General features: G+C 64.2%; 52 protein-coding genes, 1 tRNA gene and 1 pseudogene (2 of these 54 only partly in view). 22 read left to right on the top strand and 32 right to left on the bottom strand.

All coding sequences use genetic code 11. From position 1 onward, the window contains the following. Positions 1–27, top strand: partial view of an NAD(P)/FAD-dependent oxidoreductase gene (locus AC05QJ_RS14070; RefSeq protein WP_476747428.1) — the 3' portion only. 1,269 nt of this gene lie to the left of the window's left edge; the window shows 27 of its 1,296 coding nt (coding positions 1,270–1,296); the start codon falls outside the window, past its left edge; its stop codon occupies positions 25–27. Positions 28–63: 36 nt separating this feature from the next. Here AC05QJ_RS14070 and AC05QJ_RS14065 read toward each other — a convergent pair whose 3' ends face one another. Further along, positions 64–510 (bottom strand): multidrug/biocide efflux PACE transporter, encoded by a 447-nt coding sequence (locus AC05QJ_RS14065; RefSeq protein ID WP_476747427.1) that lies wholly within the window; start codon positions 508–510, stop codon positions 64–66. Positions 511–873: 363 nt separating this feature from the next. Here AC05QJ_RS14065 and AC05QJ_RS14060 point away from each other — a divergent pair, with 363 nt between their 5' ends. Then, positions 874–1,740, top strand: a complete 867-nt coding sequence (locus AC05QJ_RS14060) for an MFS transporter (RefSeq protein ID WP_476747426.1) — start codon at positions 874–876, stop codon at positions 1,738–1,740. On the opposite strand, the gene AC05QJ_RS14055 is transcribed toward AC05QJ_RS14060, so the two are convergent. After that, positions 1,741–2,523, bottom strand: a complete 783-nt coding sequence (locus AC05QJ_RS14055) for an SDR family NAD(P)-dependent oxidoreductase (RefSeq protein WP_476747425.1) — start codon at positions 2,521–2,523, stop codon at positions 1,741–1,743. Between the two features lie 268 nt (positions 2,524–2,791). Between AC05QJ_RS14055 and AC05QJ_RS14050 the strand changes: the two genes are divergently transcribed. After that, on the top strand, positions 2,792–3,697 hold the full coding sequence (locus AC05QJ_RS14050) for an NAD-dependent epimerase/dehydratase family protein (RefSeq protein WP_476747424.1): 906 nt from the start codon (positions 2,792–2,794) through the stop codon (positions 3,695–3,697). A gap of 113 nt (positions 3,698–3,810) precedes the next feature. On the opposite strand, the gene AC05QJ_RS14045 is transcribed toward AC05QJ_RS14050, so the two are convergent. From AC05QJ_RS14045 to AC05QJ_RS14005, 9 genes are all read right to left on the bottom strand, one after another. Beyond that, positions 3,811–4,986, bottom strand: a complete 1,176-nt coding sequence (locus AC05QJ_RS14045) for a carbohydrate porin (RefSeq protein WP_476747941.1) — start codon at positions 4,984–4,986, stop codon at positions 3,811–3,813. Positions 4,987–5,222: 236 nt separating this feature from the next. Beyond that, positions 5,223–6,203: a transketolase family protein gene (locus AC05QJ_RS14040; protein ID WP_476747423.1), complete on the bottom strand. Its 981-nt coding sequence runs from the start codon at positions 6,201–6,203 to the stop codon at positions 5,223–5,225. Between the two features lie 2 nt (positions 6,204–6,205). Further along, positions 6,206–7,084, bottom strand: a complete 879-nt coding sequence (locus AC05QJ_RS14035) for a transketolase (protein WP_476747422.1) — start codon at positions 7,082–7,084, stop codon at positions 6,206–6,208. 38 nt (positions 7,085–7,122) lie between these two features. Further along, a complete protein-coding gene (locus AC05QJ_RS14030) occupies positions 7,123–8,241 on the bottom strand; it encodes an LLM class flavin-dependent oxidoreductase (protein ID WP_476747421.1) in 1,119 nt (372 codons plus the stop codon). Positions 8,242–8,321: 80 nt separating this feature from the next. Next, complete coding sequence (locus tag AC05QJ_RS14025) at positions 8,322–9,119, bottom strand: SDR family NAD(P)-dependent oxidoreductase (RefSeq protein ID WP_476747420.1); 798 nt, start codon at positions 9,117–9,119, stop codon at positions 8,322–8,324. 10 nt (positions 9,120–9,129) lie between these two features. Then, entirely contained in the window at positions 9,130–10,626 is a 1,497-nt protein-coding gene (locus AC05QJ_RS14020) for a sugar ABC transporter ATP-binding protein (protein ID WP_476747419.1), read from the bottom strand. A gap of 10 nt (positions 10,627–10,636) precedes the next feature. Then, positions 10,637–11,572 carry a substrate-binding domain-containing protein gene (locus AC05QJ_RS14015; protein WP_476747418.1) on the bottom strand — a complete coding sequence of 312 codons (936 nt, stop codon included), beginning with the start codon at positions 11,570–11,572 and terminating at the stop codon, positions 10,637–10,639. Positions 11,573–11,620: 48 nt separating this feature from the next. Further along, positions 11,621–12,604, bottom strand: a complete 984-nt coding sequence (locus AC05QJ_RS14010) for an ABC transporter permease (RefSeq protein ID WP_476747417.1) — start codon at positions 12,602–12,604, stop codon at positions 11,621–11,623. A 48-nt stretch (positions 12,605–12,652) separates the two neighbouring features. Beyond that, on the bottom strand, positions 12,653–13,171 hold the full coding sequence (locus AC05QJ_RS14005) for a flavin reductase family protein (protein ID WP_476747416.1): 519 nt from the start codon (positions 13,169–13,171) through the stop codon (positions 12,653–12,655). A 212-nt stretch (positions 13,172–13,383) separates the two neighbouring features. Between AC05QJ_RS14005 and AC05QJ_RS14000 the strand changes: the two genes are divergently transcribed. Next, entirely contained in the window at positions 13,384–14,313 is a 930-nt protein-coding gene (locus AC05QJ_RS14000) for a LysR family transcriptional regulator (protein WP_476747415.1), read from the top strand. Here AC05QJ_RS14000 and AC05QJ_RS13995 read toward each other — a convergent pair. From AC05QJ_RS13995 to ptrR, 3 genes are all read right to left on the bottom strand, one after another. Next, on the bottom strand, positions 14,308–15,825 hold the full coding sequence (locus tag AC05QJ_RS13995) for a xylulokinase (protein ID WP_476747414.1): 1,518 nt from the start codon (positions 15,823–15,825) through the stop codon (positions 14,308–14,310). The genes AC05QJ_RS14000 and AC05QJ_RS13995 overlap by 6 nt on opposite strands. Before the next feature lie 39 nt (positions 15,826–15,864). After that, on the bottom strand, positions 15,865–16,770 hold the full coding sequence (locus AC05QJ_RS13990) for a LysR family transcriptional regulator (RefSeq protein ID WP_476747413.1): 906 nt from the start codon (positions 16,768–16,770) through the stop codon (positions 15,865–15,867). A 312-nt stretch (positions 16,771–17,082) separates the two neighbouring features. Then, the gene (ptrR, locus tag AC05QJ_RS13985; RefSeq protein WP_476747412.1) at positions 17,083–17,961 is read right to left on the bottom strand and encodes a putrescine utilization regulator PtrR; all 879 of its coding nucleotides are present in this window, start codon (positions 17,959–17,961) and stop codon (positions 17,083–17,085) included. Between the two features lie 105 nt (positions 17,962–18,066). Between ptrR and AC05QJ_RS13980 the strand changes: the two genes are divergently transcribed. Beyond that, positions 18,067–19,458 carry an aldehyde dehydrogenase family protein gene (locus tag AC05QJ_RS13980; protein WP_476747411.1) on the top strand — a complete coding sequence of 464 codons (1,392 nt, stop codon included), beginning with the start codon at positions 18,067–18,069 and terminating at the stop codon, positions 19,456–19,458. A gap of 39 nt (positions 19,459–19,497) precedes the next feature. On the opposite strand, the gene AC05QJ_RS13975 is transcribed toward AC05QJ_RS13980, so the two are convergent. The 3 genes from AC05QJ_RS13975 to AC05QJ_RS13965 all read right to left on the bottom strand — a co-directional run bounded on the left by AC05QJ_RS13975 (position 19,498) and on the right by AC05QJ_RS13965 (position 22,924). Further along, positions 19,498–20,928, bottom strand: coding sequence for an aldehyde dehydrogenase family protein (locus tag AC05QJ_RS13975; protein ID WP_476747940.1), 1,431 nt, complete (start codon positions 20,926–20,928; stop codon positions 19,498–19,500). A 6-nt stretch (positions 20,929–20,934) separates the two neighbouring features. Next, a complete protein-coding gene (locus AC05QJ_RS13970; protein ID WP_476747410.1) occupies positions 20,935–22,434 on the bottom strand; it encodes a purine-cytosine permease family protein in 1,500 nt (499 codons plus the stop codon). Positions 22,435–22,522: 88 nt separating this feature from the next. Next, on the bottom strand, positions 22,523–22,924 hold the full coding sequence (locus tag AC05QJ_RS13965; protein WP_476747409.1) for a YybH family protein: 402 nt from the start codon (positions 22,922–22,924) through the stop codon (positions 22,523–22,525). Between the two features lie 229 nt (positions 22,925–23,153). Here AC05QJ_RS13965 and AC05QJ_RS13960 point away from each other — a divergent pair, with 229 nt between their 5' ends. The 6 genes from AC05QJ_RS13960 (at position 23,154) to icmH (ending at position 31,052) form a co-directional block, all read left to right on the top strand. Beyond that, positions 23,154–25,259 (top strand): type VI secretion system Vgr family protein, encoded by a 2,106-nt coding sequence (locus AC05QJ_RS13960; protein ID WP_476747408.1) that lies wholly within the window; start codon positions 23,154–23,156, stop codon positions 25,257–25,259. Beyond that, positions 25,256–26,134 carry a DUF4123 domain-containing protein gene (locus tag AC05QJ_RS13955; protein WP_476747407.1) on the top strand — a complete coding sequence of 293 codons (879 nt, stop codon included), beginning with the start codon at positions 25,256–25,258 and terminating at the stop codon, positions 26,132–26,134. Before AC05QJ_RS13960 ends, AC05QJ_RS13955 begins: the two co-directional genes overlap by 4 nt. Positions 26,135–26,157: 23 nt before the next feature. Continuing rightward, positions 26,158–28,773 carry a T6SS effector BTH_I2691 family protein gene (locus tag AC05QJ_RS13950; protein ID WP_476747406.1) on the top strand — a complete coding sequence of 872 codons (2,616 nt, stop codon included), beginning with the start codon at positions 26,158–26,160 and terminating at the stop codon, positions 28,771–28,773. Continuing rightward, complete coding sequence (locus AC05QJ_RS13945; protein WP_476747405.1) at positions 28,774–29,880, top strand: DUF6708 domain-containing protein; 1,107 nt, start codon at positions 28,774–28,776, stop codon at positions 29,878–29,880. Further along, the gene (locus AC05QJ_RS13940) at positions 29,877–30,140 is read left to right on the top strand and encodes a PAAR domain-containing protein (protein WP_476747404.1); all 264 of its coding nucleotides are present in this window, start codon (positions 29,877–29,879) and stop codon (positions 30,138–30,140) included. Before AC05QJ_RS13945 ends, AC05QJ_RS13940 begins: the two co-directional genes overlap by 4 nt. 84 nt (positions 30,141–30,224) lie before the next feature. Then, the gene (gene icmH, locus AC05QJ_RS13935) at positions 30,225–31,052 is read left to right on the top strand and encodes a type IVB secretion system protein IcmH/DotU (protein WP_476747403.1); all 828 of its coding nucleotides are present in this window, start codon (positions 30,225–30,227) and stop codon (positions 31,050–31,052) included. A gap of 28 nt (positions 31,053–31,080) precedes the next feature. Here icmH and AC05QJ_RS13930 read toward each other — a convergent pair whose 3' ends face one another. The 3 genes from AC05QJ_RS13930 to AC05QJ_RS13920 are packed head-to-tail and all read right to left on the bottom strand — an operon-like array spanning position 31,081 to position 35,334. Further along, positions 31,081–32,505, bottom strand: coding sequence for an aldehyde dehydrogenase family protein (locus tag AC05QJ_RS13930; RefSeq protein WP_476747402.1), 1,425 nt, complete (start codon positions 32,503–32,505; stop codon positions 31,081–31,083). Further along, complete coding sequence (gene aptA, locus AC05QJ_RS13925; protein ID WP_476747401.1) at positions 32,502–33,809, bottom strand: omega-aminotransferase AptA; 1,308 nt, start codon at positions 33,807–33,809, stop codon at positions 32,502–32,504. Before aptA ends, AC05QJ_RS13930 begins: the two co-directional genes overlap by 4 nt. A 25-nt stretch (positions 33,810–33,834) precedes the next feature. Continuing rightward, positions 33,835–35,334 carry a serine hydrolase domain-containing protein gene (locus tag AC05QJ_RS13920; RefSeq protein WP_476747400.1) on the bottom strand — a complete coding sequence of 500 codons (1,500 nt, stop codon included), beginning with the start codon at positions 35,332–35,334 and terminating at the stop codon, positions 33,835–33,837. 163 nt (positions 35,335–35,497) lie between these two features. Between AC05QJ_RS13920 and AC05QJ_RS13915 the strand changes: the two genes are divergently transcribed. Beyond that, positions 35,498–36,373, top strand: coding sequence for an FCD domain-containing protein (locus tag AC05QJ_RS13915; protein WP_476747399.1), 876 nt, complete (start codon positions 35,498–35,500; stop codon positions 36,371–36,373). A 98-nt stretch (positions 36,374–36,471) separates the two neighbouring features. Here AC05QJ_RS13915 and AC05QJ_RS13910 read toward each other — a convergent pair whose 3' ends face one another. The 8 genes from AC05QJ_RS13910 to AC05QJ_RS13875 all read right to left on the bottom strand — a co-directional run bounded on the left by AC05QJ_RS13910 (position 36,472) and on the right by AC05QJ_RS13875 (position 45,697). Beyond that, entirely contained in the window at positions 36,472–37,740 is a 1,269-nt protein-coding gene (locus AC05QJ_RS13910; RefSeq protein ID WP_476747398.1) for an OprD family porin, read from the bottom strand. Positions 37,741–37,856: 116 nt separating this feature from the next. Next, entirely contained in the window at positions 37,857–39,485 is a 1,629-nt protein-coding gene (locus AC05QJ_RS13905; protein WP_476747397.1) for an ABC transporter ATP-binding protein, read from the bottom strand. A gap of 2 nt (positions 39,486–39,487) precedes the next feature. Beyond that, the gene (locus AC05QJ_RS13900) at positions 39,488–40,360 is read right to left on the bottom strand and encodes an ABC transporter permease (protein ID WP_476747396.1); all 873 of its coding nucleotides are present in this window, start codon (positions 40,358–40,360) and stop codon (positions 39,488–39,490) included. After that, entirely contained in the window at positions 40,357–41,298 is a 942-nt protein-coding gene (locus tag AC05QJ_RS13895) for an ABC transporter permease (protein ID WP_262129414.1), read from the bottom strand. The genes AC05QJ_RS13900 and AC05QJ_RS13895 overlap by 4 nt, the downstream gene beginning before the upstream one ends. A 14-nt stretch (positions 41,299–41,312) precedes the next feature. Next, positions 41,313–42,848, bottom strand: a complete 1,536-nt coding sequence (locus AC05QJ_RS13890; RefSeq protein ID WP_476747939.1) for an ABC transporter substrate-binding protein — start codon at positions 42,846–42,848, stop codon at positions 41,313–41,315. A 399-nt stretch (positions 42,849–43,247) separates the two neighbouring features. Then, a complete protein-coding gene (locus AC05QJ_RS13885) occupies positions 43,248–43,976 on the bottom strand; it encodes a type 1 glutamine amidotransferase (protein ID WP_476747395.1) in 729 nt (242 codons plus the stop codon). Between the two features lie 18 nt (positions 43,977–43,994). Next, on the bottom strand, positions 43,995–44,870 hold the full coding sequence (locus AC05QJ_RS13880) for a dihydrodipicolinate synthase family protein (RefSeq protein ID WP_476747394.1): 876 nt from the start codon (positions 44,868–44,870) through the stop codon (positions 43,995–43,997). Between the two features lie 44 nt (positions 44,871–44,914). After that, entirely contained in the window at positions 44,915–45,697 is a 783-nt protein-coding gene (locus AC05QJ_RS13875) for an aldolase (RefSeq protein WP_476747393.1), read from the bottom strand. 136 nt (positions 45,698–45,833) lie between these two features. Between AC05QJ_RS13875 and AC05QJ_RS13870 the strand changes: the two genes are divergently transcribed. Beyond that, entirely contained in the window at positions 45,834–46,370 is a 537-nt protein-coding gene (locus tag AC05QJ_RS13870) for a helix-turn-helix domain-containing protein (RefSeq protein WP_476747392.1), read from the top strand. Positions 46,371–46,495: 125 nt separating this feature from the next. Here AC05QJ_RS13870 and AC05QJ_RS13865 read toward each other — a convergent pair whose 3' ends face one another. Further along, entirely contained in the window at positions 46,496–46,945 is a 450-nt protein-coding gene (locus AC05QJ_RS13865) for a GNAT family N-acetyltransferase (protein WP_476747391.1), read from the bottom strand. Between the two features lie 123 nt (positions 46,946–47,068). After that, entirely contained in the window at positions 47,069–47,260 is a 192-nt protein-coding gene (locus AC05QJ_RS13860; protein WP_476747390.1) for a hypothetical protein, read from the bottom strand. 207 nt (positions 47,261–47,467) lie between these two features. Here AC05QJ_RS13860 and AC05QJ_RS13855 point away from each other — a divergent pair, with 207 nt between their 5' ends. From AC05QJ_RS13855 to AC05QJ_RS13840, 4 genes are all read left to right on the top strand, one after another. Then, on the top strand, positions 47,468–47,719 hold the full coding sequence (locus AC05QJ_RS13855; RefSeq protein ID WP_476747389.1) for a hypothetical protein: 252 nt from the start codon (positions 47,468–47,470) through the stop codon (positions 47,717–47,719). Between the two features lie 70 nt (positions 47,720–47,789). Then, on the top strand, positions 47,790–48,149 hold the full coding sequence (gene tnpB / locus AC05QJ_RS13850; RefSeq protein ID WP_004883347.1) for an IS66 family insertion sequence element accessory protein TnpB: 360 nt from the start codon (positions 47,790–47,792) through the stop codon (positions 48,147–48,149). 18 nt (positions 48,150–48,167) lie between these two features. After that, the gene (tnpC, locus tag AC05QJ_RS13845) at positions 48,168–49,721 is read left to right on the top strand and encodes an IS66 family transposase (RefSeq protein WP_476743066.1); all 1,554 of its coding nucleotides are present in this window, start codon (positions 48,168–48,170) and stop codon (positions 49,719–49,721) included. Positions 49,722–50,022: 301 nt separating this feature from the next. Next, positions 50,023–50,262 (top strand): hypothetical protein, encoded by a 240-nt coding sequence (locus AC05QJ_RS13840; RefSeq protein ID WP_476747388.1) that lies wholly within the window; start codon positions 50,023–50,025, stop codon positions 50,260–50,262. A 121-nt stretch (positions 50,263–50,383) separates the two neighbouring features. Here AC05QJ_RS13840 and AC05QJ_RS13835 read toward each other — a convergent pair. After that, positions 50,384–50,471, bottom strand: a tRNA-Ser gene (locus tag AC05QJ_RS13835). A gap of 125 nt (positions 50,472–50,596) precedes the next feature. On the opposite strand from AC05QJ_RS13835, the gene AC05QJ_RS13830 reads away from it, so the two are divergent. The 5 genes from AC05QJ_RS13830 to AC05QJ_RS13810 all read left to right on the top strand — a co-directional run bounded on the left by AC05QJ_RS13830 (position 50,597) and on the right by AC05QJ_RS13810 (position 56,369). Continuing rightward, positions 50,597–51,268 (top strand): Bax inhibitor-1/YccA family protein, encoded by a 672-nt coding sequence (locus AC05QJ_RS13830; protein WP_476747387.1) that lies wholly within the window; start codon positions 50,597–50,599, stop codon positions 51,266–51,268. A 131-nt stretch (positions 51,269–51,399) separates the two neighbouring features. Continuing rightward, on the top strand, positions 51,400–52,416 hold the full coding sequence (locus AC05QJ_RS13825) for an MsnO8 family LLM class oxidoreductase (RefSeq protein ID WP_476747386.1): 1,017 nt from the start codon (positions 51,400–51,402) through the stop codon (positions 52,414–52,416). 87 nt (positions 52,417–52,503) lie between these two features. Next, positions 52,504–53,013 carry an RNA polymerase sigma factor gene (locus tag AC05QJ_RS13820; RefSeq protein ID WP_476747385.1) on the top strand — a complete coding sequence of 170 codons (510 nt, stop codon included), beginning with the start codon at positions 52,504–52,506 and terminating at the stop codon, positions 53,011–53,013. Positions 53,014–53,016: 3 nt separating this feature from the next. Beyond that, positions 53,017–53,850 (top strand): FecR family protein, encoded by an 834-nt coding sequence (locus AC05QJ_RS13815; protein ID WP_476747384.1) that lies wholly within the window; start codon positions 53,017–53,019, stop codon positions 53,848–53,850. A gap of 53 nt (positions 53,851–53,903) precedes the next feature. Further along, the gene (locus AC05QJ_RS13810) at positions 53,904–56,369 is read left to right on the top strand and encodes a TonB-dependent siderophore receptor (RefSeq protein WP_476747383.1); all 2,466 of its coding nucleotides are present in this window, start codon (positions 53,904–53,906) and stop codon (positions 56,367–56,369) included. Positions 56,370–56,579: 210 nt separating this feature from the next. On the opposite strand, the pseudogene AC05QJ_RS13805 reads toward AC05QJ_RS13810, so the two are convergent. After that, positions 56,580–56,643: pseudogene (locus tag AC05QJ_RS13805) on the bottom strand (IS110 family RNA-guided transposase) (it continues 884 nt past the right edge of the window).

Raw genomic sequence — 56,643 nt, 5'->3', positions numbered from 1 at the left:
TATCGGCTCAAGGAGGCGCTGGGCTAGGTGCAGCCTCGCTGGCCGCCGCTCACACCGGGCGGCTCAGCAGCGCACGGCAGCGGCGCTGCGCCGTGCGAAACGGCGTTCGCGCAGTTTGTCGAAGCCCAGGTTGTAGAGGTAGGTGTACGGCAGCAGGAACACCAGCAGTCCGATCTCCATCAGGAAGGCCTCCACCAGGCTGATGGACAGCCACCAGGCGGCCAGCGGCACGACCACCAGGATCAGCCCGCCCTCGAAACCCAGGGCGTGGGCGATGCGCACCAGCGGCGTTCGGCTGAAGCCGACGCGGCTCTGCAGGCGATCGAACAGCACGTTGTACAGCATGTTCCACAGCGTCGCCGTCACCGAGATCGCCAGGGTCAGTAAACCTGCCGCCAGCAATGGCTTGTCCATCAGCAACGCAATGGTCGGTGCGCACAGCAGCAGTGCCAGGCATTCGAAGCCCAGGGCGTGGACAATACGTTCCATCAAGGTTTTTTCGGGGGTCATGATCCAGCTCCAATCGCTTTGACCCGGCCAGCTTATGACCTACATTTCTGAACCTCAACAGCCAATATTCTAAGCAGTGGTTGCATATATGAAACGACCTGAATGAAACGACACACAACCGCGGCGGCAAATCCGTTTGTGCCGAGCAATGCCCCTCAGTGACTTCACAGCACAAATGATGTGCCGCCCTTCCGGATACCCGACCCGCCACGCTTGCCGCAGAGTAGGCGCACTACCGCAGCGCCCGAGCACTGCGCCGGGGCCATAAAGACAACCTCCAGCCCCTCATTCCCAACGCCCCACAAGAACCAGAACTCCGGCGACGGCCCGCAACACCCCTTGCCACGAATCCGGAGAACCCCTATGCGCAACACCTCTCGCCCAGGCCTGCATCCCGGCATCCTGACCCTCGCCGTCACGGCCTTCGCCATCGGCGTGGCGGAGTTCATCATCGTCGGCATCCTGCCGTCGATCTCGTCGGCGTTCGGCATTTCCCTGGCCAGTGCCGGCAGCCTCGTCGGGCTGTATGCCCTGGCGCTGGCGATCGGCACGCCGCTCATCGTCATCGGCCTTGGCCGCTTCCCGCGCAAAGCCGTACTGCTGGGACTGATCGCGGTGTTCCTGGCCGGCAACCTGATTTCCGCGCTGGCGCCGAACTACCCGCTATTGCTGCTCGGACGAGTCATCACGGCCCTGGCCCACGGCAGTTTCTTCGCCATCGGCGCCACGGTGGCCGCCAACCTCGCCCGGGAAGGCCAGGCCAGCAAGGCCATCGCGGTGATGTTCGCCGGCCTGACCCTGGCGATGGTGATCGGTGTGCCGCTGGGCAGCTACCTGGGCAATACCCTGGGTTGGCGCCTGCCGTTCTACGCCGTGTCGCTGCTGGCCTTGCTGGCACTGCTGGCCACCGCCCTGCCCTACCAGTCGCTGATGGTGCTGACCGTGTTCGTCTGGGGCATCGTCGCCTTCGGCATGACCCCGGCCTTCCAGACCGGCATGCTCGCCACCGCCCGCCTGCACACGCCGCGGGCCGTGGACTTCGCGTCGGGCCTGAACATTTCCGCGTTCAACCTTGGCATCACCCTCGGCGAGCGCGCCGGCAGCCTTCTGGTGGAGAGCGGGCAACTGGCACTGACGCCCTGGGCCGGCGTGGCCGCAGCGCTGCTGGTGCACCTGCCGCTGGCCTGGCTGTTGTGGCGCGGCCGCCGAATGAGCCCGCAGGCTTGCTGATCAGAGGATGCTGCGAATGGTCCCGCCCTCGACACGCATCGCCATGCCGTTGAGGGCGGGCGAAGCGGCCAGGTGCAACACGCTGCGGGCGACTTCCTCCGGTTCGATCATGCGCCGGATCAGCGAGGTAGGTTCGGTCTGGTCGAAGTAGTCGGTCACCACCTGCTGCGGGCTGATGCCCTTTTCCTCGGCAATTTGCGCGTGATAGCGCTTGACCGCGTCGGTGCTGGTGGGGCCTGGGAGGATGCTGTTGACCCGCACCGCCGTTCCCTTGGTCAGCTCCGCCAGGGCGCGTGATACACCCAGCAGGCAGGATTTCATCGCGCCGTAATGAACCATCCACGGCTGCGGCTTGACCCCCGACTCGCTGCTGATGAACACGATCGAGCCCTCGCCTGCCGCCAGCATGTCGGCCATCAGCAGGCGACTCATGCGTACCGCAGTCATGACGTTGACGTCGAAATAGCGAAACCACTGCTCATCGTCGGTCTCGAAGAAATCCCGCACTTCGAAGATGCCCACGCAGTTGATCAGGTAGTCGACCCGACCCTTGTCACGGGCGAAGTCGGCCAGACGCTCGGCGACGCCAGGGCGGGTCAGGTCGCCGGCCATACCGGTGCAACGCGGGCCAAGTGCCTGGCAGGCGTCCTCGACCATCTCGTCGGTCAGGCCGCTGACCACCACCCGTGCACCTTCGTCGAGAAAGCACTGGGCAATGGCCCTGCCGATACCGGTAGCTCCGCCGGTGATCAGGACGTTCTTGCCGGTCAGTTGGTAATCCATGGTGCTGCGCCTCTTGTCGTTGTTATCGGCGCGAATCTATTACGGATCGACATGCCGGGCGTATTCACTTACCGCGTAAACAGAATTCAGGAAAAACCGCTAGCGTGGTGTTTTGCAAATACGAGCCATAAATTCGGGAAACACCACACCAGGACTTGAGCTCACAACTGTTGTGCCCGGGCAATGGCTGGTGGCGACAGGCGCGGATTCCTAACCTGAGGCAGCGCTCAACGCAGTGCTTTCAACTCACAAACAACAAAGGTTTCCCATGAAAGTCTTCATTACCGGCGCCTCCGGCTATATCGGCGGCTCCGTGGCCAAGTACCTGGCGGATGCCGGGCACGAGGTCACCGGCCTGATTCGCGACCCTGCCAAACGTGACGCCCTGCAGGCGCTGGGCATCCGCCCGGTGCTCGGCACTCTGGACGACGCCTTCATCCTCAGTCGCGAAGCCCAGGCAGCCGACGCCGTGGTGCACACCGCCGACTCCGACCACCTGGCCAGCGTCGAGACCTTCATCAAGGCCCTGCGCGGCAGCGGCAAGGCGTTCATCCATACCTCCGGCTCCAGTGTGGTTGGCGATGATGCCCGTGGTGCTTATGAGCGCGAAGCGGTCTTCACCGACGAGACGCCGTTCGAACCCATGGACATCCGCCGCGACCGGGTGGCGATCAACCAGAAGGTGCGCCGTGCCGGCGTGGAAGACGGCATCCGTGCCGTGGTGTTCTGCCCGACCATGATCTACGGCGACGCCCTCGGCCTGGACACCGCCAGCGACCAGTTGCCGAAGCTGTTGGCCAAGTCGCGACAATTCGGTGCCGGGGCATACCTGGGCGCCGGTGTGCATCGCTGGTCCAACGTGCATATCGAAGACCTTGCCGAGCTGTATCGCCTGGCGTTGGAAAAGGCGCCGTCGGCGTCGCTGTTCTTCGCCGAGAATGGCGAGGCCTCGTTCATCGAGATCGCCACCTCCATCAGTCATGCGTTGGGCTTCGACGGCCGCATCGAAAGCTGGCCGGCGGACGAGGCGATTGCCGAACTGGGTGACTGGGCCCGCTTCGCCATTGGTTCCAACAGCCGGGTGCGGGCGGTGAATGCCCGGCAATTGCTGGGCTGGCAGCCACGGCGCGAGTCGATTCACCAGTGGCTGCGCAGCACTGAGGTGCGCTGGTAAGAAAAGCCGAGCCCCCTGCGGGAGCGAGCTGGCTCGCGAAGGCATCAGTGCATTCACCGACGCTTTCGCGAGCAAGCTCGCGCCCTAGACCACACTAGTGACGATTGGCTACCTCACTTCCACCAGTACTCCACCTGCACCCCGACATTGCCTCCGTGCAAGGCACTGCCAAAGGCCCCGCTGTCGGACAACGCCGAGCCCGCCGCCATCTGGCTGGCCGCCCGTTGCGCCGCCTCATTCCAGCGCGCCCAGGTGTAGTACAGGCGAATCTCCGGCCGCTGCCAGAATCCCGGGCCCTTGGGCGACCATGTAGGCGCCACGGTGAACTTGGTCAGGATGCGCGTGCCGTCCGCGGCATCGATCTGGTCACGGCCCAGTTCGGCGACGAGCTTGAACTGCTCGCTCAGGCCATACACCGGCCGCACGCCCACCGACAGCCAGTCCTGGTCGTCGCCGTCAGGGCGCCGGTCTTTCTGGTAGACCACCTGGAACTGCCCGCCGAAACGCGGCGTCACCTGCCAGTCGAAATACTCCACCAGCCGCCAGCTCTGATTGCCGCGGTCCAGGGTCGGGTCGCCGGTATAGCCCAGCGCCGTGCCTGGCCCGCGGCCATACTGCAGGGCGAAGGTATTGAGTCCGCCGAGAAAGCCTTTCTGCTTGTGCTGCGCCGCCACCGACCAGCCACTGTGGCTGTCGCGGCTGTCGGGCCGTTGCAGATAGCTCAGGCCCAGCTCGATCTCGCCGTCCGGATTGCTCCTGAACCCACCGATGTTGAAGTCATGGCGGTCGATGGACGGTTGCTGGAACAGGTTGTCCTTGCGCGAGAACACGTAGCTGTACTTGAGATCGCCGATAGCCACTTCATCGAAGCCGAAACCGGTAGCGCTCTGGTTCCAGTAGAAGTAGTCGGAGATATGAATGTCGTTGCGCCGGTAGTAGCGGCGTCCGGCCCAGAACGAGCCACCGTTGAGCGCCGGCATGTCGCGCCACCGGGCATACAGCTGGACCATCCGCGAGTAGCCGTGCTCGCCCTGGAACTGCAGGTCGTGGCCATAGGCGTTGAACAGTTGGGCCATGCCCACCACGCCGAGGGTCGAACCGTCGCCGGGCGAGACGAGGTCCTGGGCCAGTTGCAGTTCGGCAAGTTGTTCGCACTCGTTGCCTAGGCGGTATTTGGACGGTGCGCCGGGCAACTGGAAGCAGCGCTGGGTGCCGCCGCGGTCGGCACCGCCGAGGCCGCTGCGCAGGTAGCCGGTGAATTCCAGCGCGTCGGCTGCCGAGGGCAGCATCAGGCTGGTCAGGGCCACACCGGCGAGGGTGTTCAGGGAATTGCGCTTCATGGTCTTGCTCCGCTCATTGTTGTGATTGTTGTGCGGACGATCGGAAACAGCGGGCGACAGCCATCCCTGGCGAGCACGCGCGATCAGGCGCCCTCACCCGCCGCCAGATCGCGGCGCGAGTCGTTTGCTGTGTGAAGTACCGGGAAGAGAGTGCGGGGCCGGTGCGTGGCCGGCCCCGCCGAAGCTCAGTCGAGCAGCTCGCGCGCCACGCTTTCGATGCCCTCGGCATCCAGGCGGTAGTGGCGGTAGAGGTGGGTCGGTGGTGCGATCAGGCTGTATTCGTCGTAGATGCCGTGACGACGGACGCGGGTCCCGATACCGGCCTCGGCGATCACTTCGCAGACCGCGCCACCCAGACCGCCGAGGATGTTGTGCTCCTCGACGGTGAGGATCGCCCGGCTTTCCCGGGCCACGCGCAGCACCGCTTCGACATCCAGCGGCTTGACCGTGGTCATGTCCAGCACGCCCACCGAGCGCCCCTGGGCATTCAGGGCCCGGGCCGCCTGCAGCGCCGGATGCACGGTGGAGCCGGTGGCGATGATGGTCAGTGCCTCGCCTTCGAGCAGCGTGGTGGCCTTGCCGAACTCGAACACCGGCTCCTGCTCGTACACCACCGGATCGCGACCGCGCTGGATGCGGAAGTAGATCGGCTGCGGGTAGTTGGCCGAGGCCTTGATCGCGGCCTTCAACTGGTTGGCATCGGCCGGGGCGACGATGGTGATGTCGGCGATGGCGCGCATGATCGCCAGGTCTTCGGTGGCATGGTGCGAGGTGCCGTAGAAGCCCAGGGAAATCCCGGCGTGGTGGCCGATCAGGCGCACCGGCAGCGCCGAGTAGGCGACGTCCATGCGGATCTGCTCGCAGCACAGCAACGGCAGGAACGAGGCAAAGGTGGCGACGAAAGGCTTCATGCCCACCGCGGCCATGCCGGCAGCGCAGGACACCATGTTCTGCTCGGAGATGCCGAACTGGACGAAGCGCTCCGGGCAATGCTCGGCGAACTTGGCCAGGCCGTTGGAGTACTGCAGGTCGGCAGTGCCGGCGACCACCGGCTCGCCCTGCTCGACCAGGGCGAGCAAAGCGTCGGACAGCGCATCAAGACCGGGCGTCTGGGTATTGAGGGCACGGTATTGCCAGGAGTTGGCGGACAGGGGTGCAGTGTTCATGCTCAGATCACCTTGCTCTTGATTTCGTCGATGGCGCGCTGGGCGTCTTCCGGGTCGAGGTAACCCAGGTGCCAGCCTGGCTCGGTCTCCATGTAGGAGACGCCCTTGCCCTTGAGCGTCTGGGCGATGATGCACACCGGCCGCTCGCGGTTGCGTTCGGCCTTGATCCGCCGCAGCAGTGGGGTCAGTTCGGCGAGGTTGTGGCCGTCGACGTCGTAAACATCCCAGCCGAAAGCGCGCCACTTGTCGGCCAGCGGTTCGACACCGATCACATCATCGACGCTGCCGTCGAGCTGGAAGCCGTTGCGGTCGACGATCGCCACCAGGCTGCCGACCTTGTGGTGCGAGGCCGCCATCGCCGCCTCCCAGACCTGGCCTTCCTGCATTTCGCCGTCGCCGAGCATGACGAAGGTGGTGAAGTCCTGGCCGAGCATGCGCCCGGCCATGGCCATGCCCAGCCCGCCGGACAGCGCGTGGCCGATGGAGCCGGAGGAGAAGTCCACGCCCGGTACCTTGCGCATGTCGGGGTGATCGCCCAGCGGGTTGCCCAGCCGGGTGTAGCCGTCGAGGATCTCTCGGGGGAAGAAGCCCCACTCCACCAGCACCGGGAACAAACCGACGGCGGCGTGGCCCTTGCCCATCATGAAGCGGTCACGGCCGGGCCATTTCGGCTCGCCGTGGCGCAGCGACATGACGTCGTAGTACAGCGCGGCGAACAGCTCGGCCGCAGAGAACACCGAGGTGTAGTGCCCGACCTTGGCGATCTCGATGAGGCGAATGGTTTCCAGCCGGATGAACTGCGCCTTGTCTCGGAGCCGCGCCAGTTCGGCGGGCGTCAGGGCGTAGTCGTCGGCATGTGTTGAATCGACTGTCAGGGTCATTTTCCACCTGTGAATCAATGAACGTTGAAAGAGGCCGGTCAGGCACTCATGGCCAGCGCGGCGTCGAGACGCGGCTGCATGAAACGGCTCAGTTGCGGCATCACTTCGCGGGCGGTGAGTTCCATGGAGCGACGCCACAGGGCCTCGTTGTCCCACTCGTGGAAGGTGGTCATCAGGGTGCCGAACGGACCGGTCTGCTCGCTGAACGCGATCAGTTGCTGGACCACGCTGTCGGCATCGCCGTAGATCACCATCTCGCGGATGCAGTGATCGACGGTGACTTCGGCGTCGGTCATGTCCGGGCGGGTCTTGAAGATCTGCATGTAGTGGTTGCTGGCGAGGTTGTCGATCATGTACTCGAAGTAGCGCCGCAGGGTGCAGTTCGGGTCGGCCAGGTAGTCCTCGGCCTGGGCCCTGGAGTCGGCGACGAACACCGAACGCGCAACCCGCCAGTTGCGCGGATCGGCCTGGTGTCCGGCGGCCTCGGCGCCCTGGCAGTAGGCTTGCCAGTGGGAGGCGACGGTGGCGGTCGGGTTGAAGTTGGCCGACATCAGGTCCCAGTCGCGGCCGCCGGCCAGTTTCGCGGTGCCGGAGAACGGGCTCATGGCCGTGGTGGCAACCCGCGGGAACGGCTTCTGGAACGGCTTGGGCATGTAGCCGATTTCCAGCTCGTGGTTGACCGAGTTGACCAGCGACACATCGAAGAACTCCCCGGCGAACTGGTACGGCGCATCGCTGCCCCAGATGCGCTGGATCATCTCGTAGCACTCGACCATCATGCGCCCGCGGTCCTTGCCGTTGCTGCCGTAGACCTCGAAGTCCGAGGCCAGGCCGCCAGGGCCGATGCCCATCAGGAAGCGGCCGCGGCTCATGTGGTCGAACATCGCCGCATCCGCAGCGACGCGCGCCGGATGATGGTGCGGCAGGTTGAGCACGCCGGTGCACAGCTTGATGCGCCGGGTCAGCGGAATCAGCGCCGAGAGGAACTGCAGCGCGTTGGTGACCGGTTCGGTGCGCTGCGAGGTGTGCTCGCCGACCCAGACTTCGTCGTAGCCGACCTGGTCGGCGTGTACCACGCTGGCGATGTCCTGGTCGTACATCTCGTGATAGTCCCAGCCCTTGTGGTGCAGGGGCTGCATGAACATTGCGAGTTTCATGGTGTTTCTCCTTGCATGTGGCTATCAGGCGATAGCGGGCCACGGCACCCGTGCGGGCACCCTGGCAATGGGTCGCGGGATCAACTGCCGTAGAGCAGCCAGCCGCCGTCGACCGTGATGTCGGTTCCGGTGATGTAGGAAGCCAGGGGCGAGGCCAGGAACAGCGCCACGTTGGCGATCTCGAATGGCTCGCCGGGACGGCCCAGGGGAATGTTCTCCAGCACCCGGTTCTGCTGGTGCTGGCGGAACAGTTCCGGCTCCAGGTTGCCTGGCGTGGCCGTCAGCCCCGGCGAAATCGAGTTGACGCGGATGCCCTCGCGGGCAAGGTCCCGGGCCAGGCTGCGGGTCATGGCCAGGATCGCGCCCTTGCTGGTGTCGTAGGTCACGTGGTTGGCCATGGGCCGGTGGCCGCAGACCGACGACAGGTTGACGATGCTGCCGCCCCGCCCGTGACGAAGCATCTGCGCCCGGGCGTACTGGGCGCCGAAGAAGGCGGCACGGGTATTGATTGCCTGCATGCGGTCCCAGAACGCCTCGTCCACCGCCTCGACCGCCTTGAGCGGATAGATCCCGGCGTTGTTGACCCAGATCTCCAGGTCGCCCTGCCCGCCAGCTTCGGCCGCCAGATGCTCGACCTGCTCGCGGCGGGACACGTCAGTGGCGACGAAGCTCACCGCCAGGCCCTCGTCCAGCAGCGTCTCGGTGGCCTCCGGTGCCAGACTGCCGATAACCACCCGCGCGCCGGCCTGGGCCAGCCGGCGACTGATCGCCAGGCCGATGCCGGAGCTGCCGCCGGTGACCACCGCAACCTTGCCGTCAAGATCGAGCAACGCCGGAAAAGGCGTCTCGGCCAGGTGCCGGTATTCGATGGTTTGCATGAACACCCCCTCAGGCCGTCGCCAGCGCCATGATCGATTCCGGCGCCACCTGCTCGCCGTCGAGAATGCCCTGGCAGGCACCGCGGGCCATGACCATCACCCGGTGCGACAGACCGATCACCTCGTCCAGGTCGGAACTGACCACCACCACCGCCGCGCCCGTGGCGGCGAGGTCGGCGATCAACTGGTAGATGGCCGCGCGGGCGCCCATGTCGATGCCGCGGGTCGGCTCGTCGAGGATGATCACCCGTGGCTCGCGAGCGATCCATTTGGCGATCACTACCTTCTGCTGGTTGCCACCGGAGAGCTTGTCCAGCAACTTGCCGGGGTCGCCCTTGACCCCGAGTGTGGCGATCCGCTCACTGGCGAAGGCGTCGATGCGCCGCCGCGACAGCAGGCCACCCGCGCCGAGGCGGTCGAGGTTGCAGTAGGCCAGGTTCTCGGCGATGGAATGATCCAGCACCACTCCTTCGGCCTTGCGGTCCTCAGGCACCAGCACCACGCCAGCCTCGATCGAGGTGCGCACGCCGCCCAGGCGCAGCGGCTTGCCGTCGACCCGCACCTCGCCGGCAGCCACCGGGTCGACTCCGGCGATGGCGCGGATCACCTCGCTGCGGCCGGCGCCAACCATGCCGGCGATGCCGAACACTTCGCCAGCGCGTACCGAGAAGGAAATGTCGCGGAAGCGCCGGCCACGGCAACTCAACCCGCGCACCTGCAGCACCTCCTGTGCCCCCGGCGCGGCGATGGCCGGAAACAGCCGCTCGATGGAGCGCCCGACCATCTGTGCCACCAGGGTGTCCACAGGCACATCGGCACTGTCGTGCCGCGCCACCAGATGGCCGTCGCGCATCACCAGCACGCGGTCGGCGATGCGGGCGATTTCTTCCATGCGATGGCTGATGTAGATGAACGACACCCCTTCGCGCTTGAGCGCCTCGATCTGGCGGAACAGCAACTCGGTTTCCTCCACACCGAGGGCGGCGGTGGGTTCGTCGAGAATCAGCAGGCGCGATTCGAGGGTCAGTGCCTTGGCGATCTCCACCAGCTGCTGGGCGGCGATGCGCAGGTCACGCACCAGGGTGTCCGGAGAGATGTCCAGGCCCAGGCGCTCCAGTTGCACCCGTGCCTCGCGGCGCATGCGCTCGCGGTCCACCACGCCGCGACGGGTAGGCAGGTGGCCGAGGAAGATGTTCTCGGCCACCGTCAGTTCCGGCAGCAACTGGATCTCCTGATGGATCATGTTGACGCCCAGGGCGATGGCATCCTTCGGGCAGGTCGGCGCATAGGGCCGGCCATCGACCCACATGCTGCCGCGGGTCGGGCACAGCGAGCCGGCGATGATCGACGAAAGGGTCGATTTGCCGGCACCGTTTTCGCCCAGCAACGCCACCACTTCGCCGCGGCCGATCTCCAGCGTGATGCTCTCCAGCACGCTGACGGTGTTGAACGACATGCCCAGTTGCTCGGCGCGCAACAAGGGCGCACCGCTGTTGATCGGATTCATGGTCGGACTCCTAGGGGTGCCGGGCGATGAAGGCATCGACGTTGTCGCGGGTGGTGACGAAGGCCGGCAGCAACTGGTGCTTCTCCACCGGCTGGCCGGCCTTGAGCGCCAGCGCCGTGCGCAGTGCCGTACGCCCCATTTCCACGGCCTGCTGGGTGATGGTCATGTCCATCTTGCCGTCGCGCACGGCCTCCAGCGCCGCCGGCAGGCCGTCGTAGCCGAAAATCCACACCTTGTGCTCGACGTTGGCCACCCGCACAGCCTGGGCAGCCCCCAGGGCCGGCGCATCGGAACGGCCGACGAAGACGTTGATGCCGGGGTGTTTCTGCAGCATGTCCTGCGCCACCTTGAAGCCGTTGTCCTGCAGCCAGTCGGTGGGCTTGCGGTCAACGACCTGGATGCCCGGAGTCTTCGCCAGCTCGACGTCGAAGCCCTCGGCGCGGGTCAGTTCCGTGGTGTCGCCCAGGGTGCCCTGAAGCAGCCCGACCTGAGCCTGCGGACCGGTCAGGCGCACCACCTGGCGGGCCAGTTCGGCAGCAGCCACGGTGTTGTCAGTAGAGATGTAGGCATCGCACTCGACGTTCTTCGGGAAGTTGTCGACGCACACCACCGGCACGCCCTGCTGCTTCGCCAGGCGTACCGGCACGGCGGACGCAGCCGAGCCGGTGGCGGTGTACAGCAGCACATCGATGCCCTTGCTGAGCATGTCCTGGATCTGGCTGACCTGGCGCGCCGGGTCGGCCTGGGCATCGGCCACCAGCACCTGCTCGATGCCCTGGCTCTGCGCCTGCTCCATCACGCCGTCACGCACCATCAGGTAGAACACCCATTGCAGGCTGGGGATCGACATGCCGACCTTGAGTGGCTTGCTCTCGGCATGGGCCAAGGCCGGCAACAGCAGCAACAGGGCAAAAAACGCGCGCACGGGCGCAGGGAAAACGTTCATGGACGCCTCCTGGATTGTTGTGTTTGTAAGGGGCTTTGCTGGGGGGAATCAGGCGTTCTTGCGCTTCATCGCATCGAGCATCACGGCGGCGGCGATGACCGCGCCGATGATTACCTGCTGGACGAAGGGCGAAATGCCGGCGAGGTTCAGGCCATTGCGCAGCACACCGATGATCAGCACGCCGACCAGGGTGCCGGCGACGCTACCGACGCCGCCCTTGAGGCTGCCGCCACCGATCACCACAGCGGCGATCACATCCAGCTCGTAGCCGACCCCGGCGCCCGCGCCGGCGGTGTCCAGGCGCGACGTGAGGATCACGCCGCCAAGGGCCGCGGTGATGCCGCAGATCACGTAGACGATGGCGGTGTGGGTCTTGACCCGGATGCCGGACAGTTTGGCCACCTTGGCGCTGCCGCCGATGGCGTACAGGCTGCGCCCGGCCACGGAGAAGCGCATGACGAACCAGAACAGCAGCGCCAGCACCACGAAGCAGGCCACCGTCAGCGAGACGAACCCGGCGTAGCGGATGATCGACAGGTTGCCGAACCACTCGGGAAAGCCGCTGATCTGGGTGCCGTCGGTGACCATGTAGGCGACGCCACGGGCCATGGACATCATCGCCAGGGTGGCGATGAACGATGGCAGCCCGGCACGCACCACCAGGCCCGCGGTGATGCCGCCGCAGATGGCGCCGGTGAGCAGCGCGGCGGCGATTGCCAGGCCCATGGGCAGGCCGAGCACCCGCTCGGCCCAGCTCATGACCATGATCGACACCGCCAGCACCGCGCCGACCGAGAGGTCGATGCCGCCGATCAGAATCACCAGGGTCATGCCCAGGGCCATGATGCCGAGCACCGTCACCTGGTCGAGGATGTTGAGGAGGTTGCCGAGGGTCAGGAAGGCGTCGGTGGCAAGGCTGAGCACCAGACACAACAGCAGCAGGCCGAGCAGCGGCCCGGTGATGCCGGACGCCTGCGCGGAGAGCTTGAGGGAGGGCAGCAGCACGCGCGCCCTGGAACTGAAGCCATACATGGGAACACCACTTCTTGTAGTTATTTGAGGGGGTACGGTTTGTTGCGTTCAGGCGGCCAGTTCGCGGAAACGACCGCCCATGTAGACCAGCGGCGACTCCAGTGACTGCGTGATCACATTGACGACATTGCCGATGAAGATGGTGTGGGAGCCGTATTCCACTTCCTGGACCACTTCGCAGAACACCGAAGCCTGGGCATCGCGCAGGTAGCGCAGGCCACTGACGCCCACCGCCCAGTCACCGTCGACGAAGCGGCGCTCACGCAGTTCCGGCTTGCTGAAAATGGCGCACAGCGCCTCGTGTTCGCGCTGCAGCATGTTCACGCAGAACAGGCCGGACGCCTTGATGATCGGCGAGGCACTGCTGTTGCGGTTGACGCAGACCAGCGCCGAGGCCGGATCCATGGACACCGAGGAGAACGCGGTGGCGGCCAGGCCGTGTGGGCTGCACTGCTCGTCGATGGTGGTGACCAGTGTCACGGAGGCGGCAAAGCGGCCCATGGCACTGCGAAACAGATCGGCGACTTCCTGGTTGCCGGTGCTTGCTTGACTCGATGATGCGGACATCTTTGGCACTCCTCTTAGCGTTGAGCCTGTGGTCAATCTTAAGGAGCGCTCCAGCAAGCAGGTATTCGAGTTTGCCGGAATGACTTTTCAGCCAGGCCGAAAACCGCGGCGGTTTATCCCGGCATAATGGGTGCGGACTTCGCCCGGTATTCGGCGGGCATGAAGACTGATGTTCGCCATACTGATCAAAACAATAACGAGGAGCCCTGTTCATGGCCGATAGACTTCAGGACCTGCGCCTGTTCCGCCTGGTGGTGCAGACCGGCTCGATGTCCATGGCCGGCCGCCAGCTCGGCCTGTCGCCGGCGGCCATGAGCGGCCGGCTCAAAGCCATGGAAGAGTTCTACGGACTGCGCCTGGTCAAGCGCAATACCCGCGGCCTGAGCCCCACCGCCGAAGGGCTGTACCTGTTCGAGGCAGCGCAGAAGATCCTCGAGGACGTCGAGGCACTGGACAGCGTGATCCGCGGCGGCAACGCCCAGTTGCGCGGCACCATCGGCGTCACCTGCCCCACCGACCTGGGCCGGCAGTGGGTCAGCCAGTTGGTGGATGCCTTCGTCGAGGAACACCCGCATGTCACCGTGCGGCTGTTCTTCACCGACCGGCTGCTGGACTTCGTCGAATCCGGCTCGGACATCGCCATCCGCTACGGCAACCTGCCCGACAGCACCCTGGTGGCGCGCTCCCTGGGCGGCGATCGGCGCATCGTCTGCTGCTCGCCGGACTACCTGGCCCGGCACGGTGCGCCACAGACCCCGGAAGACCTGCTGGCGCACAATTGCCTGATCCACCTTCAGGCAGACTTTCCCCAGGACAAATGGCGCTTCAACCGCGACGGCGAGACGTTCTCGGTGCAGGTCAAGGGCAACCGCCTGGTCAACGACGGCTTCACCCTGCGCCAGTGGACCCTGCAAGGGCTGGGCATCGCCTGGAAATCGGTGTGGGAAGTGGCCGAGGACATTCAGGAGCGGCGCCTGGTGCCACTGCTGGAAGACTTCAGTTGCCCGGCCACGGGTTTTCATCTGCTCACCGAGGGCGGGAAGAAGCTGCCGCGCCGGGTGAAAGCCTTCGTCGATTACGCCGTACGCTACTTCAATGAACTGGACACACCGGCCCGGGGGCTGCTCACACCTGCGCTATAGCGGCGGCAGGCGGGCCAGGTCGGCGAAGATCGGTTCCAGCGCCGCCAGCAGGCGCCCCTGCACCTCGCGTCGCTGCAGGTAGCCGGCGTGCCGCTGCAGGTCCGGCAGCAGCACCGGGCCGGGCGCACCTGCGGCTTGTCGCGCCGCTTCGCGCAGATCCGCGAACACCCCGGCGCCGTGTCCTGCCAGCAAGGCCGCGCCCAGCGCTGCCGCCTCGAACACTCCGTGGCGCCGGTACGGCAGGCCAAGCACATCGGCCTTGATCTGGCAGCACGCCTCGCTCGACGCCCCGCCCCCTACCACCAGTACCGCGTCCGTGTGCGGGGGCAGACCGGTGCCTTGCATGGCCGCGAGAAAACCGGCGTATTCGTGAGCGGTGGCCTCGATCATCGCCCGCTGCAGATCGCCGATGCCGTGTCGCCAGGACAACCCGACAAAGGCCCCGCGCTGCTCCGCCGCCAGCGGCAGGTGGCGACCGCCCATGTGCGGAAGAAACAGCAGCGGCGGCACTTCTTCCTGCTCCCGCAGCGCGGCGCTGGCTTCGTAGGGCGGCCGCGCCTGCTCGCGCAGCGACTCCAGCCAGTCCAGGTTCAATCCCGCCCCGCCCAGGTAAGCCGCGCTGTAGTACAGACCCGGCAGGCAGTGGCGCAGGGTCAGCAGCGTGCGCTGCTGCCGATCGACGGCAAAGTCCTCGCGCACCCCGCACAGCACCGCGCCGGTGCCGGCGATATCCACCCGTTGCCCGTGATCGAAGGCAGCGCTGCCCAGCAGGGTCGCGGCGATATCGCCACAGCCGGCGAATACCGGCGTGCCCGGGCGCAGGCCCAGCCGTGCCGCCACTGCGGCGCACAGCCCGCCGACCCGCGCATGAGGCTCGACGATGGCTGGCAGGTGATCGGCATCGAGGCCGAGTGCACGAACCAGATCAAGGTTCCACTGGCTGTTGGCGGTGTCGGCAAAGGCGTTGAAACCGAGGTGGGTGACGTCGAAGAAGGCACCGTCGGCATTCCGCCCGGCGAGATTCATGGCCACCAGCGCCGACGGCGTGGTCAGCGCCCTCAGGTGGCGGTACCGCTCGGGTTGCTGATGGCGGATCTGCAACCATTTCGCCCCGTGGCTGGCGATCAACTGGCTGCCCGAGCGCCGGATGATCTCCTCCTCGAAGGGCCGCAACGGGTCGAGAAAGGCCGCGCAACCCAGGTCCAGCCAGGCGTCGCACGGGCCAAGCGCCTGGCCCTCGGCGTCCACCGCACACAAACCGGCCATCTGCCCGCACACGGCGATCCCCGCCACCTGCTGCGGTGCCGCACCGGCCTCGGTCAGCGCCTGGGCGATGGCGCCCAGTACCGCCTGGAACAGCGTCGCGAAGTCGATACCCTGCCCGCTGCGGTGTGCCGGCGATACCACGCCAACCCTTGCAGCGCCGCGCAGGGTACCGCTGGCGTCGAGGGCCACGGCGCGGGTACTGGAGGTGCCAAGATCGACACCGATGGAAATGACCTGACTGCTCACGATGCTCACCTCGAATCGGCGACGGAAACACGGCCGCCCTCATTCGACGCGCACGTGCTCCACCAGAAAATCCAGCACCGCGCGCACCCGCAGCGGTACATGGCCGTCCTGGCCGACGAACACCGCGTGGATCTCTTCCAGATCACCGGGATTGAACGCCTCCATCACCGGCAGCAGACGCCCGGCGGCGATGTCCTCGCGCACCCGGAACAGCGCCAGCCGCGCCAGCCCAGTACCGTTGAGTGCCAACTGGCGCAAGGCCTCGCCATCGCTGGCCTGGACACTGCCACGGGTGACGATCTTCACCACCTCGCCGCCGTCCAGCAAAGGCCAGCCGTTATAGGCCCGCAGGTAATTGGCGGTCAGCAGGTTGTGGCGCTGCAGCGCCGTCGGACTGTCGGGGGTGCCATGCCGTTGAAGATAGTCCGGCGCCCCGACGATCACCATCGGCGTCTGTCCGAGCTTGCGCGCGACCAGGCTGGAGTCCTTCATCGGCCCTGCGCGTACGGCGATATCGGTGCGCTGGCCGAGCACGTCCACCACTTCATCGGTGAGCACCAGGTCGAGCATCACCTCGGGCAGACGCTCGCTCATCAGTGGCACCAGCGGCAACAGGAAATGCCAGGCGAACGCCAGGTTGGCGTTGATCCGCACCCGGCCACGGGGGGCGTCCTGGGTGGCAACGTTGCGCTCCAGTTCGTCCAGATCCGCCAACAGGCGCACACCGCGCTCGTAATAGGCACGCCCCTCTTGGGTCAGGCCCAGTTGCCGGGTAGAGCGGTTGAACAGCCGTGAGCCGAGGCGACTTTCCAGGCGCGCTACCAGCTTGCTCACGGCCGACGGCGTCATGCGGAAATCCCGTGCGGCCGCCGAGAAGCTGCCGGCCTCCACGACCCGAACGAACACCTCCAGCTCGCCAGAGCGATTGATATCCAGGCGCGCCATGGCAACTCCCGTCGAATGGGCAAAGGCTCAAGGTTAGCCGTCGAACAGCCATGCCGGCAGAGGGCTGCAAGCGAAAAGTGTTTTTACAGAAACTGAAAGCCCGGGCCAGCCATCCCCCGGAATGCGGACGAAAAAAAACCGCCAGTAACCCAACTGGCGGTGAAACGTAGCGCAGATATGAAGATATTGCCGTCGCACCCGAGGGACCTGTTCCAACGGTGCGATCACAGTATCGCCAACCCTGCGAGCCACCGCTTGCTCCTGCCTGCCAGACGCTTGGCTGTGATTGCCAGCGCTGCAGGCGGCAGCGGATCAGTTGTCGTCCAGCACGTCTCCCCTCTCCCGCAGCAACTCGACGAAGGTGCTCAGGCACCGCGACATCATGCCCTTGCGCCAGACCAGCCAGGTGCGCAAGTAGCGAAACCGCTCCGACAGCGGAAACACGCTGACCGTGCTGCAGCCCGGCATGCTGTCGAGCATGCTGCGCGGCATCAGCGCCAGCCCGGCCCCGGCACTGACGCACGCCAGCATGCCGTGGTACGACTCCATTTCCAGAATCTTGCCCGGCACGGCCTCGTCCTGGGCAAACCAGCTCTCGAAGTGATGGCGGTAGGAGCAGTTGGCGCGAAACGCATAGATGGTCGAACCGTTGACCTCTGCCGCACGACTGATGGCCGGATGATTGAGCGGTGCGATCAGTACCATTTCCTCGGTGAACACCGGCACGCCCTCCAGCGCCGGGTGCAGCACCGGCCCATCGACGAACGCCGCGCTCAGGCGCCCGGCCAGCACGCCGTCGATCATCGCCCCCGACGGCCCGGTGCTGAGGTCCAGTTCGACCTTGGCATAACGCTGGTTATAGGCCGCCAGCAGCGCCGGAATGCGCACCGCCGCGGTACTCTCCAGCGACCCCAGGGCGAAGGCGCCCTGCGGCTCGTCCCCGGCCACGGTCTGTCGCGCCTCGGCCACGAGGTCGAGAATCCGCCGCACGTAGTCGAGGAAATTCCAGCCAGCCGGCGACAACCGCAGGCGGCTTTTCTCGCGAATGAACAGTTCCGCCCCCAGTTCCTGCTCCAGTTGTCGGATTCTCGTGGTCAGGTTCGAGGGCACCCGATGAATATGCTGAGCCGCCGCACTGATGCTGCCCTGCTCTGCGACGGCCTTGAACATCTCCAACTGCACCAGACCCATAGAGTCATTCTCTCTGCGTGAATGTTTCGCTCAGTATTATTCAGTTCAAGGGAAAGACACAACGCAGTAGGCTTCGATCCATACGCCGTCCATGAGAACTCCAAAATGACCGTGATCAGCCACCAGACCCATGCCTTGTCGATCAATCCCGCCAGCGGCGAGCAGATCGGCCACTATTCCTATGAAAGCGCCGAGGTGCAGGACGCCACCCTCGCCCGCGCCGCCGCCGGCTATGCGGTCTGGCGCCGTACGCCGGTCGAGGCCCGGGTCGAGCGCCTGCTGGCGTTGGCCGGCGCGCTGCGCGACAACGCCGAAGCCATGGCACGGATGATCACCGGCGAAATGGGCAAGCCGATCGCCCAGGCCCGCGGCGAAATCGAAAAATGCGCCCAGCTGTGCGAGTGGTACGCCGACGCCGGCCCGGCCATGGTCGCCCCGGAGGCCGCACCGGTCACCGTGGGCAAGGCGCGCATCGAATACCGTCCGCTGGGCCCGATCCTGGCCGTGATGCCGTGGAACTTCCCGATCTGGCAAGTGCTGCGCGGCGCCGTCCCGGCCCTGCTGGCGGGTAACGTCTACGTGCTCAAGCACGCGCCGAACGTGATGGGCAGCGCCTACCTGCTGCTGGACGCGATCAAGCGCGCCGGCTTCCCGCAAGGTGTGTTCGAAGTGCTCAACGTCACACCTGACGGCGTGTCCAAAGCCATCGCCGACCCGCGCATCGCCGCCGTGACCCTCACCGGCAGCGTCCGTGCCGGTATCGCCATCGGCGCCCAGGCCGGTGCCGCGCTGAAGAAATGCGTGCTGGAACTGGGCGGTTCCGACCCGTTCATCGTGCTCAACGACGCCGACCTGGACGAAGCGGTGAAAGCCGCCGTCATCGGTCGCTACCAGAACACTGGCCAGGTCTGCGCCGCGGCCAAGCGCCTGATCGTCGAGCAAGGCGTGGTGGAAGCCTTCACCGCGAAATTCGTCGAAGCCACCCGTGCCCTGGTGGTCGGCGACCCGACCCAGGACGCGACCTACATCGGCCCGATGGCCCGCTTCGACCTGCGTGACGAACTGGACGAACAGGTACAGGCGACCCTGGCCGAAGGCGCCACCCTGCTGCTGGGCGGCGGCAAGGGCGAAGGCAACGGCAACTTCTACCAGCCGACCGTGCTGGGCGACGTGACCGACCAGATGACCTCGTTCAAGCAGGAACTGTTCGGCCCGGTGGCCTCGATCATCACCGCCCGCGATGCGCGCCACGCCCTGGAGCTGGCCAACGACAGCGAGTTCGGCCTGGCCTCGACCATCTACACCGGCAACCCGGCCCTGGCCGAGCAACTGGCGGACGAGCTGGATACCGGTGGTGTGTTCATCAACGGCTACTGCGCCAGCGATCCGCGGGTGACCTTCGGCGGCGTGAAGAAGAGTGGTTTCGGGCGGGAGCTGTCGCACTTCGGCGTGCGCGAGTTCTGCAATGCGCAGACGGTGTGGCTGGATCGTAACTGAAATAATTTTGGGCCGCGTTGCGGCCCAAAAGAAACAGTCTCACCCCAGACAACGGGTCACATGCTTGACCGACTGATACGCCGCCAGCCCCCAAGGGCCCAGCTCACGACCGATGCCGCTGCCCTTGGTCCCGCCCCACGACGTCTCGACGAACACCGCCTGGATCGAGTTGATCCACACATGCCCCACGTCCAGCGCATCCGCCACGCGCTCGGCACGCGCCAGGTCGGCGCTGACCACGGTGGCCACCAGGCCGAAACGGCTGTCGTTGGCCAGCGCGATCGCTTCGGCTTCGGTAGCGAAGCGTTGGCTGCACAGCACCGGGCCGAAGATTTCCTCGGTCCACAGGCGGCTGTCCGCCGGTACATCGGCGTACAGGGTCGGGCTGACGAACCAGCCAGTGCGGTCCAGCGGCTCGCCGCCAGTCAGACGCTCAAGGCCCTCTTCCTTGGCGATCGCGAAGTACGCCGCGACCTTCAGCCACTGCCCCTGACTCGTCAGCGGGCCCATATCGACCTCTTCGGTCAGCGGATTGCCGACCCGCAGTTGCTCCAGCGCCACCTGCAACTTCGCCAGCAGGGCATCGGCGATGCCGTCCTGGATCAGCAGGCGCGAGGTGGCCGAACACATCTGGCCGGCGTTCCAGCAGATACCGGCGACGATCCATTCCACGGCCTGATCGAGGTCGCAGTCATCGAACACCACGATGGCTGACTTGCCACCCAGTTCCAGGGTCACCGGACGGCACTGCGCCGACGCACTGCGCATCACCTGGCTACCGACCGTGTTGCTGCCGGTGAACGACAGCTTGTCCAGGCCATTGTGGTTGCTCAGGGCGATGCCGGTCTCGGCCTTGCCGACGACGATGTTCAACACCCCCGCCGGCAGCCCCAGTACCTCGGCGATCTGGCCGTAGCTCTGCTCGATCAGTGGCGTGACTTCCGAAGGCTTGAGCACCACGGTGCAGCCGGCTGCCAGGGCCGGTGCAAGTTTCCAGGCGCTGGTCACCAGCGGGAAGTTCCACGGCACGATCAGGCCGACCACGCCCACCGGTTCCAGACGGGTGCGGGCGCTGAAGCCCGGCGCGGCCAGGGTCACATTCGGGTCCTTGCGCGACTGCTGCTCGATCAGGTCGGCGTAGTAGCCGAAGGTGGCGACGGCATCGTCCAGGTCCACTTCCGCTTCATGACGCGGCTTGCCGTTGTTGCGCATCTGCAGGGCGATCAGTTCTTCGCGGCGCAAGCCCAGTTGTTCGGCGAAACCGCGCAGGTAGCCGGCGCGGGTCGCCACGTCGAGGGCCTTCCAGGCCGGCAGCGCCTGGCGGGCGGCGGCCACGGCCTCGTCGACCTGGCCGGCGCTGGCGGCCTGCAGTTCGGCGAAGGGCTCGCCCAGGGACGGGTCGAACACCTTGATGCCCTCGGCGCTGGCGCCTTCTACCCAGCGGCCATTGATGTAGTGAGTCATGTGCAGCTCCAGTCAGGCCGTTTCGGCACTCGGCAGCGGCGCGCAGGCCGCCTGTTTGCGGAACACCCAGCGCGGGCCCTGGGGGCCATACACCGCGGCGGGTTCGGGGAAGAGATTGATCAGGGCCAGGTACAGCACCGCGGCCATGCCCAGGGTGATCGGCAGGCTGATATCAATACCGCCGGCCAGTTCACCCAGGGCGCCGACGAACTGCCCCGGCAGGTTGACGAAGCACAGGCCGACCAGCGCGCTGGGAATCCAGGCGCCCATGCCACGCCAGTTCCAGCCGTGGTTGAACCAGTAGCGGCCACCGCGCTCGCCGCGGGTGAACACTTGCAGGTCGTCGGCGTGGTAGTAGCCACGACGGGTGATCAGGCCGAGGATCATGATGATCATCCACGGGCTGGTGCAGGTAATGATCAGCACCGCGAAGGTGGACACGCTCTGCACCAGGTTGAAGGCAAAGCGGCCAATGAAAATGAAGGCGATGGCAGCGACACCGATCAGCAAGGTCGCACCAGCGCGGCTGAGCAGGCGCGGAAACACGCTGGACATGTCCAGGCCGGTGCCGTACAGCGCGGTGGTGCCGGTGGACATGCCGCCGATCACCGCGATCAGGCACACCGGCAGGAAGAACCAGGCCGGCGAAATCGCCAGAAGGCCGCCGACGTAATTGTTCGCCGCGATGTAGTCTGCGGCGTGAGTGGCCACCAGGGTGGCGGTGCACAGGCCGAACAGGAACGGGATCAGGGTGCCGATCTGCGAGGCAATCACCGCCAGCATGATCCGCGACTTCGGCGTTTCCCGCGGGATGTAGCGCGACCAGTCGCCGAGGAAAGCGCCGAACGACACCGGGTTGCTCATGGCCAGCAGCGCAGCACCGATGAACGCTGCCCAGAAGCCCGGCTGACCGAGGTTGACGCTGCCGGCGAAGCCCGCGTCGAACTGACCGGAGAAGGCGAAGATGCCCAGCAGGAACATCAGGCTCGACGCCCACACCGCGATCTTGTTGACCCACAGCATGAAGCGGAAACCATAGATGCACACCACCAGCACCAGCACCGCGAACAGGCCGTAGGCCAGGCCCAGGGTCAGGTCGGTTTCCGGCAGCCCGGCCAGGCGCTTGGCGCCGCCCACCAGGGCGTCACCGGAGCTCCACACCGACAGCGAGAAGAACGCCACGGCGGTGAGCAGCGACAGGAACGAGCCGACGATGCGCCCGTGCACACCGAAATGCGCGCCGGACGACACCGCGTTGTTGGTGCCGTTGAGGGCGCCGAACAGGCCCATGGGCGAAAGGATCAGCGCGCCGACCCCGACCCCGAGCAGGATCGCCCAGACACCGGCCTGGAACGACAGTCCGAACAGCACCGGGAAACTGCCCAGCACGGCGGTGGCGAAGGTATTGGCCCCGCCGAAGATCAGGCGGAACAGGTCCAGCGGGCTGGCACTGCGTTGATGGTCGGGAATCTGCTCGACCCCGTTGGTTTCGATCCGCGTCGATTGGCTCATGGTGGTACTCCAGCGCCTGTCTGATTGTTGTAGGCCGGGGATGCCGGCCAGTGCGTTGGCAGCGTGCGGCAGGGCCGCAGGAATCGGATCAGAGTTCGGTCAGCGCCGACAGATGCTCGTGACAGGCCAGCCAGCGTTCGCCGTGCAGGCGGAAGACGATGGTTTCCCGTTCTTCGAGGCGCACTTCGTCACCGGCGATGCTCAGGTGCGTGGCAACGTCGTGCATGAAGATCGCCACCTCGCCCAGCAGGCTGACCTGGCCATTGCTCGACTGGCAGCCGAGCACGGCAAAGCCATCGGCCTGCCATTGCGCCCAGAGCTGCTCGTAGGCCAGGCGCGAGGTCAGGGGTTGCGGGACGGTGTGGAAAAGAAAGGTCGCGTCTTCGCTGAAACAGGCGAAGTAGCGGGCGGTGTCATTGCTGGCGAAGGCATCGACCAGGGCGGCGGCGGCCTGCAACACCTGGTGTTCGCGGGAAGTGGTGTGGTTCACGAAGGTGGCACTCACGGTTTTTGTAGTTGTCGCGGAGGATTCTGGCGACGGGCCACCGTGGGAAGAATCGCTGATGACAAATAATCAGTTCAGGAATTTCTGAACCAATGATCAGCGCCGCCACAATGCTAAGACGTTTCACTGTGGTAATTCGGAAATTTCCTATATCTACGCCACTTGGCGACCTGCAGGATCTCCAGGGAATGCTTTCCATGGAGATCCTCACGGCATGGCCGCCCAATCCGATCTGCGTTTTACCTTTACCGCAGGTAGCAACGACGTTTTCGACGTCGTCGAATTCCGCCTGACCGAAGGCTTGTCCGAAACCTTCCGTCTCGACATCGACCTGAGCTGCACCAACCCTGCCGTCGACTTCGCCGAAATCCTCGACCGCCCGGCGCTGTTCACCCTCTGGCAAGGCGAGCAGCCGGTGCGTTACGTACACGGCTCGGTCAGCTCGTTCCAGCAGGGCGAAACCGGCTTTCGCCGCACCCGCTACCACGCCGTGGTCGAGCCGCGCCTGGCGCGCATGAAGCTGAGCTCGGACTGGCGCATCTTCCAGACCCTCAACGTGCCCGACATCGCCACCGCGATGCTGAAGAAGCACGCCCTCACCCTCGACTACGAGCAGCGCGTTACCAATCCCCATGAAACCCGGGAATTTTGCCTCCAGGCAGGCTGTAGCGACTACTTGTTTCTGGAGCGGATCATGAGGGAAGAGGGCTTCTTCTACGGTTTCCGGCACAGCGCCGAAGGCCACCGCCTGATCCACTGCGACCGCCTGTGGATCTTCGGCAAGCAGCCCGATCCGCCGGTGGAATACAACGCCAAGCCTGGCGGCGACCGCCCGGGCCCGGCCCTGCACCGGTTCATCTACACCGAGAACGTGCGCACCGCCCGCCAGGTGCAGCGCGACTACAGCTTCAAGAATCCCAAGTACAACCAGCAGACCCGCCGAGAGGCCAGCGACCTCGACCATCAGGAGCGCGGCTACGAGCGCTACGACTACCCCGGCCGCTACAAGGGCGAAGCCGGCGAGGCCTTCACCCGCGACCGCCTGCGCGGGCTGCGTGGCGATGCCTGCCAGGTCATCGCCGAAGGTGACGATGCGCGGCTGGTGCCGGGCATCTGCTTCGACCTCGTCGGCCATCCCCGCGAAGACCTCAACCGCGGCTGGCGCCCGATTCACCTGGAGCACCACGGCAAGCAGTACACCAGCCTTGCCGAAGACAGCGCCGATGCCCGCCAGGGCACCCACTACAACTGCATCGCCACCCTGGTGCCCGACGACACCGAGTGGCGCCCCGAGGCCCTGCCCAAACCCCGCATCGACGGCCCGCAGCCGGCCCGGGTGGTAGGCCCGCCAGGCGAGGAAATCTACTGCGACGAATACGGCCGGGTGAAGGTGCAGTTCCCCTGGGACCGGGAAGGCAAGGACGACGAACACAGCTCCTGCTGGATCCGCGTGTCGCAGAACATCGCCGGGGCGCTGTGGGGGCATATGGCGATACCGCGCATCGGCCAGGAAGTGATCGTCTCCAACTTCGACGGCGATCCCGACCAGCCGGTGATCACCGGCAGGGTCTACACCGCCCTGCAGCGACCGCCCTACGAACTGCCCCGGCACAAGACCCGCATAACCATCAAGAGCCAGAGCCACAAGGGCAATGGCTTCAACGAGCTGCGCTTCGAGGACGAGTCGGGGCTCGAAGAGCTGTTCATCCACGCGCAGAAGGACCAGAACAACGTCGTCAAGCATGACGAAACCACCTTCGTTGGGCATGACCGCAGCGAGGACATTCAACACGATGAAATCCTGAAGGTCGGACATGATCGTCATGACACCATCGGTAATGACGACCGTTCGGACATCGGGCACGACCAGCTCATCACTGTTGCCAATGACCAGACCCTGGTCATCGAGCGCACTCAGCAAATCTCCATCGCACAGGACCGCATCGAAGAAATCGGCAACAGCCGAGCCGACACGATTGCCGCCAACCACAACGTCAGTGTCGGGGGCCATGTCGAGCTCAGGGTTCAGGGCCATCACCGGATCCAGGCGGCTCAAGCCATTCGCAATGACACGAAGCACTACGAGTGTTCTGCGGAGTCGATTCGCTGGAGCACACCAGGCGGCGTACTCACGCTGGACGCCGGCGGCCTCAGGTTCAATGGCACAGCCGTTATCTACAAGGCCAATGCCATCGACCTGGTGACCTCCGCTGGCGGTGACGCGCATGAACTGTCGGGATCGCCAAATACAGGTGAACCGATTTGTGTGGGGTGCTGGCTGAAGGCTGCCGCTGAACATCAGGCATTGGTGAAACTATGAGCGTACTTGAAGAGCAACTCATGAATGAGTTGAGAACACTGGGTCCGACAGCTCACCTGATAGCCCTGTGCGATATGGCTAAACTCGACGACGCATTGCGCTGCAGGGTACGTGAGCAGTACGCGGAAAAAACCATACCGCTACTTCGAAACCCCGACTGGCACGCCCTGCTGCCCTATGGCCCGCTGCTGTTGACTGCCGATTCCGCCGACGAGAAGGGACACTACCGGCTGATCTGCAGCTTCAGCGGCGACCTGCGAGACGCAGTGCACGGCTGGATAGTCAGCAGCGTTGCCCCCGAACACCTCGCCGAACACCTGGCCCGGGCCGCCGTGGCATATGGCCCGGAGGGTTCAGCACACCTGTTGCGTTACTACGACCCGTTGATACTGCCGGTGCTGTATCGGCGTGCCCCGCCTCTCTGGTGGCGCGAATTCATCACGCCTGTCGCTTCATGGTGGGTTCCCAGAGGCGACACCCAGATTCAGCGCTGGGGACGGATCCCAGGCCCAGGTACAACACATCCCAACCTGCTGTCACCGCTGATGATCGATCAGACACTCTGGCAGTCCCTGACCGGGGACTCGTTGCCACATCGGCTGTTGCAAACGGTGGAAGCCGACGCACCGGACCTGCTCGACAGCACCTGCAGGGGCGTACGTCTGGCCTGTATCGAGTCATTGGTGGCGAGCGCTCGCCAAGCCGGGCTGTCCAGGCACGACGACCTTCACGACTACGTCTTCCTTGCGTTGGCATCCGGCGGGGAAAAGGCGCTTGGCGGCGACCGTGGCTGGTCGATGGCCCTGGAAGCTGCCGTCGCTGGCAAAGGCCGCCTGGGCGACCTGTACCTCTCCTATCGCCACCAACAGGCCTGAGCCAGACAACCGAGAGCATTCCCATGTCAAAACCAAGCCGTTCCCTGAGCAAGCTGCTCGCCATCAGCCGCGCAGCTTCCAACCGCAACCGCAACAACGACCCCGTCAGCCCTGTTGTCAGTTGCAAGCGCACCCTTACCCTCTTGCCGCTGCGCTATGGCGTGCTGTCTGGCCAGGATCAGGCCATCGTCGAGAAGCTGGCGCCCGCACTCCCCCCTCACCTGGGCAAGCGCCTCGCGCCCGAGCTGGCTCACAATCGCTATGCCATACGCAGTGTGCGCGAGGGCTTCGTCCATGTCTTCATCAAGCGGATGGGCAAGGACTACGTCTGTGAAGCCACCTATCGGGTCCATGACAGCGGCTTGCTGCAACCTGTTCTGACCTACGAACCCGGTACCCCGGTGGGCGGCGCTTCGGCGCTGGGTGGCTGGACGCTGAACGTGGCCGATCCGGAGGATGTGGATGAGGCGCGGCTGTTGTTCACGCCGGATCCGCTCAGTGCCGACATGCTGGAGCGCTATCTGCACCTCAACCGTTACCGCGATCGGTTGCAGAAATTCGACCTGCGTACGTTGGCCAATAGCTGCGGGGTCTTCGACGACGTCATTACGCCCTCGCAGGTAGAGAGCCTCGTAGCCGAGTTCCTTGCCGTTGGCGATGCAGCTGCTACCGCGACGCTGGAGAAGCAGGCGTTTCCCCCATTTCGCAGTGCACTTGCACCGGGAGAGGAGCCGAGGGAAATGGCCTCAATCTATCGCAATGCCCTTGAGCGACTGATGGACGGCGGCGGTATTGCCGTGGTCCTCGATGACCCGATCGGCATCGTTCAGGAATTGAATGCCTGGCGCAATGACGCCATCGAGATGACGTTGCCCTGGCTGAACACGGTCGATGCGCACGGCATCAGCAATGAGCGCCGGTATGTCGTGGCCGAGGCGCTGGATGATGTCAAGCAAGCCATGCAACTGGGGTATGTCGAGAAGGCTGTCAAGAATACCGAGGGCAAGCTCAGGGACGACAGGACCCGGCACATGATGAATGCCCGTTTCGGGGCTACTTTCGGGCAGTTTGACGAAGGCCGCGAAGAGTACGACACGGAGCTGGCACGAAGTCGGGCCGAGTCCGAGAAGGAGACGATCTTCCAGAAATACGAAGACATGCTCGACTGGAAGGGCAAGGAAGAAATCCAGGCCGAATTTTCCAGGCAGGATCGTCGTGCTCAGGAGGAGATGGACAGGCGTGGGGACGACCATCTTGCCTGGCTCGACAGCGAGATGTTTGAACAGGCGCTGGATGCCTACGATCGCAATGAACCGGTCTGGGGCCAGGCATTCGCAAGTCAGGTCGCCCTTTGCGTGCTCGGCATGAACGGAAGCAGCAAGGGCGCGGCGAAGCTGGCGTCGTGGTGGTCGGACACTGATATTGCCAAGCGCAACCTGGCCTGGCGCGCCTTGACGCGCAATCAATCCGAGATCGCGAAGGAAGCCCGGGCGGCCTTTGCCACAGCGAAGGTCGCTGCGAACGATCTTTCCGTCGATAACATCGTCACCGAATTGGGCAATGCCAGTGCCTGGTTTCAGAGAGTCGCCGACCTTTTTATCAAGGTGGATACAGCCGTTCAGACAGCGATAGTGAGCGGTGCCCATCGCTGGTTCGACCCCCAGCGGCTGCCTCTTTCCCTATCGCTGTTCACCTCCCTCCATGGGTACATGCTGAAGCTGCTACCGGTCGATGCGACGAACCGTCTGCTGCTGGGCCCGCTACTCGGCTTCGTTCACGCCACGCTGGGGGAAGTGACGACCCGTCTGCGACTGCGTGAACTGGCGGCCGCCGGCCTGACTGCCAGTGCCAACCGGGTTTCGGGCCAGGTCAACGCTCATATCGGCCGGGCACGCGACGCCGCGATGCGAGAATTCCAGAGCAGTGGAAAGGGGGCGTTTCACCAGATGCGGGGTGGCCTCGTGCTGACACTTCTCGAAAGCATCATTTTCGGCGTCAAGCTCTCGAAAAAAGACGAAGGCGACAAGGAATACATGGAGTACCAGGCGGCGTTCCTGATTACCACTGCAGCCGGAATCGAGTTGGCGGCCTTGGGCGTGGAAATGGTTGCGAGTCGGTATCAGCGCCCGGGAGTCACGGGCCACGGTGCCAGGGTTTCGTTGGGTGGCTTGCGCTTGGTGGGAGGCAGCCTGGCGGCAGTTGGCGGAGGGATGCTTGCTGTTATTGATTTTCAAGATGCTGGCAACGCTCTCGATAAGGACCAGAATGCTTTGAGTGGTGCCTATTTAGCCCGGGCCATTACTACTTTGGGGATATCTGCAATTGGGATGGTTGCGTCTCTCTCATACTCAGGACCATTATTAAGGTTGATCTTTAGTCGGAGTAGCAAAATCATTCTTTTCGTGGAGGCTCTCAATACACCCAGGATGGCGGCAATAATTCTTCGCGCCCTAGGCATAGGCAGCTTTGTGACAGCCGGGATCAGTATTCTTATTGCCTATTTGACTCCAGAGGAAATGGAGGAATGGTGTTGGCATAGCTGCTTGAAGGATTGGAAATCGGGTGGATTTTTCAAACCGTTCAAAGATCAGCAGACAGAATTGCAGAAGCTTTATCAGGCACTCGAGGAGGTGAGCTAAATGTACTGGATTGAATGGATGATCTGGCATATACAAACCTCTCCCTTAGAAAGCGCTGACTGGCGGAAAAAAGAAAAAAAATATCTGGCTGCAAAACGTGCGGGAAAATTTAAGCACGAAGACAACTTGCCTGGCGTCCGAGACCGTGTTAGTGAAGCTCCCTTAGCGGAGGGTTCAATCTATGATTTCAATGACATCTACATAGACGTTGCGGCGGGAGAATCACAGGAGCGGCGCGGAACCGTTACGTGTATGTTTCTTGTGGTCTGCTATTTTTTATTCAAGCTCACTTACTTTGCCGCCTTGACAAACTCGGTCTGGCTTACCGGATTGCATCCAACATTAAAAACACCAGTCACAGCAAGTAACTTCGTTTTAGGGGGGTTCGTGGCTCTTCTTACGGCTGCGGTATTCTATGTGGTGCTCCGATATGGACGAATTATTTTCAGACTTGAAACGTTCGTCCAGCGCCGGATGCTGATTCGCTTCAACCGGGTCACCCGTCAGGTCTATCTGCATCGCCCTAAATTCGCCGGCGGTATCACGGTTCTGGACTGGGAGCAGGTCACAGTCGATACTGCTGTGGGAGACAAACATGAAGGTGTCAATGCCGACAGGAAACTGATGCTGTTCTGGGACTCCAGCCCGCCTGATCGTCCTCATCTGCACATTGTCTTCGTCGGCAAGCGCGCCGACGGCACCAGCGATATCGTCAACCTGTGGGAATTCATTCGCCGCTATATGGAAGAAGGGCCGCAATCGGTACCGGCTCCGAAGAAACTGCTCGGCAAGGTGCCATGGCCCTGGCTGTCGGTCATGGCGTCCTTGAGCTTCTTCAGGCCGCTCTGGCGCGCAGGCCTGCGTTGGCAGGTCGCCTGCATTGTGGCGTTGGCGTCTCCGGCCTTGGCGTTGCATGCCGTGGGCCACTGGGTATCGCTGCTGCTGTGCTGGGAGCCGCGCTGGCCGCGCATCATTCGCGAGGCCGGCCTGCCTGGAAAACCTGTTCCACCGCTTTCCACTGCTGCGGACTGGCCGCCGCTGCCAAACGGAAAAAAACCAGAACCCGCACGAAAATCATCGGATGCCCACCGCAAGGAGTTGAAATGACCCGACCTTTCATTGTCCTTGGCGACACCAGCAGTCACGGCGGCAGCGTGCAGAGCGCAACGACCGGTTTCACTGTGAATGGCGTCGCGGTGGCTGGACAGGGAGACATCTTCGAGTGCCCGCTGCACGGAACGGTCGCGATCCAGGCGGCAGGACGCGGAATGCGAGCCAACAGCAAGACACCCGCGCGAGACGGAGACACCGCCGCCTGTGGAGCGAGCCTGGTTGCCTCTCATGGAAATGCCAGGTGGCAGGACTGACAGGGTGGTCATGTCCTTGCATCCCTGTCAGCCGCAATTTCCCCGAGCTGTAGCCGCAGTTCTGAACAACTTGGAGTCAATGATATGAACCTCCCCATCCAGAGCGAAAAAAACCAGGCCAGTCAGGATGATCACACCGCACCCGTAGAGGGTATTCGGGACAGGGACAACCTGTTGCATGAGGCTGTAAGCAAGATGGACCGCGAACCCGACCCGCTATTCCACATGCGCGGCCACAGCCTCAACCTTCTGATCGATGCAGCCCAGCCTCTGTTCGGCCTGGTGATCGCTCTACGCAATACCGAGACGGGCGATGCCGATCAACTGTATGGCAAGGTGCGTGACCAGATCACGACGATCGGCGAAGAGATTCGCCTCGCCGGTTATGACACCACCACGCAACTGACCTACCGCTATGCCTTGTGTGCCTTCATTGATGAGGCCGTGTTGTCTACGGCCTGGGGGAGCGAATCCAGCTGGAAGGATCGCTCGCTGCTCAGCTACCACCACAACGAAACCTGGGGCGGGGAAAAGTTCTTCACGGTGCTTGAACGCATGCAGATGGACCCGGCTCGCTACCAGGAAGTCCTGGAGTTCAAGTTCATGTGCCTGTGCCTGGGCTTCCAGGGCAAGTACGGCGCGCAGCCCGACACCCAGGAGGTCCTCAATGGCCTGATCGTCAAACTGCACCGGATCCTGCGCCAACTGCGCGGCCCGGCGCCCGAGCGCCTGTTCGACGAGCCCGACACCGTGGTCTCGCGCGGCTATCGCCTGCCACGCCTGTGGCCATTGTGGACGCCCTGGGCCCTTGCAACCATAGTCCTGACGGGCGTCTATCTCTACTTCTCGATAAGCCTGGAGCACAGCACCGAACAGGTGCTCAGATCCCTGGATTTCATCCTCCAACCCTGACCTGTGCAGTTCCTGATACCGCCACCGCTCACCCCGGTGAGTACCCGAACATCGACTTCACCTCCAGATACTCCTCCAACCCGAACACGCCCCACTCCCGCCCATTGCCCGACTGCTTGTAGCCACCAAACGGCGCGCCGTTGTCGGCCTTGCTGCCATTGAGATGGACCATGCCCGTGCGCAACCGCCGCGCCACCGCCCGGGCCCGTTCCAGGCTGCCGCCGGTGACGTAGCCGGAGAGGCCGTAGGGGCTGTCGTTGGCCATCGCCACGGCGTCGTCTTCGCTGTCATAGGGCAGGATCGCCAGCACCGGGCCGAAGATTTCTTCCCGCGCCACTGGCAGGTCCGGGGTGACGTCGGCGAATACCGTCGGCTGGACGAAATACCCCCGCTCGATGCCCACCGGACGCCCCACGCCACCACACACCAGACGCCCGCCCTGCCCCAGCCCGGCGCCGATCAGTTGCTGTACCCGCAAGAACTGCGCAGCATTGGCCAGCGGGCCCATGGCAGTGTCGGGCCGACTGTCGTCGAAGCAGACCTGCGTCGCCATCTCACGGGCGATCTCGACCGCCCGGCCCTGCAAGGCGCGAGGCACCAACATCCGGGTCGGGGCGTTGCACGACTGGCCGCTGTTGCGCCAGCAGCCGGCGACACCATGGCGCACCGCCGCGTCGAAGTCGGCATCGGCCAGGATCAGGTTGGCCGACTTGCCGCCCAGTTCCTGGGATACCCGCTTGACCGTATCCGCTGCGGCCTTGGCCACGGCGATGCCGGCACCGGTGGAGCCAGTGAAGGACACCATGTCGATCCCCGGATGCCGGGCGATCCCGTCGCCAATGGTCATGCCGTCTCCGTTGACCAGGTTGAACACCCCCGCCGGCACACCGGCCTCATGCAGGATGTCCGCCAGCAGCATGGCCGACAGCGGCGCCCGCTCGCTGGGCTTGAGCACCATGGCGCAACCGGCGGCCAAGGCCGGGGCGACCTTGCAGGTGAGCTGGTTGAGCGGCCAGTTCCAGGGCGTGATCAGGCCGACCACGCCGATGGGCTCGCGGCTGATCAGGCTGCTGCCGTGGGCGCGATCGAATTCGTAATCGCGCAGCACTTCGAAGGCCCGCTGCAGATGGCCGAGCCCGGCCGGTACATGGGCATTGCGGGCCAGCGACAGCGGCGCCCCCATTTCCCGGTGCACCGCCTGCGCCAGTTCTTCGCTGCGCTGGCGGTAGCCGGCGATGATCGCCGCGAGCAGCTCCAGGCGCTGCTCGCGGGTCCACTGCGAATAGCCGTCGAAGGCGCGTCGGGCCGCCGCGACGGCGCGGTCCAGGTCATCACGATGGCCCAGGCTGATCTGGCTGAAGGGCTGTTCGTCGTGGGGATCGACCACGTCCAGCCGAGAGCGGTCGAGCGGACGCTCCCAGCGCCCGTCGATGTAGAAGTCCAGCGCGTTCATGCCACCCGCTCCAGTGCCTGGCGCAGGGTGTCGAAGATCAGCCCGATCTGCTCCGCCGAGACCACCAGCGGCGGCGACAGTACGATAGTGTCCCCGGATGCACGCACCAGCACCCCGGCGTCGAAGCAGTGCCGCGCCACTTCGGCACCACGGGCGCCCGGTGCGCCGTCGCGGCTGTGCAGTTCCACCGCGCAAAGCAGGCCGATGGCGCGCACATCCTGCACCCATGGCTGCTCCCGCAAGGCCAGCGCGGTGCGTTGCCACAGCGGCGCCACCGTGCGCACATGGGCGTTGATCCCCAGCTCTTCGTGTACCGCCAGGGTCGCCAGGCCGGCGGCGCACGCCAATGGGTGCGCCGAGTAGGTGTAGCCGTGCATCAGTTCGATGGCCGACGCCGGGCCCTGCATGAAGGCTTCATACACGGTGCCGCTGACCAGCACGCCGCCCATGGGCACGGCGCCGTTGGTCAGGCCCTTGGCCAGGGTCATCAGGTCCGGGGTCACGCCGAAGGCCTGGGCGGCGAAGGACTCGCCCACCCGGCCAAAGCCGGTGATGACTTCGTCGAAGATCAGCAGCACGCCGTGGCGGTCGCAGAGTTCGCGCAACCGTTGCAGGTAACCCAAGGGCGGCGCATAGACGCCACCGGATCCGGTAACCGGCTCGACGATCACCGCCGCCACGGTGGCCGGGTCGTGAACGTCCAGCAGTTGCAGCAAAGCGTCGGCGTAGTGGGCGCCCTGCTCCGGCTGGCCGGCGCTGAAGCGCAGGCTGGCGTCGTAGGGCAGCGGCAGGTGCGCGACGTCGCCCAGCAGCGGCCCGAAGTCGCGCTTCTGCCGGCCGATGCCGGACACTGAAAGACCACCGAAGCCCATGCCGTGGTAGCCCTTGGCGCGGCCGATCAGCTTGGTCCGGCGGCTGTCGCCCCGGGCCTGGTGATAGGCGCGGGCAATCTTCAAGGCCGTGTCCACCGCTTCCGAACCGGAGTTGGTGAAGAAGACTTTTTCCAGCCCCGCCGGCGCCAGGTCCACCAGGACGTCGGCCATGCGCAGGGCATCCGGGTGGCTCATCTTGAACGACGACACGAAGTCCAGGCGCCCCGCCGCCTCGCGGATCGCTTCGACGATGCGCGGCTGGCCGTGACCGGCGTTGACGCACCAGAGGCCGGCCATGGCATCCAGCACCGGACGGCCCTCGGGGGTGAAGTAATGCATGCCCTCGGCGCGATCGAACAGCATCGGCTCGCGGCTGAAATCGCGCATCGGGGTGAACGGGGCCCACAGGCCGGTGGTGAGAGGCTGAGTCATGAAACGGCTCCTGGATCGGGGAAAGTCAGAGGCGGTGACCGCGCAGGGTCGGGCGCTGCAGGGCGCCGGCATTGGTGTTCACGCCACGGTCGAACAGCAGCACACCGTCTTCGAGGCGGCAGTCGATGCGGTCGGTGAAGGCGGTTTCGACGAAGCGCCAGAGCAGGTGCAGGCCGCCCGCCTCGTCCCAGCGTCCGTGGGCGACTACCGGCGTCTGCTCGGGCTGGTACTGGTGGTGCAGGTAGTTGCCGGTGATGCTGGTGTGCGACTCCACAGGCTGGTGCAGGCCGACACGCACCGAATGGCTGCCGCGGTGGTCGACCAGGGTGAAGTCGCAACCGTCATCGTCGAAGGCGAAGGCGATCTCGCGCACCTGGTCCTCGTTCGGCTCGATGATGAAGCGACCGGCCAGGTCGGCCTGGCACGGCGAGTCGCTGGCGCCGTCGAGGTCGGGCAGGTGCAGGCCGTCGATCAGGGCGTCGAGACGGGCCTGGTCGGCCTCCGGGGTCGCACCGACGCGGCCGAGACCGGGGAACAGGTGCTCCCAGAGCGCGGCATGCAGGCGTTTCTCGCCCAGGCGCAGGCCGCAGGTGAAGGCGATCACCGTGCGCTGCGCCGGCAGCACGATGCACTGCTGGCCAAACACGCCGGAGGCGTAGTAGCCGCCGTTGCGGGTCATCCACCACTGGTAGCCGTAGCCTTCGCGGCGGGTACCGGCGGCGTTGGCGGTGTCCCGCGGCAGGTATTGCTTGCCGTCGAATTCGCCCATCCACACGTCGTCCACCTGGTTGCGGGTGGCCGCTTCGACCCACTGCGGCGAGAGCAGTTGCCGGCCGTCCCACTGGCCTTCGCGCAGGTGCAGCACGCCGAACTTCAGCGAGTCCTCGGTGGTGCAGCTCAGGCCGTTGCCGCCGCTGTTGAAGCCGCCGGGCGCGAGGTCCCAGGTCAGCGGGTCCATGCCCAGGTGACGCAGCACGCGCTCGTCGAGCAACTGGTGCAGGGTCTGGCCACTGACCTGGGTGACGATGGCCGAGAGCATGAAGCTGGAGGCGCTGCTGTAGATGAACGACTGGCCCGGCGCTTCGTCCACCGGCTCGGCGAGGAAGGCCTCGACCCAACTGCTGGAGAGGTTGCGCCAGTCGCCGCCGGAGATGCCGCGGCGGTGGCCGGTGCGCATGGTCAGCAGGTCTTGCACGGTCATGGCGGCGAGGTTGGCGCTGATCTGCGGCGGGCAAAGGTCGGGGAAGAAGTCCACCACTTTGTCGGTCAGGGCCAGGCGGCCATCGTCGATCAGCAGGCCGACGGCGGTGGCGGTCCAGCTCTTGGTGGCCGAGTGCTGCACATGCGGGCGCCGTGGGGCGTACGGCCGCCAGAAGGCCTCGCTGACCACCGCGCCGTCGCGGTACAGCATGAAGCTGTGCAGCTCCAGCCCGGCGGCCTGAAGGGCGTCGAGGAAATCGACGATGGCCCGTGGATCGACGCCTTTGTCCTGGGGCAACGCCCGTGGCAGTGGGATGTAACTCATCAACGCGGTTCCTCGCAAAATCGACGGGCGAACCGCCGATGTTTTTATATGCTTAAAAATACATTTGTGCTTGAATCTGTCGCCGGGCCCCGGCAACGACACCGGGACGCCCGATCTTTTCGCTTGTCCGGCCCTCCCTTCGTCCAAGGAACGACTTCGCCCCATGGCTCAACTCACCTCGCTGCAGACCAAGGTTGCCGCCCAGATCCTCGCTGCCATCCAGAGCGGCGACTTGCCTGCCGGCAGCCACCTGAAGGAAGTCGACCTGGCCGAACGCTTTGGCGTGTCGCGCTCGCCGATTCGCGGGGCGCTGGCGTACCTCGCCGGCCAACAGATGATTGAAGCGGCCGCACAGCAGGGCTATCGCGTGCCGCTGCAGCCGCTGGCGGTGCAGGCCCAGGTCAGCGAACTGCACAGCGAGGAAGACGCGCTCTACGCGAAGCTGATCGACGACCGCCTGAACCAGGCGCTCCCCGACCAGATTTCCGAAAGCGATCTGCTGCGCCGCTACGGCGCCGGCAAGAGCGTGTTGCGTCGCTGCCTGCTGCGGCTGTCCGACGAAGGCGTGATGCAGCGCAAGCACGGCCACGGCTGGCAGTTCCTGCCGACCCTGAGCGACCGCCAGACGCGCTTCGAGAGCTACCGTTTCCGCATGCTGCTGGAGCCGGCCGGCCTTCTGGAGCCGACCTTTCACCTCAACCCCGAGCAGGTGCAGCGCTGCCGGCGCCAGCAGCTCGACCTGCTGGAGGGCGTGGCCGACAGCAAGCGCTTTTTCGAGAGCAACGCGCAGTTCCACGAACTGCTGGCGGCGGCCTCGGGCAACACCTACATCCTCCAGGCAGTGCAGCAGCAAAACCGCCTGCGCCGGCTCACCGAGTTCCATTCGGTGAACAATGTCGAGCGGGTCAAGGTCTCGTGCCGCGAGCACCTGGCGATCCTCGATGCGCTGGAGCAAGGCGACAACGAATGGGCCTCGACCCTGTTGCACCGCCACCTGGAGGTGGCGAGCAAGATGGGGGTGGCGCGGGGCAAGGGCTGAAGACCAGTGCTGTGCCGATCGCCGGCAACGCCAGCTCCCACAGAGGTACCGTGGGAGCCGGCGTTGCCGGCGATGAATGCGCCGCGCGCCCCCGTTCATCACCAGATCGCCACGGTGTAACCGAGGATCACCCGGTTTTCGTTCATGTCACGCAGGTAGTTGGCCTTGGTCAGCGCATTGCGCCAGCGCAGCGACAATCCCTTCATCGGCCCGCTCTGGAACACGTAGCCCAGGTCGATATCCCGCTCCCACTCCCGCGCCTCGCCATCGAAGCCTTTCACCACGGCCTGGTCGCCCTTGGCCCAGCGGGTCGAGAAGGTCAGCCCCGGAATGCCCAGCGATGCGAAGTCGTAGTCGTAGCGCGCATGCCAGGTGCGCTCCTTGGTCTGGGAGAAGTTGCTCAGCTGATACTCGGAGAACAGGAAGGTGTTGGTGCCGTCCACGTAGGTGAACGGGGTGTCGCCAAACTGCTCCTGGTAACCGCCGCCCAGGGTGTGGCCGTTGTAGCTGTAGGCCAGCCGGGTACTCAGGGCGCGGTTGTCGACCTTGCCCGCAAGCCCGGCGCCGGCCTTGTCGGCATCGAAGTAGCGGATATCGGTTTTCAGCGCACCGCCGCCGAGGGCGAAGCTGTGTTTCAGGCCCACGTAATGCTGCTGGTAGATGTCTTCCAACTGGGCAAAGTGGTAGGTCAGTTGCAGCGCCGGGGTCAGCTTGTAGTCACCGCCGATGAAGCGGAACCGGTCGCTTTTGGCGCTGCTGCGGTAGGCGCCGCTCTGGCTGGTCAGGCCCATTTCCTCGTAATCGGTGGACTCGCGCTGGCGGACCCGGTCGATCTGCCCGCCAATCAGCGCCAGGCCCGGAATGTCGCCGGACTTGAGCTGGGTACCGCGGAAGGTCTGCGGGAAGATCCGGCTGGTGTTGGGCTGCAGGGTCGGCAGGTCGGGCAGCAGGTGGCCGCTGCGCAGCTCGCTCTGGGCGAAACGCACCTTGCCGGTGATGCCCAGCTTGGAATACTCGTCCTGGGCGCGCCTGGCGTAACTCGGCTTGCCCGGCTCGGCCTCGTTGTCCCGGGACAGCAGGCCAGAGCCTGAGCGGTCCGGGCTGGAGTCGAGTTTCAGGCCGAGCATGCCCACCGCATCCACGCCGAAACCGACGGTGCCTTCGGTAAAGCCCGACTGCAGGTTGAGGGTGAAGCCCTGGGCCCACTCTTCGCGCTTGGACTGGCCGGCGTCTTCGCGGTAGTCGCGGTTGAAGTAGTAGTTTTTCAGCTCCAGCGAGGCCTTGCTGTCCTTGATGAAGTCGGCGTGGGCCTGGACGGAAAGCAGGCCGACACCGGTCAGCAACAGGTTGAGGTTCGGGTGTTTCATGTGTTTCTGGCTCCTGGCATTCGTGATGAGAAGGCTGTTGTTGTTGTTTTTTCGGACATGACTTGCCCCTCCACGCTGGCTGGACCAGCGCGCCGGGGATGGATCAGGGGTTCAGGTCAGCTGGCGCGACGTATTCGGTAACTGCCGTCGGAGAGCTTCTCCAGCGGGCTGGCGGCGGCCAGCAGCTGGCGGGTGTACGGGTGCTGCGGGTCGTCGAAGACCTGCTCGCGGCTGCCTGTTTCCACCACTTCGCCCTGGTGCATCACGGCCACCCGGTGGGCAATGCGCTCCACCGCCGAGAGGTCGTGGGAGATGAACAGGCAGGCGAAGCCGTATTGCGCCTGGAGCCGCTCGAAGAGTTCGAGGATCTGTTTCTGGATGGTCATGTCCAGGGCCGAGATCGGCTCGTCGGCGATCACCAGTTGCGGGTGTCGTACCAGCGCCCGGCCGATGGCCACGCGCTGGCGCTGGCCGCCGGACAACTGGTGCGGGAAGCGCTCGGCGAAGGCCTCCGGCAGCCCGATGTCACGCATGGTCTGCGCCACCCGCTCGCGGCGACCGCTGGCGCTCAGGCCGGGCTCGTGGCGCAGCGGCTCGATGAGGATCTCGCCGATCTTCATCCGCGGGTTCAGCGACGAGAACGGGTCCTGGAAGATCATCTGACATTGCAGGCGATGGGTGCGGTTGCCGGCCTTGAGAATGTCCACGCCCTTGAAGCGGATGGCGCCGGCGCAGGGCTTGATCAGCCCCACCAGCGAGCGGCCGAGGGTGGTCTTGCCCGAACCGCTGCCGCCCACCAGTGCCAGGGTCTCGCCCGGGGCGATGGCCAGGCTGGCGGAATGCACCACCCGCTTGTACTGGCGCTTGCCCCAGAAGCTGGCCGGGCCCGGATGCTCGATGCACACCTGGTCCACTTCCACCAGCGGACCCTTGCCCGCCGGCAGCGCCGGCAGCTCGCCGCGACGCGGCAGGGCTTCGAGCAACTGGCGGGTGTACTCGGCCTTCGGTGCCAGCAGGATATCGGCGATGGCGCCCTGCTCAACGGCCTGGCCCTGGCGCATCACCACCACCCTGTGGGCGTAGCGCGCCACAAGCGACAGGTCGTGGCTGATGAACAGGATCGCCGTGCCCTGCTCGCGGGTCAGCTCCAGCATCAGCTCGATCACGTCCAGTTGCGCCAGGCAGTCCAGCGCGGTGGTCGGCTCGTCGGCGATCAGCAGCTTGGGCCGCAGCAGCATCACCGACGCGAGCATGATCCGTTGGCGCATGCCGCCGGAAAACTGGTGCGGATAGGCCTTGAGGCAGCGCTCGGCGTCACGGATGCCAATGCGCTGGAGCATCTCCACGCAGCGCTCGTGGATCTGCGGCGGGTCCAGGTCGGTGTGCAGCGTCAGGGCCTCGGCCATCTGCCGACCGATGGTCAGCGCCGGGTTCAGCGACACCATGGGTTCCTGGAACACCATGCCGATCTGTGCGCCACGGATGGCGCGCATGGCTTGGGCGTCGAGGGTGACCAGGTCGCGGCCCTGGAAGTCCAGGCTGCCGCCGCAGACCTGCATCGGCATCGGCAGCAGGCCGATGGCAGCGCGGGCAGCCATGGTCTTGCCGCTGCCGGATTCGCCGACCAGGGCGACGATCTCGCCCGGGGCCACGTCGAAACTCAGGCCGTCGACCGCCAGCGGGCCATGCTCGCCGACACGGATCTGCAGGTCACGCACCTGCAACAGGGTGTTGGGCTTGGACATGATCACTTCCTCATCCGGGGGTCGAGACGATCGCGCAGGGCATCGCCGAACAGGTTGATGGCCAGCAGCGCCAGGCAGATGAACAGCCCGGGGAAGATCCCCAGCCAGCTCGCCGAGGCAATGTAGGGCCGGCTGCTGGCGAGCATGTTGCCCCAGGTGGCAGCGGGTGGCGGTACGCCCAGGCCAAGGAAACTCAAGGCGCTTTCCGACAGCAGCGCCCAACCGAACATGCTGGTGGCCAGTACGCACAGCGGGGCCAGGCAGTTGGGCGCGATGTGCCGCAGCATGGTGTACAGCTCGGAGTTGCCGATCACCCGCGAGGCTTCGATGAACTCCAGCTCCCGCAGCGACATCACGCTGCCGCGCACCACCCGCACCACCGACGGCGTGTAGGCGATGCCCAGGGCCAGGACGATGCCGTACTGGCTGGCACCGATGATCGCCATGATGCCGAGAGCCATGAGGATGCCGGGGAACGCCAGCAGCGCGTCGTTGAACATCATCAGCAGGCGGTCGGTCCAGCCCCGCAGGTAGCCGGCGAGCATGCCGATCAGGGTGCCGGCGACCACCGCGAAACTCACCGCCAGCAGGCTGATCCACAGGCTGGTGCGGGCACCGATCAGCAGGCGGCTGAACACGTCGCGACCGAACTCGTCGGTGCCCAGCCAGTGCGCCGCCGAAGGCGCCTGCAGGCGTGACAGCAGGTCGATGCGCAGCGGGTCGAACGGCGTCCAGAGCAGCCCGAGCAGGGCCATGGCGATCAGTACCAGCAGCAGGCTGGCGCCGATCAGCGCGTTGGCCGGCGGCCAGCCCCGTGGCGCCTTGCGGACCGCGGCCGGCGCGGCCAGCGGCGCCAGGGAGGGTTTCGAACTCATAACTTCACCCTTGGATCGAACAGTGGGTAGAGCAGATCGACGAACAGGTTGACCAGCACATAGACGAAGGTGATCAGCAGCAGGCAGCCCTGCAGCACCGGGTAGTCACGGGCGAAGATCGCATCCACCATCAGCCGGCCGATGCCCGGCAAGGTGAACACGGTCTCCAGCACCGCAATGCCGCCCAGCAGGTTGCCGAGGATCAGCCCGACCAGGGTCCAGGTCGGCGCGAAGGCATTGCGCAGGGCATGCCGCCACAGCACTGCGCTTTCCGACAGGCCCTTGGCCCGGGCATGGGCGATGTACTCCAGGCGCAGCACCTCGATGGTGCTGGCCCGGGCCATGCGGGTGATGGCGCCCAGTTCCACCAGGGTCAGGGTGACGATCGGCAGCACCAGGTAGCTCAGCGCCTGCCACGGGTCCTGGCCGAAGCTGACGTAGCCCACCACCGGCAGCCAGCCAAGCTTGATGCCGAAGGCGTAGAGCAGCAGCAGACCGAGCCAGAAACTGGGGATCGACAGCAGCAGCGTGGCACTCATCACCAGCCCCAGGTCGAGGGCGCTGTTCTGTTTCCACGCCGCCAGCAGGCCTACCGGCACGGCGATCAGGGTCGCCAGCAGCACCGCCACCAGGACGATGCTGGCACTGACCGCGAAGCGTTCGAGGATCAGCGGCAACACCGCCTCGCGGGTGCTGATGGAAAAGCCCAGGTCACCACTGAGGACGGCCTTGAACCAGATCAGGAACTGGGTCACCAGCGAGTGATCCAGGCCCAGGGTGCGGCGCATGTCGGCCAGGCTCTGTGGGTCGGCCATGTCGCCGAGCATCAGCAGCGCCGGGTCGCCGGGGATCAGCCGGATCAGGGCGAAGACCATCACCGAGATCAGCAGCAGGGTCGGCAGCGCCATGCCGAGTTTTTGAACGATAAAGCGGAACATCGTCTGGCCCTGCCCTACTTCGCCGCGAGGCTGACGCCCCACAACCGTGGTTTGGCCACCGGCCAGGAATGGTAGCCGCGGGTGCTGTCACGCAACGCGCCGATCACCGTACCGTTGTATATGATCACCATCGGCGTGTCCTTGATCATCATCCCGTGCAACTGATCGAACAGCGCCTGACGCTTCGCCGTGTCGCTCTCGCGCACCGCCTCGCGCAGCAGCCCCTGGGCCTGCGGGTTGTCCCAGACCTTGCGCGGCTCCTTGTTCTTGTCGCCCATCAGCGAGTCGAAGCCCAGCGCCGGGTCGAGCCGCGACGAATAGGAGAACGACATCATCTGGTAGTTGCCGCTCTGGTAGCGCTCCAGTTGCGTGCCCCACTCCAGGGTTTCCATCTGGATGTTCAGGCCGCTGGCCTGGGCCATCGCCTGGGCCAGCACGCCCATGTCGAACATCTGCTGGTAGCGCTTGTTGACGATCATCCTGATCGGCTGGCCCTTGTAGCCGGCTTCCTTGAGCAGACGCTGGGCTTGGGCTGGATCGTAGGTATAGCCCTGCTTCGCCGCCGCGCTGTAGAAGGCGCTGGTCTGCGGGATCGCCGAATTGTTGGGCTGCGACAGGCCGTTGGACAGCGCCGTGACCATCTGCCCGTAGTCCAGCGAATGGGCGATGGCCTGACGAATGCGCACGTCCTTGAGCAGCGGATCACTGGTCTGGAACAGCAGGCCGCAGATGGCCATGATCGGGCTCACCGAAACCTGGATGCCGGGGAGCGCCTTGAGCTCCTGGGCGTCGCTGGCGGTGACGTCCGGCAGCAGGTCGACGTTGTTCGACAGCAGCGCCGCCTTGGCCGACGACGGGTCGGGAATGATCATGAAGCGCACGTTGTCCACCAGCGCTTCCTTCTTGCCGGTGAAGCCATCGGGGCCGGCTTCGTCACGGGCGCTGTAGTCCTTGAACCGCGCCAGTTGCACGTACTGGCCCGGTTTCCACTCGTCGAGGGTGAACGGGCCGGTGCCGATCGGCGATTTCCAGCGCCCGTCGGCGGCCAGCGAGTCCGGATGCAGGATGCCGGAGCCACCGCAATCCGGACGGGCCATGGAGGCGAGGAACAGTGCGTTAGGCTGGTCGAGGGTGAAGACCACGGTGCGCGGGTCGGGCGTGGCGATGCTGCTGATCTTCGCGCCGCCACGGCCATCGAATTCCGGCAGGCAACGCCATTGGGTCTTCGGATCGAGGTAGTGGTCCCAGGTCCACTTCACCTCGGCGGAACTGAGGGTGGCGCCGTTATGGAAGCGCACGCCGTCGCGCAGGGTGAAGGTATAGGTCAGGCCGTCGTCGGAGACCTTGACCGCGCTGGTCAGCAGCGGACCGACCGAGGCGTCCTCGCGGTGCGCCACCAGGCCCTCGACCACATGGAGGATCACGGTGTCGGTGTTTTCGTCACGGTTCACACCGGGTTCGGTGCCGCGGATATCGGCACCCAGGCCGACGCGCAAGGTGGTGTCGGCCACGGCGTGCTGGGCCAGGGCGCCAAGGGTCGCAAAGCCCAGTACCTGCAGGGTGCGACCAAGGAAAGGATTGCGGAAGCGATGCACGGGAGAGGTTCTCCTTCGCTGAAGACCGGTCGATGGCAGGCCCGGCCTCAAGGTTCTGATCATATCGTTCTTGTTGTGGCCTGACCTCGATCAGCGCCGTTTGCGATTTTGTATTTTTCAATTCGCCGAGACATATTCACAGCGATATCTCTCTTTGTAAATGTTTTTTTATCGATTAAAAAACATTGAAAAATACATTGATGCCTATGCGGTGAGGTTTGAGGCGAAAACCGGGGGCAATGCGATGGCGAGCGCCGAGCCGTGGCTGGAGTGGGGAAGGCTGGGGGAGATGGGGTGCAGAAGAAGGGGTCGCACCCGGCAGAGAGCGGATTGCCGGGTGCGGTATGCAAACGCTCAGCGGGCCTGAGCGGCCCTGTAGGCTTCGACGAGTTTGTCCAGGAAGCCGAACAGCTTCTGGTTCATCTCGTCCCAGTCATGGGCGCGCAGCGCGGCGGGTTGCTGCACGAAGCGGTGGCCGGTGAGTTGTGCAAGATCGCTCTGCGAGGCGGCGATCAACAGCTCGATGACGTCACGGGTGAATTCCATGTGGCACTGGAAGCCGTAGACCAGCGGGCTGTATTCAACGATCTGGCGCGGGCAGCCTTCGCTCGCGGCCAGAATCTTCGCGTCAGCCGTCAGGCCGGGCATGTCGTTGTGCCAATGCCCCACCTGCAGTACCTCGCCGAAATGCGCGACCTTGCTGTTGGCCTTGCCGTCAGCGGTCAGGTGGATCGGAAACTTGCCGATCTCCTTTTCCGGGCTGTGGGCAAACGCCGCGCCCAGCGCTTCGCCGATGAGCTGGGAACCCAGGCAGATGCCCACGACCGCCTTGCCGGCAGCAATCGCCTGAGTGATCAGGCGGCACTCGGCGACGGCATCGAAGTGCGGGCATTGCGCAAGGCTGGTCGCCGGATCCTGCGGGCCTCCAAGGACCACCAGCAGGTCGATGCCTTCGGCGCTCTCCGGCAGCGCCTGCTGCTCGTAGACCCGCGAGTAGCTGGCCTGGTAGCCACGGGTCTGCACCCAGGTCTCGTAGGCGCCGGGAGCTTCGAAGGACTCATGAACGATGAAATGGACTTTCATGGGTGCTCTCTTCAAGGGTCAGGTGAGCAGGGTTTTCAGCAAGGCGCTGCCCTGGGGATCGAGCGGCTGCAACGGCAGGCGTGGCGCGCCGACATCCAGGCCGAGCATCTTCAGACCGGCCTTGATGGTGGTCGGAAGGCCGCGACGGGTGATGTATTCCAGCAGCTCGTACTGGCGGTAGAACAGGGTCCGCGCCTCTTCCAGCCGGCCCTCCTGGACCGCCGCCCACAGCGCCAGGTTGAGCTCGGGAATCAGGTTCGGTGCGGCAGTGCACCAGCCTGTCGCACCGGCCACCAGGGCTTCCAGGGTGAGCGGGTTGCAGCCGTTGTAGAACGCGACCTTGCCGCCAGCGGCGTGGTGCAGGCGGTGCATGCGCTGAATGTCGCCGGTGCTTTCCTTGACCATGGTGACGTTGGGCACTTCATCCAGGATCCGCAGGATCAGCTCGACCGACAGGTCCGTACCGCTGGTGCCCGGGTTGTTGTAGAGCATGATCGGGATATCGATGGCCGCGCCGACAGCCTTGTAGTGATCGACGATCTCGGCCTCGGTCAGTTTCCAGTAGGACACCGGCAGCACCATGACCGCCGTGGCGCCACAGGACTCGGCGAGCCGGGCACGCTGGACGGTACGTGCGGTGGTCAGGTCGGACACGCTGACTACCGTCGGCACCCGGCCGGCAATGCTGTCCTGGCTGAAACGCACCACCGACTCCCACTCGCTGTCGGAGAGGTACGCGCCCTCGCCGGTGCTGCCCAGGGGCGCGATGGCGTGCACACCGGACTGGATCAGGCGTTCGATGGATTTGCCCAATGCGGCGAGATCAAGCGAGCCGTCCGCGGCGAAGGGCGTGATGGTGTAGCCGATGACACCGTGAATCACAGGAGTAGACATACAAGGCACCTTTTGCAGTTTTCGAGGAATGGATAAAGCGTCGATCAGCCCAGGCAATCGCCATGGGTACGCAAGGCACGACGGGCGTAGTAGCTGAACGCGGCCCCGTGGCGCTTGGGTGTGGAAATCCAGTCATGGGCTTCCTGGCCAAGCGCTTCGGGAATCGGGCGGATCTCACCGGCACTCATGGCCAGCAGTTGCATCCGGGCGGCGCGCTCGAACAGCAGCGCCAGAACGCACGCCTCCTCCACCGAACGGCCGGCGATCAGCAGGCCGTGGTGGGAAAGCAGGATGGCGCGCTTGTCGCCGATGGCGTTGGCGATGATCTCGCCCTCCTCGTTGCCGACCGGAACGCCCGGCCAGTCCTTGAGGAAAGCGCAGTCGTCGAACAGCGGGCAGATATCCATGTGCGAAACCGCCAGTGGCACTTCCAGCATCGACAGCGAAGCGCTGTGCAGCGGATGGGTGTGGATGATGCAGTTGACGTCGGGACGTGCGCGGTACAACCAGCTGTGGAAACGGTTGGCGGGGTTGGCCATGCCACGGCCCTGGAGAACGTTGAGGTTCTCGTCCACCACCAGCAGGTTGGACGCCGATATCTCATCGAAGCCCAGGCCGAGCTGTTGCGTATAATAGGTGCCTGTTTCCGGCGCCCGAGCGGTGATTTGCCCGGCCAGGCCCGAGTCATGTCCACCGTCGAACAGAATGCGGCAGGTCAGCGCAAGCTTCTGCCGTGGCGTGTAGGTGTTGTCGATCAGCGCCGTCTGCATCTGCTGCTCGGCGAGCCTGACGAGTTGGTCCTTCGGGGTCTGCATGGTCGTAGTCACGATCGGTACCTGAGCTGGAAATGGCTGTTTTTTCCTGGTGACCGCTGCCACGGCGCCAGGACACTTAGCAATCGTAATGACACTTTGTGTCATAAACAAGATCAGTGTGTCATCATTTTTCAAGGAACCGCTTCGGATGTCGGTGCAGCTCAAGATTTTGCGCAAGAAAATGGGGGTGACCCTGGAGCAGCTCGCTGGGCAGACCGGTTTGACGAAGAGCTATCTGTCGAAGGTCGAGCGAGGGCTGAGCTCGCCGTCGATTGCCGTGGCGCTCAAGCTGGCCAAGGCCCTCAATGCCCAGGCGGAGGAGCTGTTCAGTTCAGAGCCGGTGCCGGCGGAGGGCTACAGCCTGGTTCGCCGTCAGGAACGCGCGGCTCCCGGTGAACAGGTGACGAGCCACCATGTACCGCTGGCACGACATATCGGCCAGCGGGCACTGCTGCCGTTCATGGTGTACCCGCCCCGCTCCTTTGGACACTCCGCCTTCAAGGAACACCTTGGAGAGGAGTTCATCTACGTGCATCGCGGCAGCGTGGAAGTGGACTTCGGCACCGAGCGCCTGGTGCTGGAGGAAGGGGATGCACTGCACTTCAATGCGCAGAAGTCGCACCGGATTCGCACGGTGTCGGAGGTGCAGGCGGAGTTGCTGGTGGTGGTGCATAGTTCGGAGTGAATGGAGGCAGGCGATTGAGATCGCCTGCCCGCCGCTGGGCTCTGCATGAAATCTATCCTGGCGGAGGCCAGGCGAGCCTGTTTTCAACGCAGCATGACCAAGTTTCAAGGGGTTTCATGCAGAGCCTAGAGCCGTTTTTCCATTACGATGGTGCGCTCGGCCCCATGATACTCGTCGCGGATTTTCTGATAACCCAACGCGGCATAAAACTGTTCAGCGGTAATCGACGATGGCACGCGGACAATTCCAATTCCAGCGCAGACAGCGGTTGCATGAATGGCATTCATCAAATGCCTGCCGGTACCACTTTTTTGGTGAGCCGGATCGACGAAAACACTTCTGACCACGTCACCGTCGAGAGCCGCCGTGCCGATAATGTTTTCGCCCAGCAAGGCTACGAAAACCCTGCGCGTGGCAAGTTGTGCAGTGATGGCTTCAGGAGAAAAGCTCTGCTCAACCAGCGCGATCACATCAGGCGGGTAGTCCTGTGAGTTCGACTCACGCAGGGCGGCTAGAACTACTTGGCTAATCGCTGCTGCATCTCTGCTCGTGGCGAGACGAACGTGGCATTCCATGCTGAGGCCTCCATCCTGAAGATTGCAGCTTAGGCTCTTTATGATAAGCCTTGATATTCGGTGATGCTGCGTTGAAAACGGTCTCACAAGGCCGCTTGACTCGCCGAAGCGGCTCGCCAGCCTCTATCGCTTTTTGCTCGGCGTGCCCATGAAGCTGCCCGTGATCAAAACAGCGGCAGGACCGATAAGCCAGGTCAGGCCCGACTCGGGGTACTTCGTCGTCACCACAATGACAAAGACAAAAAGGCCTAGCCCTGACCAAAACCGCTTGCGCGGCGTGAGCCATTCCCGAAACGCTTCCAGCCTTGCGCCCATCACCACGCTCCTTGTTTGGCAAGCGGCAAAGCATATCACCCACTTCAACAAATAGGCCTGCTGCGTGGAGGAGTCGTCTGCTCTGTGGAGCCAGTGATAAGGACGACATGGAGGCTTCTCACGTTGTCCCGACACGGATCAGCGCATTTTGATTTTGTGGTGCGGCGACATATGCTGCCTGCGATATGCAGACTCCTGGGGATAGGGATGACCAAACTCACCAAGCTACGCATTTTCCTCACACTCGGCGCCCTCGCAGGTATTGCGCCGGTGACGGTGGCGTTCATCTTCGGGTTGCCGATGCTGGTGTCAGCAGTTTTCTATTCCCCGGCCGCAGGTTGGGCCGCGACAGCAATCCTTGTATCGCTTACAGGACTATGGGGTTGCTGGAGCGCTTACAGGGCAGCGATGGCAAGCTATCCTCAGCCCGTTCATGGCTGGAAAGTAAGCGCTCCATGAACCCCACATTCAAAGCGCTTACCTGATCCCCGATGCTGTGCTCCCGATTTCTTTCTGGAGCCTGCCGACGATGATGCGCCCCGACGCCAAAGTCGAAAAAGTCTATCTCTACCCCAAGCCTGTCGACTTCCGAAAATCCATCGATGGCCTCGCCGCTCTGGTCGAACTGGATATCAAGGTGGCCGTGTTCGACCCGGTACTTTTCGTGTTCCTCAACAAGCCGCGCAATCGCGTGAAGATCCTCTATTGGGAGCGCAACGGTTTCTGTCTCTGGCTCAAGCGCCTGGAGTCCGAACGCTTCAAGACCTCGCCTGACGCCACTGACGAAGCCATTGTCCTGACTGTTCAGGAACTGAACTGGCTACTCGACGGCTTCGACCTTTGGCGCAACCGCCCACATCAGGTTTTGACCCCTCGTTTCGTGGCCTGAATCGGTATAATCCTCGGCATGGATTCCATGCCCGATGACCTTCCCGATGACCCTGTCCTGCTCAAGCAAATGCTCCTTGAGGCTTACGCAGCACGCTCGCGTGAGCAGGAAGTCAAAGAAGCCTACGCCACTCACATCGTTGATCTGAAAGAACAGATCAAGTTGCTGCGTGATCGCCTTTTCGGCCGCAAGTCCGAGCAGGCCATCGATCCCAACACGCCGCAACTGGCGATGTTCAACGAGGCAGAAAGCGAACCTCTGTTGACGGTGGAAACGCCGGATGAAGAAGTCGTCACGCCAGCGCCACGCCGGGGAAAACGCAAGCCACTCTCGGCTGATCTGCCGCGTATCGAAGTCATCCACGAACTGCCTGAACACGAACTGACCTGTGCCTGCGGTTGCCGCAAGCATGAGATCGGCGAGGAAATCAGTGAGCAACTGGATATCGTGCCGATGCAGATCCGCGTGCTCAAACATGTCCGTAAGGTCTACGGCTGCCGGGGTTGTGAAGTTGCCCCGGTCACGGCAGACAAACCGGCTCAACTGATCGAGAAGAGCATGGCCAGCCCGAGCGTGTTGGCGATGTTGCTGACCACCAAGTATGTCGATGGCTTGCCGCTGCACCGTTTTGAAAGTGTCCTGGGCCGGCACGGGATCGACATTCCACGGCAGACACTGGCGCGCTGGATTATCCAATGCAGCGAACATGTCCAGCCGCTGCTGAATCTGATGCGTGAGCGATTGCTGGAAAGTCCGGTCATCCATTGCGATGAAACCCGTGTCCAGGTACTGAAAGAGCCAGATCGAGACCCGACCAGCCAATCCTGGATGTGGGTGCAAGTCAGCGGGCCGCCTGACCGAAAAGTCGTGCTGTTCGACTACAGCTCCAGCCGGGCGCAGGAAGTGCCGTTGCGTCTGCTGGAAACTTACCGCGGGTATGTCATGACGGACGATTACGCTGGCTATAACGCGTTGGCGCTGCAGTCTGGCGTAGAACGGTTGGCGTGCATGGCGCATGCCCGGCGCAAGTTTGTCGAAGCGCAGAAAGTGCAGCCTAAAGGCAAAACCGGACGGGCCGATGTCGCACTGACGATGATCAACAAGCTGTATGGCATCGAACGCGAACTGAAAAACGCCAGTGACGAGCAGCGTTTTGCCGCGCGACAAGCGCAAAGCCTGCCAGTCCTGACCCAGTTGAAAAGTTGGTTGGACAAGGCCCAATCCCAAGTGACGCCACAAAGCGTGCTGGGCAAGGCCGTGAATTATCTGGCGAACAACTGGAGCCGGTTGGTGCGTTACGTCGAGGCTGGTTATCTGCCAATCGACAACAATCTGGCTGAACGCTCGATCAAGCCGTTTGTCATCGGTCGCAAGGCCTGGCTGTTCAGCGACACGCCCAAGGGCGCTACGGCCAGTGCCCAGATTTACAGCTTGGTCGAGACTGCAAAGATCAACGGCCAAGAGCCTTATACGTGGCTGCGCCACGTACTGGAGCGACTGCCCCACGCGCAGTCTGTGGCGGACTATGAAGCGTTACTGCCATGGAACTGCTCGCCGGAGATGCCACGGTAACTGAGACTTCCTCTTCTCGGTAGGTGGGGTTCATGGATCGCTTACGCTGGAAACTGATCGCCGCGGTGGTGGTTGCGATAGCCTGGGGAGTGACCTTGGTCGCAGTATTGGGCGGGGAGCCGTGGGTTCAGATTGCTTTTCTGATGCCTGGATCGACTGCCGCAATCATGCTCGGTGTCGCTAGGCGGCGGGCTCGCCTTGTCGGTCAGGGGCGCCTGGATGCGGCGCCACCCTGTTGAGGGCCTCATCAGCCTTGTCGGTGGCTGGGAGGCAGCGGTATGGAAGGCGGTTTACTGCGCGGATGCTAATCCAGCGCTGGGACGATGCTCGGCAACAAAAAGCCGTGAAGGCAACCTTAGCCGCCGGAGAGCAGGCGCTGGCCAGCCGAATCAGGCAGTTCCGATTCGCGGCATTAGGGTCCGAGGCGGCCTCGGAAGTCACCGATGTCGACCACGCCAGCCTGCTGCTCGGCCACACGAAAGGAGACATTACCGAGCGGGTATACCGACGCGTCGGGGCACTCGCCAAACCGACCAAATGAGCAAAGTTTTAGGACGCGTCCTAATACCATTGCACCGATACCCCTCCCAATGGCGTTCTCACAGGCCGTTTTTCTATCCCCCAAAAACGCAAAAAGCCCTGAATAATCAGGGCTTTGAATATGGCGGAAGCGTAGAGATTCGAACTCTAGGATAGTTGCCCATCGACGGTTTTCAAGACCGTTGCCTTAAACCACTCGGCCACGCTTCCACTGTGTCATGCGGGCGCCATCATACCGAAATGAAACAAGCTGTCAAACTCTCTAAGTGGCCGCTTTGCGAGCCTCTGTTATGATCTTTGCAACTCAACGTTTCAAAACCCACAGGAGTGTCGCCATGCGCGAACAGGATTACGCCGTCAATCACGGCCTGCAGGTCGAACAGCAGGAGGTCAGCCGCGTCCTGCGCAATACGTACGGGCTGCTGGCCCTCACCCTGGTCTTCAGCGCCGTCATGGCCTACGTCGCACAGCAGATGCGCGTCGGCTACCCCAACATCTTCGTCGTGCTGATCGGCTTCTACGGTCTGTTCTTCCTCACCGCCAAGCTGCGTGACTCGGCCTGGGGTCTGGTATCCACCTTCGCCCTGACCGGTTTCATGGGCTTCCTGCTCGGCCCGATCCTCAACCGTTACCTGGGTATGGCCGGTGGCGCCGAAGTGGTCAGCTCGGCCTTCGCCATGACGGCGCTGGTGTTCGGCGGACTGTCGGCCTACGTGCTGATCACCCGCAAGGACATGAGCTTCCTCAGCGGCTTCATCACCGCCGGCTTCTTCGTGCTGCTGGGTGCGGTGGTCGCTAGCTTCTTCTTCCAGATCAGCGGCCTGCAACTGGCGATCAGCGCCGGCTTCGTGCTGTTCTCGTCGGTCTGCATCCTCTTCCAGACCAGCCAGATCATCCACGGCGGCGAGCGCAACTACATCATGGCAACCATCAGCCTGTATGTATCGATCTACAACCTGTTCGTCAGCCTGCTGCAACTGTTCGGCATCATGAGCTCCGACGACTGATCAGTCCGCAGTTGAACAAGCCCGCTTCGGCGGGCTTTTTCTTGCCTTTTTCTTTTCCTGTGTCCTTCCCCACCAAAGACCCTGCAAATTAGTTAACATCTGCACAAACAGTGTTTATGGAACCGCCCGCAGTGTCTTTGAAACTCACCGTAATTGATCAGACGCCCATCCACGAGGCCCGAACCCCGGTCACCGCCCCCGCCACCTCGGTCGAACTTGCGATAGCCTGCGAACGCCTGGGCTACCACCGCTACTGGCTGGCCGAACACCACAACAGCATTCAATTCGCCGGTACGGCACCGGAGATCCTGCTCACCCGGATCGCCAGCTCGACGACAAAAATGCGCGTCGGCAGCGGCGGCGTGATGCTGACCCACTACAGCCCTTACAAAGTGGCGGAAACCTTCGCGCTCATCGGTGGGCTGTTTCCCGGGCGCATCGATCTGGGAATAGGCCGGGCACCCGGTGGCAGCCACCTGAGTTCAGTGGCCCTCGCCGCTCCCGCCGCCGTTGCCCAGTACGATCATTTCCCGCAGCAGGCCGCCGAACTCTGTGCCTTTCTGCGTGGCGATTTCCCGAAGAATCATCCCTACGCCGCGCTGGCCTGCGCCACGAGCCCGACCACCCTGCCCTCGCTATGGATGCTCGGGTCAGGTGGCGGCAGTTCGACCCTGGCAGGACAGTTGGGAATGGGACTGGCGCTGGCGAAGTTCATCGCGCCCCAGACCTGCTCGCCGGCGATCTTCCGGCAGCATGAAGAGGCCTACCGCCAATCCGGGATGACGACGCCCCCTCCTCGCCTGGTCGCCCTGGCGGTGATCTGCGCTGCGTCGGATGAAGAAGCCTGCTTCATCGCCGGCACTGCCGTGTACCGGAAAATGATGGCGGGCAGCGTTCCCCGCGAGCCTTTGCTGACGCCTGAAGAAGTGCAACAGCGATACCAGCGGATGAGTCAGCAAGAACGCCTGGAGTTCGACAGCACCCTGGGCGACATGGTGGTGGGCTCGCCAGAGACCTGCCGGACGAGAATCCGGCAGATCGCCGAGGCGTTCGGCTGCGAGGAGATCGGGGTGGTGACGGTCACCTATGCTTTCGATGACTGGCTGCGCAGCTATGAGCTGCTTGCGCAGTCGTTCGAGAGTCAGTGAAGCGCTTGCCACGATCGTCATGCCAATTTGCCCCACTCAGAAACATCATGCTATAAATGAGATTCACTATCAATTGAGCTGGCCAGCATGGCTTCGACTGACAACGATCTCCTGCAAGCCCTGGCCTTGCACTACGACGATCTGGTCGAGCATATCCGCCGGCGCTTTTCCAACCAGCATTTCGCCCGCGACGTGGTCCACGATGTGTGCCTGCAGATCCTGGAAAAGCCGCCGCTCAAGGCGATCAGCCTGCCGATCGCCTTTTTGCGCCGCGCCACGCTGAATCGCGCCATCGACCGCCGCCGCGCCGAGGGCACCCGGACGCTCTATGTGCAAAGCCAGATCGCTGTGGTCGAGCAGCACCGCGACGACCTCGACGGCGCCATGGCACTGGAATTCGAACAGCGCCTGCGCGCCCTGCTGGCAATCATCGAGTCGCTGCCCTCGCGCCAGCGCCAGGTGTTCCTGCTGCACCGCATTCACGGCATGGCGCAGCAGGAGATCGCCAGCGAGCTGGAAATTTCCGTCAACATGGTCGCCCAGCACTTCATGCGGGCCATGCGCACCATTGCGCAGCGCTGGCAGCCGGAGGCCTGATTCATGCAACGCCCTGACAATCCTGTTCTGCCCCAAGACCTCGAGCCCTACGCCGAATCCCTACGCGCCCTGGTGCCCGGTCGCGAAGCACTGCTGGCCGAAGCCAAGGCGCAAAGCGCACGCAACGCCAAGCGCCGACGCAAAGCCGCCGGCACGGCGCTGCTGCTGGCGCTCGCCGGCTGGACCTGGCTGGCCGACCCGGCGCTGGGCTACCGTCAAGTCGAGATCGCTCACAGCGGTCGCGAAACCCTGCATCTGGACGACGGCAGCGTGGTCGAACTGGACGCCGGCAGCGTGCTGCGGATCGAGTACCGGCTGCGCAGCCGCCAGTTCGAACTGCTCGAGGGCGAAGCCCTGTTCAACGTCGCTCACCTGCCCTCGCCGTTCATCGTGCGCAGCCAGGGCGTGGCGGTACGCGACATCGGCACCGTGTTCGATGTGCGCAGCGACCTGCGCGGCGTGCGTGTCGCGGTGCTCGAAGGCGCGGTGGAAGTCGACAACGGCCATACCCGCCAACCACTCACGGCCAACCAGCAGGTACTCGCCAGTTCTGCCGCCCTCGGCCCTGTCGAACCGACCCGGCCCGGAGAGCTGGACGCCTGGCGGCAGGACCTGTTCCATTTCGACGGCACGCCGCTGGACGCGGTCATCGCGCAACTGCAACGGCACCGTGCGGCACCGATTCGCCTGGAGGGCGACCTGGCACCGCAGCATCGGTTGAGCGGCGAATTCCCCACCGGCAACGTCGAGCAATTGCTCGACACCCTGCCCCGGCTGGCACCGGTCGAGGTGCGTCGGCAGAAGAACGGCCTCGTGGAAGTCGATACCCGCCGCTGAAAAATATTTTTCAGCGGCACATCAAAGTTCGCCCGGCACAAACGCTAATCCCTATGAAACGCATTCTCAACCGCTTCAATGGGGACTCCATGACCTTCTTCGTTCACCCGCTGCGCCAGGCGATGCTTCTGGCGACCCTCGGTCTAATGGTTGCCGGACCGCTGCAGGCCGAGCAGGCGCATTACCGCATCGACCTGCCTGCGCAATCGCTGGACCAGTCGATCAACGCCCTGGCCCGTCAGACCGGCAGCCGTATCCTGTTCAACACCGACGCCGCCCAGGCGGTGCAGGCGCCCGCGCTGCACCAGCAACTGAGTGTCGAACAGGCGCTGCGCCAGCTGATCGCCGGCAGCGGCCTGACCCTGAGCCAGACCGCCGACGGCCAGTACCTGATCGGCCCGGCCACCCCCTCCGCCGAGGGCGCGCTGGAACTGAAGACCTCGAGCATCGTCGGTCGCCAGCCGGTCGCCACCACCGAGGGCAGCAACTCCTACACCTCCGGCATCGTGACCCTGGGCAAGGGCGTGCAGTCGCTCAAGGACATCCCGCAGTCGATCACGGTCGTGACGCGCAAGCAGATGGATGACCAGAACACCCAGACCATCACCGAACTGGCCAGCCGCACGCCGGGCCTGACCGCCACCCGCTCGCCGGGGTCGGGGCTGTACATCTACTCCCGCGGGTTCAGCATCGACACCCTGCAGTACGACGGCGTGCCGATCCCGCGCAATACCTATTCGCTGGGCAGCTACCTGAGCGAAGACTTGAGTTTCTACGACCGCGCCGAAGTACTGCGCGGCCCTGCCGCGCTGCTGCAGGGCGGTGACAGCCCGGGCGGTGCGATGAACCTGGTGCGCAAGCGCGGTCAGGACAAACCCACCGTGACCCTTACCGGCAAGGCCGGTTCCTGGGATCGCTACGGCGTGCAACTGGACGCTGGCGGCCCCTTGAATGACGAAGGCACCCTGCGTGCACGCACGGTGCTCAGCCAGACCGATAACGGCTCGTTCATCGACTACGTGCGCGGCTGGAACCAGACCGTCTACGCGGCCGTGGACTACGATTTCACCCCTGACCTGACCGTAGGCCTGGGCGTCGCCAACCAGAAAGGCCACTCGCGCCCGGCCATGCTCGGCCTGCCCCGCTACGCCGATGGCGGCAACCCCGACTGGTCGCGCTCGACCTATGTCGGCGCCGACTGGAACCGCGCCGACAACGACCAGACCAGCGTATTTCTCGACGCCAGCTACCGCCTGAGCGATGACTGGCGGGTCAAGGCCGCCGGCGTGTACATGAGCGAGCACAATGGCGCCACCTACCAGGCGCTGTGGGATGCCCTGCCGGCCAACGGCGCCACCAACAACAACTACATCGACTGGGCCACCGACTTCACCACCCACAGCAAGGGCCTGGACGTCTACCTGGACGGCAGCTTCACCGGCCTTGGTTTCGAACAGACCTTCCTGCTGGGCGCCAACTACTCGCGCCTCAACACCGACGACCGCTGGGCCCGCGCCCCCACGGCACTCGCCGACTACACGGCTATCGATCACCATCGTCCAATGCCGGACATCTACAGCCTGGCCAGCGCCAACCGTGGTCGTGGTCAACTGACCAGCTACGAGATCACCCAGAAAGGCCTCTACTCACGCTGGTCGATCAACCTGACCGAGCCGCTGAAGCTGATCGTCGGTGCCCGTACCAGCTGGTACGACTACAGCTACGCCGCCGAATTCTTCGACCACTCCGGCTACAGCGAATCCACCACCCGCAGCACCGGCAAGGTGTCGCCCTACGCCGGGCTGGTGTACGCCCTGGGCAAGCAATGGTCGGTCTATGCCAGCTACACCGATGTGTTCCAGCCGCAGACCGCGCGCACCGCTTCGGGCTCGGTGGTCGAGCCGATCGTGGGCACCAACTACGAGCTGGGTCTGAAAGGCGAACTGCTCGACGGCGCGCTGAATACCTCGTTGGCGCTGTTCCGCTATGACCAGGAACACCACGCGGTGCTCGACCGCAGTGGCAGCATGGACTGCGATGGCTGGTACTGCTCGAAAGCCTCGGGCAAGGTGCGCAGCCAGGGCCTCGAAGCGCAGGTCAGCGGCGAAGTGCTGAGCGGCTTGCAGGTAATGGCCGGCTATGTCTTCAACACCACCCGCTACCTGGAAGACGCCGACTACAAGGACAAGGTGTACAGCACCTGGACGCCCAAGCACCAATTCAAGCTGTGGGCCGACTACACCCTGCCGGGCGACTGGAGCCGTACCTCGGTCGGCCTGGGCACCACCGCGGTCACGGGCACGACTTCCTACGACCACGTCTTCGACCTGCCAGGCTACGCGGTCTGGGATGCGCGGGTGGCCTACAAGGTAAACGACGAGATCACCGTGGCGGCCAACCTCAACAACCTGCTGGACAAGAAGTACTACCAGCCGGCGTACAGCACCATCGACTACAACAACTACTTTGGCGACCCGCGCAATGTGATGTTCAGCGTGAAGTACACGCCTGAGTTTTGAGGGTTGGGTGCATGACGACAGCCCTTCGCCGCCGTTGAGATCGAGCGCCGCCCGCGCGGCGCATCGCTGGCAACGCCAGCTCCCACATCTGTTGCAACGTGCCATGGCCTGTGGGATTGGCGTTGCCAGCCCAGGCGCACGGCTGGAGTGAGTGAAGCGACCTGGTGGCAGTCCACCCTGTGGGAGATTCTATGGTTTTCGGGAAGCCCATTAGCTGACTTTTGGTCGGTATTCGCCCTGTCCTTTCAACAGGGCGAATACCACGCGAGCAAGC

The organism is Pseudomonas sp. TUM25319 (assembly GCF_056388475.1).
The sequence above is the reverse complement of the archived record's forward strand: the minus strand, read 5'-3'. Positions and strand labels throughout refer to the sequence as shown.

Bases quoted from the DNA above. Each gene is read 5' to 3' on its own strand.
- AC05QJ_RS14065 (WP_476747427.1), bottom strand. From the start codon at position 510: ATGACCCCCGAAAAAACCTTGATGGAACGTATTGTCCACGCCCTGGGC.
- AC05QJ_RS14045 (WP_476747941.1), bottom strand. From the start codon at position 4,986: ATGCTGCCCTCGGCAGCCGACGCGCTGGAATTCACCGGCTACCTGCGC.
- AC05QJ_RS14015 (WP_476747418.1), bottom strand. From the start codon at position 11,572: ATGAACGTTTTCCCTGCGCCCGTGCGCGCGTTTTTTGCCCTGTTGCTG.
- AC05QJ_RS14060 (WP_476747426.1), top strand. From the start codon at position 874: ATGCGCAACACCTCTCGCCCAGGCCTGCATCCCGGCATCCTGACCCTC.
- AC05QJ_RS14030 (WP_476747421.1), bottom strand. From the start codon at position 8,241: ATGAAACTCGCAATGTTCATGCAGCCCCTGCACCACAAGGGCTGGGAC.
- AC05QJ_RS13820 (WP_476747385.1), top strand. From the start codon at position 52,504: ATGGCTTCGACTGACAACGATCTCCTGCAAGCCCTGGCCTTGCACTAC.
- AC05QJ_RS13910 (WP_476747398.1), bottom strand. From the start codon at position 37,740: ATGAAACACCCGAACCTCAACCTGTTGCTGACCGGTGTCGGCCTGCTT.
- AC05QJ_RS13815 (WP_476747384.1), top strand. From the start codon at position 53,017: ATGCAACGCCCTGACAATCCTGTTCTGCCCCAAGACCTCGAGCCCTAC.
- AC05QJ_RS14055 (WP_476747425.1), bottom strand. From the start codon at position 2,523: ATGGATTACCAACTGACCGGCAAGAACGTCCTGATCACCGGCGGAGCT.
- AC05QJ_RS13900 (WP_476747396.1), bottom strand. From the start codon at position 40,360: ATGAGTTCGAAACCCTCCCTGGCGCCGCTGGCCGCGCCGGCCGCGGTC.
- AC05QJ_RS13870 (WP_476747392.1), top strand. From the start codon at position 45,834: ATGTCGGTGCAGCTCAAGATTTTGCGCAAGAAAATGGGGGTGACCCTG.
- ptrR (WP_476747412.1), bottom strand. From the start codon at position 17,961: ATGGGTCTGGTGCAGTTGGAGATGTTCAAGGCCGTCGCAGAGCAGGGC.
- AC05QJ_RS13880 (WP_476747394.1), bottom strand. From the start codon at position 44,870: ATGTCTACTCCTGTGATTCACGGTGTCATCGGCTACACCATCACGCCC.
- AC05QJ_RS13990 (WP_476747413.1), bottom strand. From the start codon at position 16,770: ATGGCGCGCCTGGATATCAATCGCTCTGGCGAGCTGGAGGTGTTCGTT.
- AC05QJ_RS14010 (WP_476747417.1), bottom strand. From the start codon at position 12,604: ATGTATGGCTTCAGTTCCAGGGCGCGCGTGCTGCTGCCCTCCCTCAAG.
- AC05QJ_RS14020 (WP_476747419.1), bottom strand. From the start codon at position 10,626: ATGAATCCGATCAACAGCGGTGCGCCCTTGTTGCGCGCCGAGCAACTG.
- AC05QJ_RS13895 (WP_262129414.1), bottom strand. From the start codon at position 41,298: ATGTTCCGCTTTATCGTTCAAAAACTCGGCATGGCGCTGCCGACCCTG.
- AC05QJ_RS13950 (WP_476747406.1), top strand. From the start codon at position 26,158: ATGTCAAAACCAAGCCGTTCCCTGAGCAAGCTGCTCGCCATCAGCCGC.
- AC05QJ_RS14050 (WP_476747424.1), top strand. From the start codon at position 2,792: ATGAAAGTCTTCATTACCGGCGCCTCCGGCTATATCGGCGGCTCCGTG.
- aptA (WP_476747401.1), bottom strand. From the start codon at position 33,809: ATGACTCAGCCTCTCACCACCGGCCTGTGGGCCCCGTTCACCCCGATG.
- AC05QJ_RS13860 (WP_476747390.1), bottom strand. From the start codon at position 47,260: ATGGGCGCAAGGCTGGAAGCGTTTCGGGAATGGCTCACGCCGCGCAAG.
- AC05QJ_RS14035 (WP_476747422.1), bottom strand. From the start codon at position 7,084: ATGACCCTGACAGTCGATTCAACACATGCCGACGACTACGCCCTGACG.
- AC05QJ_RS13865 (WP_476747391.1), bottom strand. From the start codon at position 46,945: ATGGAATGCCACGTTCGTCTCGCCACGAGCAGAGATGCAGCAGCGATT.
- AC05QJ_RS14025 (WP_476747420.1), bottom strand. From the start codon at position 9,119: ATGCAAACCATCGAATACCGGCACCTGGCCGAGACGCCTTTTCCGGCG.
- tnpC (WP_476743066.1), top strand. From the start codon at position 48,168: ATGGATTCCATGCCCGATGACCTTCCCGATGACCCTGTCCTGCTCAAG.
- AC05QJ_RS14005 (WP_476747416.1), bottom strand. From the start codon at position 13,171: ATGTCCGCATCATCGAGTCAAGCAAGCACCGGCAACCAGGAAGTCGCC.
- AC05QJ_RS13915 (WP_476747399.1), top strand. From the start codon at position 35,498: ATGGCTCAACTCACCTCGCTGCAGACCAAGGTTGCCGCCCAGATCCTC.
- AC05QJ_RS13945 (WP_476747405.1), top strand. From the start codon at position 28,774: ATGTACTGGATTGAATGGATGATCTGGCATATACAAACCTCTCCCTTA.
- AC05QJ_RS13920 (WP_476747400.1), bottom strand. From the start codon at position 35,334: ATGAGTTACATCCCACTGCCACGGGCGTTGCCCCAGGACAAAGGCGTC.
- AC05QJ_RS13840 (WP_476747388.1), top strand. From the start codon at position 50,023: ATGCTAATCCAGCGCTGGGACGATGCTCGGCAACAAAAAGCCGTGAAG.
- AC05QJ_RS13970 (WP_476747410.1), bottom strand. From the start codon at position 22,434: ATGAGCCAATCGACGCGGATCGAAACCAACGGGGTCGAGCAGATTCCC.
- AC05QJ_RS13955 (WP_476747407.1), top strand. From the start codon at position 25,256: ATGAGCGTACTTGAAGAGCAACTCATGAATGAGTTGAGAACACTGGGT.
- AC05QJ_RS13960 (WP_476747408.1), top strand. From the start codon at position 23,154: ATGGCCGCCCAATCCGATCTGCGTTTTACCTTTACCGCAGGTAGCAAC.
- AC05QJ_RS13855 (WP_476747389.1), top strand. From the start codon at position 47,468: ATGACCAAACTCACCAAGCTACGCATTTTCCTCACACTCGGCGCCCTC.
- AC05QJ_RS14000 (WP_476747415.1), top strand. From the start codon at position 13,384: ATGGCCGATAGACTTCAGGACCTGCGCCTGTTCCGCCTGGTGGTGCAG.
- AC05QJ_RS13810 (WP_476747383.1), top strand. From the start codon at position 53,904: ATGAAACGCATTCTCAACCGCTTCAATGGGGACTCCATGACCTTCTTC.
- AC05QJ_RS13905 (WP_476747397.1), bottom strand. From the start codon at position 39,485: ATGTCCAAGCCCAACACCCTGTTGCAGGTGCGTGACCTGCAGATCCGT.
- AC05QJ_RS13940 (WP_476747404.1), top strand. From the start codon at position 29,877: ATGACCCGACCTTTCATTGTCCTTGGCGACACCAGCAGTCACGGCGGC.
- icmH (WP_476747403.1), top strand. From the start codon at position 30,225: ATGAACCTCCCCATCCAGAGCGAAAAAAACCAGGCCAGTCAGGATGAT.
- AC05QJ_RS13930 (WP_476747402.1), bottom strand. From the start codon at position 32,505: ATGAACGCGCTGGACTTCTACATCGACGGGCGCTGGGAGCGTCCGCTC.
- AC05QJ_RS14040 (WP_476747423.1), bottom strand. From the start codon at position 6,203: ATGAACACTGCACCCCTGTCCGCCAACTCCTGGCAATACCGTGCCCTC.
- tnpB (WP_004883347.1), top strand. From the start codon at position 47,790: ATGATGCGCCCCGACGCCAAAGTCGAAAAAGTCTATCTCTACCCCAAG.
- AC05QJ_RS13980 (WP_476747411.1), top strand. From the start codon at position 18,067: ATGACCGTGATCAGCCACCAGACCCATGCCTTGTCGATCAATCCCGCC.
- AC05QJ_RS13830 (WP_476747387.1), top strand. From the start codon at position 50,597: ATGCGCGAACAGGATTACGCCGTCAATCACGGCCTGCAGGTCGAACAG.
- AC05QJ_RS13885 (WP_476747395.1), bottom strand. From the start codon at position 43,976: ATGAAAGTCCATTTCATCGTTCATGAGTCCTTCGAAGCTCCCGGCGCC.